The organism is Acidocella sp., from assembly GCF_050253495.1.
Lineage (GTDB): Bacteria > Pseudomonadota > Alphaproteobacteria > Acetobacterales > Acetobacteraceae > Acidocella.
In genome coordinates this window covers 56,550-112,721 of the sequence record NZ_JBFWIX010000008.1, presented here as the reverse complement: position 1 = coordinate 112,721, position 56,172 = coordinate 56,550, and the positions used below count along the sequence as shown (strand labels likewise).

At 58.7% G+C, this 56,172-nt stretch carries 56 protein-coding genes (2 of these 56 running past the window's edge); 26 read left to right on the top strand and 30 right to left on the bottom strand.

The genetic code is table 11. From position 1 onward, the window contains the following. The 4 genes in view from lgt to AB7D48_RS08505 are tightly spaced (each overlapping or abutting the next) and all read left to right on the top strand, a layout consistent with a single transcriptional unit that may run on beyond the window. On the top strand, window positions 1–700 hold the 3' portion of the coding sequence (lgt, locus tag AB7D48_RS08520) for a prolipoprotein diacylglyceryl transferase (RefSeq protein WP_427977701.1). 104 nt of this gene lie to the left of the window's left edge; the window shows 700 of its 804 coding nt (coding positions 105–804); its start codon lies off the left edge, out of view; it ends in the stop codon at window positions 698–700. Continuing rightward, the gene (locus AB7D48_RS08515; protein WP_427977698.1) at window positions 675–1,619 is read left to right on the top strand and encodes a class I SAM-dependent methyltransferase; all 945 of its coding nucleotides are present in this window, start codon (window positions 675–677) and stop codon (window positions 1,617–1,619) included. The genes lgt and AB7D48_RS08515 overlap by 26 nt, the downstream gene beginning before the upstream one ends. Continuing rightward, the gene (gene pgeF / locus AB7D48_RS08510; RefSeq protein ID WP_427977695.1) at window positions 1,616–2,353 is read left to right on the top strand and encodes a peptidoglycan editing factor PgeF; all 738 of its coding nucleotides are present in this window, start codon (window positions 1,616–1,618) and stop codon (window positions 2,351–2,353) included. The genes AB7D48_RS08515 and pgeF overlap by 4 nt, the downstream gene beginning before the upstream one ends. Beyond that, on the top strand, window positions 2,350–3,234 hold the full coding sequence (locus tag AB7D48_RS08505; RefSeq protein WP_427977692.1) for a hypothetical protein: 885 nt from the start codon (window positions 2,350–2,352) through the stop codon (window positions 3,232–3,234). The genes pgeF and AB7D48_RS08505 overlap by 4 nt, the downstream gene beginning before the upstream one ends. A gap of 9 nt (window positions 3,235–3,243) precedes the next feature. Here the strand turns inward: AB7D48_RS08505 and AB7D48_RS08500 are convergent, their stop codons facing one another. After that, on the bottom strand, window positions 3,244–3,906 hold the full coding sequence (locus AB7D48_RS08500; RefSeq protein ID WP_427977771.1) for a tyrosine-protein phosphatase: 663 nt from the start codon (window positions 3,904–3,906) through the stop codon (window positions 3,244–3,246). Between the two features lie 65 nt (window positions 3,907–3,971). Between AB7D48_RS08500 and AB7D48_RS08495 the strand changes: the two genes are divergently transcribed. Both AB7D48_RS08495 and AB7D48_RS08490 read left to right on the top strand, forming a co-directional pair. After that, a complete protein-coding gene (locus AB7D48_RS08495) occupies window positions 3,972–5,711 on the top strand; it encodes an ABC transporter ATP-binding protein (RefSeq protein WP_427977690.1) in 1,740 nt (579 codons plus the stop codon). A gap of 2 nt (window positions 5,712–5,713) precedes the next feature. After that, on the top strand, window positions 5,714–6,856 hold the full coding sequence (locus AB7D48_RS08490; protein ID WP_427977688.1) for an MFS transporter: 1,143 nt from the start codon (window positions 5,714–5,716) through the stop codon (window positions 6,854–6,856). Between the two features lie 71 nt (window positions 6,857–6,927). Here the strand turns inward: AB7D48_RS08490 and purD are convergent, their stop codons facing one another. Continuing rightward, on the bottom strand, window positions 6,928–8,208 hold the full coding sequence (gene purD, locus AB7D48_RS08485; RefSeq protein ID WP_427977686.1) for a phosphoribosylamine--glycine ligase: 1,281 nt from the start codon (window positions 8,206–8,208) through the stop codon (window positions 6,928–6,930). Window positions 8,209–8,256: 48 nt separating this feature from the next. Here purD and xseA point away from each other — a divergent pair, with 48 nt between their 5' ends. The 4 genes from xseA (at window position 8,257) to AB7D48_RS08465 (ending at window position 13,213) form a co-directional block, all read left to right on the top strand. After that, on the top strand, window positions 8,257–9,741 hold the full coding sequence (xseA, locus tag AB7D48_RS08480) for an exodeoxyribonuclease VII large subunit (RefSeq protein ID WP_427977684.1): 1,485 nt from the start codon (window positions 8,257–8,259) through the stop codon (window positions 9,739–9,741). Between the two features lie 78 nt (window positions 9,742–9,819). Beyond that, window positions 9,820–11,061, top strand: a complete 1,242-nt coding sequence (locus AB7D48_RS08475; RefSeq protein WP_427977681.1) for a paraquat-inducible protein A — start codon at window positions 9,820–9,822, stop codon at window positions 11,059–11,061. Further along, the gene (locus AB7D48_RS08470; protein ID WP_427977679.1) at window positions 11,058–12,659 is read left to right on the top strand and encodes an intermembrane transport protein PqiB; all 1,602 of its coding nucleotides are present in this window, start codon (window positions 11,058–11,060) and stop codon (window positions 12,657–12,659) included. Before AB7D48_RS08475 ends, AB7D48_RS08470 begins: the two co-directional genes overlap by 4 nt. After that, complete coding sequence (locus AB7D48_RS08465) at window positions 12,656–13,213, top strand: PqiC family protein (protein ID WP_427977677.1); 558 nt, start codon at window positions 12,656–12,658, stop codon at window positions 13,211–13,213. The genes AB7D48_RS08470 and AB7D48_RS08465 overlap by 4 nt, the downstream gene beginning before the upstream one ends. Window positions 13,214–13,215: 2 nt before the next feature. On the opposite strand, the gene AB7D48_RS08460 is transcribed toward AB7D48_RS08465, so the two are convergent. Further along, a complete protein-coding gene (locus AB7D48_RS08460) occupies window positions 13,216–13,878 on the bottom strand; it encodes a class I SAM-dependent methyltransferase (RefSeq protein ID WP_427977769.1) in 663 nt (220 codons plus the stop codon). Between the two features lie 20 nt (window positions 13,879–13,898). On the opposite strand from AB7D48_RS08460, the gene AB7D48_RS08455 reads away from it, so the two are divergent. Further along, the gene (locus tag AB7D48_RS08455) at window positions 13,899–14,918 is read left to right on the top strand and encodes a helix-turn-helix transcriptional regulator (RefSeq protein WP_427977675.1); all 1,020 of its coding nucleotides are present in this window, start codon (window positions 13,899–13,901) and stop codon (window positions 14,916–14,918) included. On the opposite strand, the gene AB7D48_RS08450 is transcribed toward AB7D48_RS08455, so the two are convergent. After that, on the bottom strand, window positions 14,822–15,772 hold the full coding sequence (locus AB7D48_RS08450) for an AEC family transporter (RefSeq protein ID WP_427977673.1): 951 nt from the start codon (window positions 15,770–15,772) through the stop codon (window positions 14,822–14,824). The genes AB7D48_RS08455 and AB7D48_RS08450 overlap by 97 nt on opposite strands. Window positions 15,773–15,891: 119 nt before the next feature. On the opposite strand from AB7D48_RS08450, the gene AB7D48_RS08445 reads away from it, so the two are divergent. Next, the gene (locus tag AB7D48_RS08445) at window positions 15,892–16,932 is read left to right on the top strand and encodes an enoyl-CoA hydratase/isomerase family protein (protein ID WP_427977670.1); all 1,041 of its coding nucleotides are present in this window, start codon (window positions 15,892–15,894) and stop codon (window positions 16,930–16,932) included. 58 nt (window positions 16,933–16,990) lie between these two features. On the opposite strand, the gene AB7D48_RS08440 is transcribed toward AB7D48_RS08445, so the two are convergent. The 11 genes from AB7D48_RS08440 to AB7D48_RS08390 form a co-directional block, all read right to left on the bottom strand. Beyond that, a complete protein-coding gene (locus AB7D48_RS08440) occupies window positions 16,991–17,719 on the bottom strand; it encodes a methyltransferase (protein WP_427977667.1) in 729 nt (242 codons plus the stop codon). Further along, window positions 17,716–18,888, bottom strand: coding sequence for an aminotransferase class I/II-fold pyridoxal phosphate-dependent enzyme (locus AB7D48_RS08435; RefSeq protein ID WP_427977665.1), 1,173 nt, complete (start codon window positions 18,886–18,888; stop codon window positions 17,716–17,718). The genes AB7D48_RS08440 and AB7D48_RS08435 overlap by 4 nt, the downstream gene beginning before the upstream one ends. Before the next feature lie 24 nt (window positions 18,889–18,912). Further along, complete coding sequence (gene nadC / locus AB7D48_RS08430) at window positions 18,913–19,773, bottom strand: carboxylating nicotinate-nucleotide diphosphorylase (RefSeq protein ID WP_427977662.1); 861 nt, start codon at window positions 19,771–19,773, stop codon at window positions 18,913–18,915. 1 nt (window position 19,774) lies between these two features. Beyond that, a complete protein-coding gene (locus tag AB7D48_RS08425) occupies window positions 19,775–21,175 on the bottom strand; it encodes an L-aspartate oxidase (protein ID WP_427977660.1) in 1,401 nt (466 codons plus the stop codon). After that, window positions 21,175–22,134, bottom strand: coding sequence for a quinolinate synthase NadA (nadA, locus tag AB7D48_RS08420; protein WP_427977658.1), 960 nt, complete (start codon window positions 22,132–22,134; stop codon window positions 21,175–21,177). The genes AB7D48_RS08425 and nadA overlap by 1 nt, the downstream gene beginning before the upstream one ends. A gap of 78 nt (window positions 22,135–22,212) precedes the next feature. Continuing rightward, window positions 22,213–23,091: an NUDIX hydrolase gene (locus AB7D48_RS08415; protein WP_427977656.1), complete on the bottom strand. Its 879-nt coding sequence runs from the start codon at window positions 23,089–23,091 to the stop codon at window positions 22,213–22,215. A 279-nt stretch (window positions 23,092–23,370) separates the two neighbouring features. Continuing rightward, window positions 23,371–25,077, bottom strand: coding sequence for an urease subunit alpha (ureC, locus tag AB7D48_RS08410; protein WP_427977654.1), 1,707 nt, complete (start codon window positions 25,075–25,077; stop codon window positions 23,371–23,373). After that, window positions 25,077–25,385, bottom strand: a complete 309-nt coding sequence (locus AB7D48_RS08405; protein ID WP_427977652.1) for an urease subunit beta — start codon at window positions 25,383–25,385, stop codon at window positions 25,077–25,079. Before AB7D48_RS08405 ends, ureC begins: the two co-directional genes overlap by 1 nt. Then, window positions 25,382–25,684 (bottom strand): urease subunit gamma, encoded by a 303-nt coding sequence (locus tag AB7D48_RS08400; RefSeq protein ID WP_427977649.1) that lies wholly within the window; start codon window positions 25,682–25,684, stop codon window positions 25,382–25,384. The genes AB7D48_RS08405 and AB7D48_RS08400 overlap by 4 nt, the downstream gene beginning before the upstream one ends. A 10-nt stretch (window positions 25,685–25,694) precedes the next feature. Continuing rightward, entirely contained in the window at window positions 25,695–26,525 is an 831-nt protein-coding gene (locus tag AB7D48_RS08395) for an urease accessory protein UreD (RefSeq protein ID WP_427977647.1), read from the bottom strand. Between the two features lie 148 nt (window positions 26,526–26,673). Beyond that, entirely contained in the window at window positions 26,674–29,292 is a 2,619-nt protein-coding gene (locus AB7D48_RS08390) for an autotransporter outer membrane beta-barrel domain-containing protein (protein ID WP_427977645.1), read from the bottom strand. Between the two features lie 235 nt (window positions 29,293–29,527). Here AB7D48_RS08390 and efp point away from each other — a divergent pair, with 235 nt between their 5' ends. The 7 genes from efp to AB7D48_RS08355 all read left to right on the top strand — a co-directional run bounded on the left by efp (window position 29,528) and on the right by AB7D48_RS08355 (window position 34,904). Continuing rightward, window positions 29,528–30,094: an elongation factor P gene (efp, locus tag AB7D48_RS08385; protein WP_427977642.1), complete on the top strand. Its 567-nt coding sequence runs from the start codon at window positions 29,528–29,530 to the stop codon at window positions 30,092–30,094. Between the two features lie 89 nt (window positions 30,095–30,183). After that, entirely contained in the window at window positions 30,184–31,011 is an 828-nt protein-coding gene (locus AB7D48_RS08380) for an inositol monophosphatase family protein (RefSeq protein WP_427977640.1), read from the top strand. A 16-nt stretch (window positions 31,012–31,027) separates the two neighbouring features. Further along, entirely contained in the window at window positions 31,028–31,651 is a 624-nt protein-coding gene (locus AB7D48_RS08375) for a hypothetical protein (protein ID WP_427977638.1), read from the top strand. Continuing rightward, entirely contained in the window at window positions 31,648–32,796 is a 1,149-nt protein-coding gene (locus tag AB7D48_RS08370; protein WP_427977635.1) for a flagellar motor protein MotA, read from the top strand. The genes AB7D48_RS08375 and AB7D48_RS08370 overlap by 4 nt, the downstream gene beginning before the upstream one ends. Further along, complete coding sequence (locus AB7D48_RS08365; RefSeq protein WP_427977632.1) at window positions 32,774–33,916, top strand: peptidoglycan -binding protein; 1,143 nt, start codon at window positions 32,774–32,776, stop codon at window positions 33,914–33,916. The genes AB7D48_RS08370 and AB7D48_RS08365 overlap by 23 nt, the downstream gene beginning before the upstream one ends. A gap of 35 nt (window positions 33,917–33,951) precedes the next feature. Continuing rightward, complete coding sequence (locus tag AB7D48_RS08360; RefSeq protein ID WP_427977629.1) at window positions 33,952–34,530, top strand: 5-formyltetrahydrofolate cyclo-ligase; 579 nt, start codon at window positions 33,952–33,954, stop codon at window positions 34,528–34,530. 83 nt (window positions 34,531–34,613) lie between these two features. Then, a complete protein-coding gene (locus AB7D48_RS08355; RefSeq protein WP_427977627.1) occupies window positions 34,614–34,904 on the top strand; it encodes a 4a-hydroxytetrahydrobiopterin dehydratase in 291 nt (96 codons plus the stop codon). A 1-nt stretch (window position 34,905) separates the two neighbouring features. Here the strand turns inward: AB7D48_RS08355 and AB7D48_RS08350 are convergent, their stop codons facing one another. Beyond that, window positions 34,906–36,327, bottom strand: a complete 1,422-nt coding sequence (locus tag AB7D48_RS08350) for a trypsin-like peptidase domain-containing protein (protein WP_427977624.1) — start codon at window positions 36,325–36,327, stop codon at window positions 34,906–34,908. A gap of 63 nt (window positions 36,328–36,390) precedes the next feature. Here AB7D48_RS08350 and AB7D48_RS08345 point away from each other — a divergent pair, with 63 nt between their 5' ends. Then, entirely contained in the window at window positions 36,391–37,398 is a 1,008-nt protein-coding gene (locus tag AB7D48_RS08345; RefSeq protein WP_427977621.1) for an Mrp/NBP35 family ATP-binding protein, read from the top strand. After that, a complete protein-coding gene (locus AB7D48_RS08340) occupies window positions 37,395–37,838 on the top strand; it encodes a DNA polymerase III subunit chi (protein ID WP_427977619.1) in 444 nt (147 codons plus the stop codon). Before AB7D48_RS08345 ends, AB7D48_RS08340 begins: the two co-directional genes overlap by 4 nt. 6 nt (window positions 37,839–37,844) lie before the next feature. On the opposite strand, the gene AB7D48_RS08335 is transcribed toward AB7D48_RS08340, so the two are convergent. Together AB7D48_RS08335 and AB7D48_RS08330 are read right to left on the bottom strand one after the other, a co-directional pair. After that, the gene (locus tag AB7D48_RS08335) at window positions 37,845–38,234 is read right to left on the bottom strand and encodes a host attachment protein (RefSeq protein ID WP_427977617.1); all 390 of its coding nucleotides are present in this window, start codon (window positions 38,232–38,234) and stop codon (window positions 37,845–37,847) included. Between the two features lie 57 nt (window positions 38,235–38,291). Beyond that, on the bottom strand, window positions 38,292–39,230 hold the full coding sequence (locus AB7D48_RS08330; protein WP_427977615.1) for a 2-hydroxyacid dehydrogenase: 939 nt from the start codon (window positions 39,228–39,230) through the stop codon (window positions 38,292–38,294). 198 nt (window positions 39,231–39,428) lie between these two features. Here AB7D48_RS08330 and gmd point away from each other — a divergent pair, with 198 nt between their 5' ends. Both gmd and AB7D48_RS08320 read left to right on the top strand, forming a co-directional pair. Then, on the top strand, window positions 39,429–40,406 hold the full coding sequence (gmd, locus tag AB7D48_RS08325; protein ID WP_427977612.1) for a GDP-mannose 4,6-dehydratase: 978 nt from the start codon (window positions 39,429–39,431) through the stop codon (window positions 40,404–40,406). Then, entirely contained in the window at window positions 40,403–41,314 is a 912-nt protein-coding gene (locus tag AB7D48_RS08320) for a GDP-mannose 4,6-dehydratase (protein ID WP_427977610.1), read from the top strand. Before gmd ends, AB7D48_RS08320 begins: the two co-directional genes overlap by 4 nt. A 3-nt stretch (window positions 41,315–41,317) precedes the next feature. Here AB7D48_RS08320 and AB7D48_RS08315 read toward each other — a convergent pair whose 3' ends face one another. Together AB7D48_RS08315 and AB7D48_RS08310 are read right to left on the bottom strand one after the other, a co-directional pair. Beyond that, entirely contained in the window at window positions 41,318–42,094 is a 777-nt protein-coding gene (locus tag AB7D48_RS08315; protein ID WP_427977608.1) for an enoyl-CoA hydratase-related protein, read from the bottom strand. A gap of 40 nt (window positions 42,095–42,134) precedes the next feature. After that, on the bottom strand, window positions 42,135–42,920 hold the full coding sequence (locus AB7D48_RS08310; protein WP_427977605.1) for an enoyl-CoA hydratase/isomerase family protein: 786 nt from the start codon (window positions 42,918–42,920) through the stop codon (window positions 42,135–42,137). A 79-nt stretch (window positions 42,921–42,999) separates the two neighbouring features. Between AB7D48_RS08310 and AB7D48_RS08305 the strand changes: the two genes are divergently transcribed. Further along, a complete protein-coding gene (locus AB7D48_RS08305) occupies window positions 43,000–43,629 on the top strand; it encodes a TetR/AcrR family transcriptional regulator (protein WP_427977602.1) in 630 nt (209 codons plus the stop codon). A 32-nt stretch (window positions 43,630–43,661) separates the two neighbouring features. Here AB7D48_RS08305 and AB7D48_RS08300 read toward each other — a convergent pair whose 3' ends face one another. The 7 genes from AB7D48_RS08300 to AB7D48_RS08270 are packed head-to-tail and all read right to left on the bottom strand — an operon-like array spanning window position 43,662 to window position 51,018. Next, window positions 43,662–44,672: an ABC transporter substrate-binding protein gene (locus tag AB7D48_RS08300; protein WP_427977600.1), complete on the bottom strand. Its 1,011-nt coding sequence runs from the start codon at window positions 44,670–44,672 to the stop codon at window positions 43,662–43,664. Window positions 44,673–44,698: 26 nt separating this feature from the next. Next, window positions 44,699–45,541, bottom strand: a complete 843-nt coding sequence (locus AB7D48_RS08295) for an ABC transporter permease (RefSeq protein WP_427977597.1) — start codon at window positions 45,539–45,541, stop codon at window positions 44,699–44,701. Continuing rightward, a complete protein-coding gene (locus AB7D48_RS08290; RefSeq protein ID WP_427977594.1) occupies window positions 45,538–46,320 on the bottom strand; it encodes an ABC transporter permease in 783 nt (260 codons plus the stop codon). Before AB7D48_RS08290 ends, AB7D48_RS08295 begins: the two co-directional genes overlap by 4 nt. Next, complete coding sequence (locus tag AB7D48_RS08285; protein ID WP_427977591.1) at window positions 46,313–47,119, bottom strand: ABC transporter ATP-binding protein; 807 nt, start codon at window positions 47,117–47,119, stop codon at window positions 46,313–46,315. The genes AB7D48_RS08290 and AB7D48_RS08285 overlap by 8 nt, the downstream gene beginning before the upstream one ends. Further along, window positions 47,116–48,372 carry a Zn-dependent hydrolase gene (locus AB7D48_RS08280; protein ID WP_427977588.1) on the bottom strand — a complete coding sequence of 419 codons (1,257 nt, stop codon included), beginning with the start codon at window positions 48,370–48,372 and terminating at the stop codon, window positions 47,116–47,118. The genes AB7D48_RS08285 and AB7D48_RS08280 overlap by 4 nt, the downstream gene beginning before the upstream one ends. Beyond that, window positions 48,369–49,643 (bottom strand): NAD-dependent dihydropyrimidine dehydrogenase subunit PreA, encoded by a 1,275-nt coding sequence (preA, locus tag AB7D48_RS08275; RefSeq protein ID WP_427977586.1) that lies wholly within the window; start codon window positions 49,641–49,643, stop codon window positions 48,369–48,371. The genes AB7D48_RS08280 and preA overlap by 4 nt, the downstream gene beginning before the upstream one ends. Further along, a complete protein-coding gene (locus AB7D48_RS08270; protein ID WP_427977584.1) occupies window positions 49,636–51,018 on the bottom strand; it encodes an NAD(P)-dependent oxidoreductase in 1,383 nt (460 codons plus the stop codon). Before AB7D48_RS08270 ends, preA begins: the two co-directional genes overlap by 8 nt. 112 nt (window positions 51,019–51,130) lie before the next feature. Here AB7D48_RS08270 and AB7D48_RS08265 point away from each other — a divergent pair, with 112 nt between their 5' ends. Further along, the gene (locus AB7D48_RS08265) at window positions 51,131–51,799 is read left to right on the top strand and encodes a TetR family transcriptional regulator C-terminal domain-containing protein (protein WP_427977583.1); all 669 of its coding nucleotides are present in this window, start codon (window positions 51,131–51,133) and stop codon (window positions 51,797–51,799) included. After that, window positions 51,796–53,259, top strand: coding sequence for a dihydropyrimidinase (hydA, locus tag AB7D48_RS08260; RefSeq protein WP_427977581.1), 1,464 nt, complete (start codon window positions 51,796–51,798; stop codon window positions 53,257–53,259). Before AB7D48_RS08265 ends, hydA begins: the two co-directional genes overlap by 4 nt. A gap of 6 nt (window positions 53,260–53,265) precedes the next feature. Here hydA and AB7D48_RS08255 read toward each other — a convergent pair whose 3' ends face one another. The 3 genes in view from AB7D48_RS08255 to AB7D48_RS08245 are tightly spaced (at most 15 nt apart) and all read right to left on the bottom strand, a layout consistent with a single transcriptional unit that may run on beyond the window. After that, window positions 53,266–54,525: an MFS transporter gene (locus AB7D48_RS08255; protein WP_427977578.1), complete on the bottom strand. Its 1,260-nt coding sequence runs from the start codon at window positions 54,523–54,525 to the stop codon at window positions 53,266–53,268. Between the two features lie 15 nt (window positions 54,526–54,540). Further along, a complete protein-coding gene (locus AB7D48_RS08250) occupies window positions 54,541–55,062 on the bottom strand; it encodes a thioesterase family protein (RefSeq protein ID WP_427977576.1) in 522 nt (173 codons plus the stop codon). Beyond that, window positions 55,059–56,172, bottom strand: the 3' portion of a protein-coding gene (locus tag AB7D48_RS08245) for a long-chain-fatty-acid--CoA ligase (protein WP_427977573.1). The gene runs 527 nt beyond the window's last position; 1,114 of the gene's 1,641 nt are visible here — the last part of the coding sequence; its start codon lies beyond the right edge, outside the window; the stop codon is at window positions 55,059–55,061. The genes AB7D48_RS08250 and AB7D48_RS08245 overlap by 4 nt, the downstream gene beginning before the upstream one ends.

Below are 56,172 nucleotides of genomic sequence, written 5' to 3'. Positions count from 1 at the left end.
GCGCCTCGTGCGCTACATGGTCACCCGCCCTCCCGTGGCCGCCAATGGCCAACAAGTGGATGATTTCCTTACCTGGGCGGTGCTCGGCGTTATACTTGGCGGCCGCACGGGCTATGTCCTGTTCTATCAACCTGGTTATTTTTTTACCCACCCCCTGGCCATTCCACGAGTCTGGGACGGTGGCATGAGCTTCCATGGCGGCTTTCTGGGGGTTACCGTCGCCATTCTGGCCTTCTGCTGGAAACATAAGCTGCACCCCCTGAGGTTTGCCGACCGTATCGCCGTGGCCGTTCCCATAGGCCTTTTTCTTGGCCGCTGCGCGAATTTCATCAATGGCGAACTATGGGGGCGTCCCGCGCCCGCCGGCTTTCCCCTGGCCATGATCTATCCTGGCGATCCCTACCAACTCCCTCGATACCCTTCGGAATTGATCGAAGCCTCCCTTGAAGGCATTTTATTATTCTGCGTCATGATCATCTGCGCCCGCTCTCCCAATATTCGCCAACGGTCCGGAATGCTGACGGGCATATTTCTGTTGGGCTATGGCGTGGCCCGGATTACAGGCGAGTGTTTCCGTGAACCGGATGCCTTTCTGGGCTTCCTGCCCTTTGGCACCACCATGGGGCAGATCCTCTCCATCCCCATGGTTATCGCGGGCCTTTGTTTCATTATCTATGCGCGTTCCAAGCGTGCAGCCTGAGCGTTTCGACCATTTCATGGCCCGTGCCAACGCCGCTTATTATGCGCGGGGCCGGTTCGGGCGGGATTTCACGACCGCTCCCGAAATCACCCAGGTTTTCGGCGAACTGCTCGGGGCATGGGCCAAGGTGGTTTGGCAAATGCTCGGCGCGCCGCAAGACATCATTCTCGCCGAGGCCGGTCCAGGCCGGGGCGTGCTGATGGCCGATGCCTTGCGTGTATGGCCAACGCCCAATGTGCATTTCATCGAAACCTCTCCCACCCTGAGAGCCGAACAGGCCAGCCGCGTTCCCCACGCCAATTGGCATGCTTCTCTCGCCTCCCTGCCCCCCGGACCGCTGATCCTGATCGCCAACGAGTTCCTGGACGCCTTGCCCGTGCGCCAATTCATCCGCCGGGACGCGGGATGGATGGAACGCCATGTCGCGAATGGCAGTTTCATTGAGTTACCCGCCACTCATACAGGCGCGGCACTGCCGGACGATCCGCCCGGCACCGTACGGGAGGTCAACGAAGCCGCCATCGAATTTTGCACGACCCTGGCCGCACGCGATGCCATAGGATTATTCATCGATTACGGCCCCGCCGATAGCGCCCCCGGAGACAGCATACAGGCCATCCGCGACGGCGCTTATGCCTCTCCCCTTGCAACACCCGGAACGGCCGATATTACCGCTCATGTCGATTTCAGCGCCATCAAGCGGGCGGTCCATACCCAGGGGCCGGTGAAACAGAATTTTTTTCTAACATCGCTTGGCCTGTATCAACGTAGCGATGTTCTCGCCCGCCGGCATCCCGGCAAGGCCTTGGACCTGCGGCTTTCCGTGCAACGCTTGACGGCACCGGAAGCGATGGGCAGCCTGTTCAAGGCGCTGGCTGTCTGCCCAGCCCATCTGCCGCCTCTGCCAGGATTTGCATGACTGAGTTCATTTCTTCTTCCCTGCCGGCCCGCCATGGTTTCTTTACCCGTCATGGCGGCGTTTCGGCTGGGTACTACGCCAGCCTGAATTGCAGTTTTTCATCCGACGACAGGCATAATGTGCGACAAAACCGTGCCCGTGCCGCATCGGCCCTCGGCGCACGGCCTGAAGCCTTGCTGGGTCTCAAACAGGTTCATGGCCCAAAAGTCATCACCGTCACAGCCCCCTGGGACGAAGGGGCCGGTCCCGAAGCAGACGCTTTCGTCACCACCCTCCCAGGGTTAGCCCTTGGCATCATCACCGCCGACTGCGCGCCTGTTCTGTTTGCGGGCGACAATGGCGCCATTGGCGCGGCGCACGCGGGGTGGCGCGGCGCGCTCGCAGGGGTGCTTGAAGAAACCATCCGCGCATTGCGCGCCCTCGGCGCGGAGGCCATCCAAGCCACCATCGGGCCCTGCATTCATCAAAAAAGCTATGAAGTCGGCCATGATCTGCATGATCAAATTCTGTCCGAATCGGACCGGAGCATTGAGTTCTTCACTCCTGGCGATCCAGGGCATTTCCATTTCGACCTTCCCGGCTATTGCATGAGCCGCTTGGCGCGCCTTGGCATTGCAGCCTCGATCCTCCCACATGATACATATGCCGAGGAAACCCTGTTTTTCTCCTATCGCCGCAAGACCTTGCGGCAAGCCCCCGCGACCGGCCACCAAATCTCCGTCATATGCTCATGAAACGCGCCTCTTTTCTTTTAGCTGTTCTTCTTACGGGGTGCGGCACCCTACCCCAGCCTTTTTATGGCAACCCTGGCCCGGCCGCCGCCAAGTTGGCGGTTCCCCCGGCTCCTGTTCTGATGGTGCCCACACCAAGCACCGCCCTCCTAGGCAACGACGCCGCGCCAATTTACGCGCGCGATCTCGCCGGTCAACTCGCGGCCTATGATGTACCCAGCGTGGCGGGACCAGTACAAAAAGATAACTGGCATTTGCAAATTACCGCCACGCTCAGCGGAAACAAGGTCATTCCATCCTACGATGTCATCGGGCCCGATGGAAAATCCTACGGGAAAGAAACCGGCAAACCAGTCGGCGCGAAAGAATGGGCCGATGGCGACAAGACGGCCCTCGCGCAAACCGCCTCAGCCGACGCCCCCAGCTTGTCGAAGCTGATGACACGAATCAACGCCAATATTCAGCACAGCAACCCCCACTCACTGGAAAACCGGACACCCCGCATTTTCATCGGTACAATCACCGGTGCGCCAGGCGATGGCGACACATCCTTGCCAACGGATTTGTCGCGCGCCCTGCAAGGCCCCAATCTGGAGCAAGTCAAGGACAAGCAACAGGCTGATTTCACGGTCACAGGCAAGGTAAAGGCAACCCCTCAGGGGCAAGGGAAACTACTCGTGGAACTGGATTGGACCGTGCGGGACACAAACAACCGCGTTGCGGGCAAGGTTACCCAGATACACGAACTCTCCCAAAGCGACGTTTCACCCTATTGGGGCGATGTCGCCGCCGCGGCCACCAAGGAGGCTGCCGGAGGCATCTTGAGTGTCATCCAAAACGAGATTCTCAAGAAGACGTCCAAACCCGAACCGGCGGGTAAATGAATTGCCCGTCTATTCGCGCCTCAACAACCGGCCATTGATGAATTCCGCCACGCGTCCCGCGCGAAAAGCCGCACGCAGCCCTTCCTCGTCATACTCCTCGCGCACCCAGTCCAAGAACTGTTTCCTACCTTCCGCGGTTTGCTGATACAACCGCACGAAATCATCCAAAATTCCTGTTTTTGAATGTTTTATATGGCCAAACCGCCAGGAGAGCTGCCGCATGGCCTCGGCCGCCGTTCCGCCATTGATCAGGATATAAAGCCCAGCCACCAACCCCGCCCTGTCCGCGCCCGATTTACAGTGAATCAAGGCTGGACCCTGCATCTGCTGAAATATGCCCGCCAAACGAAGGATTCGCTCCTTATGCGGCGCCCCTCTGGATTCGAAGGCCATATCGTAAAAATCCAGCCCAAGACGCCGTGCTTCCTCGCGTGAGAGCGCATCGGAGCCGTTCTTGGCTTGTCCTCGTAAATTGATAAGGCTTTTCAGCCCTACCTTGCGGGCGAAACGGCGTAAATTACCCGGGGTGGGATGGTTGGATCGATAGAGCTTGCCAGGTACCACCACGGCAAAATTGGTCCAAAGCAGACGTAACACGGCATGATCCACAAACAATGCGTCCAGCCAGGCATTGCGCCGCCCCTTCCTGGTCGTGATGTCCCCCTTATAGATCGTATCCATGGCTGGCGCTGTAGCGCATTTTTGCTCTGCCCCAAACTGTGCTTAACCACGCGACCATGACCACAACCGCATCCACGCCTGCCCTTATCAGCCGTCTATGGCGCGAGCATGTCCGCAATTACCGCTGGCGGATTGTCTTAATCGTCGTCACGACGCTGGTGATGTCCGGCGCAACAGCGCTCTACCCCGTCCTGATCGACTGGGCTTTCACCATGTTTGCCCGCAAGGACCCGCGTATCCTCTATCAAGTGCCGCTGATGGTGCTGGCCGTGACGGCCATTAAGGGCCTGTCCATGTATTTCCAGGCCGTTTTGACACAAGACATGGTGCTTCTGGTCATCCGCCGTCTGCAACTGGCCATGTTCCGGCATCTGACCGCGGCGTCCCTGTCGCGTGTGGAGCGCGAGGCCCCCGCCCAACTCGCCGCCCGCTTCACGACCGACGCCACTGTCATCCGCGAAGCCATGACCCGCGCCGTCAATGCCGTGGCCGATGCCGCGACGGTCATCGGTCTGGTGGTCACCATGATCACTATCGATTGGAAGCTCAGCCTGATCGCGGCCTTGATTTACCCGATCGCCGTCATACCCGTGCAGAAAATCGGCAAACGCATGCGCCGCGCATCCGGCGGCATGCAGGAGCGCATGGGGCAAGCCGCTGCCGTGCTGAATGAAAGCTTCTCCCAAGCTCGCACTGTCCGGGCCTATGGCCTCGAAACACATGAACATTCACGCGCGGAAAAAACCTTCGCCGACCTCTATACCGCATTGATCCGCATGACGCGCGTCCGTTCACGTCTTGACCCGATGCTGGAAGTGCTCGCCGGTGTAGCGGTCGCGGGCGTCATCGGCCTGGAAGGCTGGCGAAATGCGACAGGCGGCGCTGGTGTCGGCAATTTCATGGGGTTCGTCTCGGCCCTGCTCATCGCCGCCCGCCCCCTACGCGCGCTCGGCACCATGAATGCCGCGATTCAAGAAGGGCTCGCCGGTCTGGTGCGTGTCTTCCAAGTGATCGACGAACCTCCCGCGATCGCCGACAGCGCGGATGCCGTGATGTTGCCCCAAGGACCAGGAGAAGTCGTCTTCGATCATGTCGCCTTCGCCTATCCAGACGGCCGCCCCGGCCTGAAAAACCTCAGTTTCAGAGCCGCTCCAGGAAAAATGCTCGCCCTTGTCGGCACTTCCGGCGCCGGCAAATCGACCGCCTTGGCTCTCATTCCCCGGCTTTACGACCCCAATGAAGGTCATATTTTCATAGATGGCTCGGATATAGAGCATGTCACCCTGAACTCCTTGCGCGGCTCCATTGCCTATGTGGGGCAGGAAGCCTTGCTGTTCGACGACACGATCAGCGCGAATATCCGCCTTGGCCGCCCCGACGCGACAGACGAAGAGATCACCGCCGCGGCTGATGCCGCCGCCTGCGGTTTCATCGCCGACATGCCCGAGGGCTTCGCCACCCGTGTCGGTGTGAACGGCCAACGCCTCTCCGGTGGCCAGCGCCAGCGCGTGGCCATCGCCAGGGCCATCCTGCGCAATCCACGCATCCTGTTGCTGGATGAAGCAACAAGCGCCCTCGATACTGAGAGCGAGGCCCTGGTGCAAGCGGCGCTGGCCCGGCTCCGGGAGGGGCGTACAACTATTGTTGTAGCACACCGGCTTTCCACTGTCCGCGATGCGGATCAAATCGTCGTCATGTCGGATGGGCGAGCCGTGGAAACCGGATCACACGAGGCCTTGCTGGCTCAAAACGGCGCCTTCGCCAAGCTGGTCAGGGCGCAGGCCCTGGCGGCCTGACCATGTCGTACAGGCTCGTCATCGCCGTCAGCGCCGCTTTTTTTGGAGCCGGGGCATTTTGGATGTTCCTGCCCCTTCTGTCCGTCGCGCTACGCAACCAGGGCGTGGGAGATCTTTGGGTCGGCATCATCTCAGGTCTGCCATGGGCCGGATTGCTGGCCATGTCGGTCTTCATTCCCGCCATTATCCGCAGACTTGGACTGCAACGCATGGTACTCACGGGCATGGTGGCCGCCGCGCTGGTTTTCCTTGGTTTCGCCATCACCCATAACATTCTGCTCTGGAGTCTGCTCTGCCTGATTATGGGAGCCGCCTTGGCGCTGCGCTGGGCCGGGCTGGACACCTGGATGAATGGCAGCTTTCCCGCCCATCTGCGCGGCCGCCTTACAGGCCTTTATGAATTGATCCTGAGCGGCTCGATGGCGGTGGGGCCTGGTGTGCTGGCAATCTCCGGCAGCACTGGACAGGCTCCCTTCATCGCGGGCGCCATCGTCACGGCGGCAGCGGCCATCCTGATGCTCTTTACCGGGCGGGAAGCACCACACACCACCCAGCCCGGCATGAAACCCATGCGCCAGCGCGATATTGTGCTGCGTGAGCCCGCGGCTTTCATCGGTATTTTTCTTGTCGGCCTCACGGAAGCCAGCAACCTGTCGCTTTTGCCGCTTTTCGGCCTTTCTCGCGGCCTTTCCGTCCATCTCGCGGCCCTTCTGGTGGTCGCCGTACAAGCGGGCGCGGCTTTGGGGGCTGTGCTGATCGGTACCCTCGCGGACCATCTGGACCGACCGAAGCTGCGTAATCTCACCGCCTGCGCCATGGTCGCGCTGCCTCTTGGCTTGGCCCTCAACCTTCAGGCGGGGATCTGGCCCTGGCTGACCGCATGGGGCATAGCCCAAGGCGGACTATTCACCCTTGGAATCGTGTTTCTCGCCTCATGCTATTCAGGCCTGGAATTGGCCAGCGCCATGTCGCTCGCAATGGTCGTCTACACCCTTGGCGGTATTGCCGGGCCACCTATCTTAGGATTTTGCATGGCCAATATGGGGCCCGCGGGCTTCCCGGTTGGCTTAACCACCTTGGCCCTGACCGGCTGTTGCGGCATTTTGTCCATCCGGCAGGCGGCAACATCCAACCCCGCTTCCTGACCGCTGTCCGCCCGCGCCAAGGCCGGCCCACACGGTTGCGTGTCCGGTCATTACCGCGCCAACGCCCCAAGCTAGGCGTGGAGCGCTCTCAATGCCCGCCGCCCGATGTCCCTGCGGCAAAACCCATCCTCCCAATCCAATCGGTCGATGGCTTCATAGGCGCGGGCCAACGCCACCGATAGATCCGTGCCGATGGCATTCACGGCCAGAACCCTGCCACCATTGGCTAAAACCCCCTCCTGCTCGGCCATGGTTCCAGCATGGAAAATCGTTACATCAGGCAAACAACCAGCCTCCTCCAGGCCATAAATCTCACTACCCGTGGCATAGGCTCCCGGGTAGCCCTTCGCGCACATCACCACGGTCGCGGAGCCTCCTGTCCGCCACGCGACCCGCACATCCGCCAATTCACCGGCCACCGCCGCGCGCAACACCGCCAGCAGGTCGGATTCGAGCATTGGCAGAATCGTCTCACATTCCGGATCCCCGAAACGGACATTGAACTCAATCAGCTTCGGCCCATCCGCCTCCACCATCAAACCCGCGAACAAAAACCCCCTGAACGGCGTCCCGCGGTTCTTCATTTCCTTGAGAGCCGGCCTCACGATCTCCTCCATGCCGCGGCGGATTACATCCTCCGTGGCCCAAGGCGGATTAAAAATGGCTCCCATGCCTCCCGTGTTCGGACCAGTATCCCCCTCTCCGACACGCTTATGATCGGCGGCGGCACCAAAGAACAACGCCTCTTCGCCATCGCACAAGGCAAAGACGGAAATCTCTTCTCCCACCAAGCATTGTTCGATCACCACTTCCGCCCCCGCCGCGCCATGAACCTTATCCTCCATGATCGCGGTGATGGCTTCATGTGCCTCATCCAGCGTCATCGCGACGACAACCCCCTTGCCAGCCGCCAACCCGTCCGCCTTGACCACGATCGGAGCGCCCGCCGCTTCAACATAGGCATGGGCGGTTTCAGCATCGGAAAATTTTTCCCATCGCGCGGTTGGAATACCCGCCGCATCAGCAACCTGCTTCGTGAAAATCTTGCTTCCCTCAAGAGCCGCCGCCGCCTGGGATGGCCCGAAGCAGGCGATTCCCGCCTCCAACAATGCATCGGCGATCCCGCCCACCAACGGCGCTTCCGGTCCTGGCACGACAAGGTCAATCTTCTGATCTTTCGCAAACGCCACGATACCGGCTATATCCACCGTCCGCAAAGGCACATTTTCGGCGATCGCCGCCGTACCGGGATTTCCCGGTGCGACGTAAAGCTTGGTCAACAGGGGGCTCTTGGCGATCGCCCAGGCCAACGCATGTTCCCGTCCACCCGAACCGACAATCAAAACCCTCATATCGTACCCCCTCTATGACCGGAGCGCGCTGTATCATAATCTTCCCTCATGAGCGAAACCGGCCAGAACACCCCCGAATTCACAGTCTCTGAAATCGCCAGTGCCGTAAAACGCACATTGGAGGGTTCATTCAGCCGCGTCCGGGTTCGTGGGGAAATCACCGAACTCAGAGCTTACGCATCCGGACATCAATATTTTGCCCTCAAGGATGAAAACGCCAAAATCCGCGCGATTATCTGGAAAGGTGCTGCCTCCCGCATCGGTCTAAAGGCTGAAAATGGCGTTGAGGTCATCGCCACGGGCAAGCTGACCTCCTATCCCGAGCGTTCGGAATACCAATTGATCGTCGAAAGGCTGGAATATGCCGGCGTCGGCGCTTTATTGGCACGAATCGAAGCCCTGAAAACAAAACTCCATGCGGAAGGGCTATTCCAGCGCAAGCGGGCATTGCCTCTCCTGCCGCGGGTCATCGGCGTGATCACCTCGGCCCAAGGTGCTGTCCTGCAAGATATTAAAACCACCATTGCCCGCAGGTTTCCTCGCCCCATTCTGCTCTGGCCCGTCCCTGTTCAAGGCGACGGAGCGGCCGATAAAATCGCCACCGCGATCACGGGGTTCAACAATTTGCCCGCCGACTTCCCCCAACCGGATGTGCTGATCGTCGCCCGCGGGGGCGGAAGCCTGGAAGATCTGATGGCTTTCAACGAGGAAAGCGTGGTTCGCGCCGCGGCGGCCAGCCGGATACCCCTGATCTCCGCCGTCGGTCACGAAACCGACACAACCTTGATCGATTTCGCGTCCTCCCGTCGCGCGCCAACCCCAACGGCAGCCGCTGAAATGGCGGTTCCCGCCAGGCTGGAATTATTGGCAGATCTTGGCCAACAGACCGCGCGCCTCGACGGTGCGCTAGCGCGCCGCACGACACAAGCCTCCGCCTCTCTGGAACGAGCCGCCTCGAAACTGCCCGACCTGCCCGCCATGCTCGGTACCATCCGGCAGCGGCTTGATGACCGGGCTGAACGCCTGACGCTGGCCTTGCCAAATTACATATCAGCCCGTCGGGCTCGGTTGGAAAGGCTGGTTCCACGCCATCCGCGCGAGATATTGACCGGGCTAAACGGACGCGTCGAGTTTCTGGGGCATAGATTGACGAAGTCCCTGCCCGACCTCATGCGCATGGCCCAAAAGCGGTTTGAAGCCACCTCCTATCGTCTAATCCAGCCAAGCGGTGAAATCGCAAAGCGGCAAGCCGCGCTGGCATTGTTGATCCAACGCCTCTCCCCCCAGATCCACAATCGCCGAAAGGAAGCATCGATTAGGCTGGAAACTCTGGCCTCCCGGCTGGAATCGGTCTCTTACCAGCGCGTCCTCGCGCGTGGCTTCGCCCTCGTCACCACGACACGCGGAACCCCCATCACGGCCGCCGCGGACATTTCCCCAGGCACCACACTGCGCCTAAGGTTTGCAGACGGACAAGCCACCGTGAAAGCCTCAGGCATGCCTAAACCCGCCCAACTCGATCTGGATTTGTAACAACAGCCGTCCAAGCTTGAACCGGCGGCCTTTCAGGTCCAGATTCACGGTGATGAGCAAAGCCTGCCCGACCCGCCAATGACCGAAGCTGCAAGGGCCCTGCCCGGCGATCATTGGCGTGAATGCCCGCATTGCGGCCAGCTTTCCCGCCTCAGCCAATGCCAGCCTGGTCTCATCGCCGAATGCCCGAGATGCGGGAGCACATTATGGCGTGTCCGCCGGGCAAACATCAATTTCCCGCTGGCCTGTGCCATCGCCGGGCTGCTATTTTATATTTTTGCCCTGGTCGCTCCCTTCATCGAGATAACCGCCTATGGGCGCTTCGCCATGGCCCGAATCGAAACCGGGCCCGTTCGCCTCTCCGATGCCGGATGGGGCTTGGTCGGCTCCCTGGTTTTCGCGGTCACGCTGGTCGTTCCAGGCATAAAGCTTGGCATCGTGATTGCCACTCTTCTGGGAATCGAAAGCCACCTGCCAAAAACACCTCTCAGGGCGCTGTTCCGGTGGTATGCACTGCTATCCCCCTGGGCCATGATCGACGTATATTTACTTGGATTTCTCGTGGCCTATACCCGTTTGACGGGAATGTTCACGGTTCATCTGGATACGGCACTTTACGCGTTGATCGGCTTGATGATTGCCCTGGCGGCCGTCGATGCCAGCCTCGATCAGGAGATGATCTGGCGAAAGCTGGATGAGAGCGACAAGCAGCCGCCCTCACCCACATCCGATATCCTCAGCTGTGAGATTTGCGGGCAGGTTAATCACACATCTCCGGGGCATTTATGCCAACGCTGCCATTCCCCGCTATATCCGCGCAAGCCCGCGAGCATCTCCAGAAGCTGGGCTTTCACCATCGCGGCGGCCTGCCTTTATATCCCGGCAAATCTTTACCCTTTCATGAGTCTCACAAGCCTGGCACAGACACAATCCTACACGATCCTAGGCGGAATTATCGAGTTGGCCGATGCCGGCCTCTGGCCCTTGGCTCTGCTCGTGCTTTTCGCCAGCATCACCATCCCCCTGCTCAAACTAGCGGGACTTGCCTATATGCTGATTGGCACCCAACGCGGCACCACACGCCATTTACGTGGCCGCACCACCATATATAAAGTGATCGACTTCATTGGGCGCTGGTCGATGATCGACATCTTCATGGTTTCCATCCTCGTGGCGCTTGTGCATTTCGGCCGTTTCGCCAACGTGTCCGCCAATGTAGGGGCCATGTGCTTCGCCGCCGTCGTGGTTCTGACCATCCTCGCCGTCAATACTTTCGACCCCAGGTTAATGTGGGACCATCATAAGGAACCCGAGGCATGAGCAACCAGGACGCCCCGGAAACTCCCTCTCCCACGCCTCCACGCGCCAAGCTCCGGCGCCAGAGCTTCCAGATGGTCTGGCTGGTGCCAATCGTGGCGGCGATCATCGCGGGCTATCTCGGGTATAGGACAATCATGGAGCAAGGGCCGCTCCTCACCCTTACCTTCACAAGCGCGGACGGGCTGCAAGCCGGTCAAACACAAGTCAAATACAAGGCCGTCGCCTTGGGGACGGTGGAAAGCATCGATCTGGCGAAGGACAATACCCATGTCATCGTCAAGGTCCGGATGAATCATGTCGGCACGCGTTTTCTAAACTCCAACGCCCGTTATTGGGTCGTACGGCCACGGCTGAATTTCTCCGACATGTCATCCTTTGAAACGATCGTTTCAGGTGTTTATATTTCTGTCGATCCAGGAAAACCTGGAGGACATTATGAAAGTCATTTTGTCGGCCTGGAACAACCCCCAGGTGTCCGTTCCGACGAACCTGGGCGCACCTACACGCTGACCGCCCATAAGCTTGGCTCCATCGCCTCGGGCTCTCCGGTTTTTTACCGCGATGTCACCGTGGGCGAGGTTTTGGGCTACGACATGGGCGATGGTCTTGGCCCCATCAAGATCAGCATCTTCATCCGCGCGCCATTCGACAATCTTGTTCGCCCAGGTAGCCGTTTCTGGGACTCCTCCGGCATAGCCTTCGGCATCAAGGGCGGTGTCCTGCAATTGCAATTGCAATCCTTGCAGGCGGTGATCGCTGGCGGCATCACCTTCAACCTTCCTCCCTCGTCCCGCGATGAGAGCCCCAGCCAGGACGATGCCAGTTTCCGGCTTTACGCCTCGCAACAACAGGCTGAGTCGGCGGCATATAGCAACCAGATTCAAGCCGTCAGCTATGTAACCAGCAATGTCAACGGCCTAACCCCGGGCTCTCCGGTCAATGCTCTGGGCATCCAGGTGGGCGATGTCACGAGCGTAAATCTTGTTCTAAGTCCAAAGTCCGGCCAAGCGAAGGTCCGAATTGGCATGCAGCTATTACCCCAAAAACTTCTGGAACAAGCGAAAGATGGAACCATTCCCCATCCACTGCAGTTTTTCCAGCGTTTCGTGGACAATGGCATGCGGGTCGAAATCGGCTCCTCCAATTACGTCACGGGCCAAAAAGAGATCAACCTGGTCATGGAACCCAAGGCCAAGGCGCCCGTAAAGGTCTACAAGGAAGGCAATGCCATCGTCCTTCCCTTCAAGCAGGGCGGACTGGATGCAACCCTAGCCAATGCAGCCGACATCACCGCCAAAATCGACCAGATGCCGTTTCAGGAAATTGGAGATAATCTGAATAAATTGCTGAAGACCGCAAACGGCACCTTGGGGGCTCCTCAGGTGAAGATATTGCTCACGCAACTCTCGGCGACATTGAAAACCGCCGATACCACCTTGCAAGACATACATCAGGGTTTCGGCCAGGATTCCGATTTTCAGAGAAGCCTGATGCAAATTCTGAATCAAACCACCACGACGCTGCAATCCTTGCAGGCGCTGGCAACCTATCTCAACCAACATCCGCAATCGATGATCTTTGGAAGGAACGGTTCATGAAACGGCGGTTTATCATCGCCTCATCCTGCGCGGCCCTGCTGTCTGGCTGCACATCCGCTCCTGTTCACAATTGGCGGATCGTCGCGTTGCCTGGACCGATCCGTCATGGCAGCGGCATACGTGTCGGTGTGCGTAGCATTGGCCTGCCGAGCCCCCTCAATCAGACAGGTGTTCCCAAGCCCGGCGGTCTTTATGCCGCCAACACGTTCCCAAACGACTTGTGGGCCGGCCCCCTTGCCTCAATGCTGCAAACGACCATGGTCGAGAATTTAGCCCAACGCCTGCCAGCCGATACCATTCTGGCGGATGGAGGCGCCATTGGCGCCTCTCCCGACCAAATTGTGGAAATACAGATTTTCTCCTTCGCTCCGGACGCTTCCGGAACCGTCAAACTAGCCGCTCAGTTCGGCACTCGTCCTACTGGTAAACAAGATTGGAATCTAAGCAATTTCACAGCCAGCGCGGCTGGCGGTCAAACCGCCGACACCATCACCGCCGCAATGAGCCAACTTTGGAGCCAAGCCGCAAATCACCTCGCCACCATGCTCGCTTGAAGCTAAATCGCCCTCACGATCATGGTCGCCACGTCCAGATCAAAGCTGCCATCCGGAGCAATGGCGAAATACCGGCCGACAATGTCTGGTGCGCCGCGCTGAAGCCCTAAAATCGCTTCCACCATATGCACCGGCGTGTGCGTGCGCTTCACCCAGCTTTCAAACTCCATACGCACCCGGCGGGTCGTGCAACTCTGAACGGCAAACCCCGCCTCAGCCAATGCCCCGCACCATTGCGCGACAGCATAGTTACGGACATGCGAGGGATCGCGCAGTAACTCCATCGCTTGCAGATGGGTATCGGATACGCTTCCGGGCGGCGCGACTGTATCGATAAACACCCCCACGGCCCCCATATCGGCAACCCGGCGCGCCTCCCGCAATCCGCCGGAAAAATCAACCCAATGATGGGCGCTAAAACGGCACAGAACAGCATCGAAGCTTGCATCGCCAAACGGCAGTTTTTCCGCTGGCGCCAGACACGTCTCGATATTGTTCAGCCCTTTTTCCCGAGCGGTCCTGGCCACGGCATCCAACATGCTTGGCGTCACGTCGCATGCCGTCACATGTGCGGCATATAAGGCCGCCCGATAGCTCACATGTCCCCCGCCACACCCCAAATCCAGCGCTTTAGAAATGTCTCGACGACTTAAAACAATCTCCATCTCGTCCAAATCAGTTCCCGATGCGTGGACCTGACTTTGCACGTAGGCTTCTGCTCGATCGCCATAATGCGATGCCGCGAAATTTTCCTGACTCATCTTTGCCTCCTAAAATCTTCATCAAGCTAACAACGGATTCAAACTGGTATAAGCAGCAAAATTATACTGGTATAAAATTCACCATGAACGACACACCACAACGCAAGGCGCTTGGAGCCTTCATTCGCGCCCGGCGTGAGGCGCTTATTGCGGAACATGCCATGGGTCGGCGGCGCACCTCTGGCCTGCGCCGGGAGGAAGCCGCACAACGCTGCGGGCTAAGTACAACGCTTTACACCTGGATCGAACAAGGGCGAGACACATCCCTGACCACCAGGACACTTACGTTGCTGTCAGAGGGATTGAACCTCACACCGGTGGAACGGGCATATCTGTTTGAACTTGGCCGACGGCGCGATCCCGCAACCATCGCCCCCTTACCTGCCTTGTCTCCCCTTCCACCGGCCCTGCTGGCATCGCTGAACGTCATTCAGGCCCCAACCTATGTGCTGGATGCGCGTTTCACCGCACGCGCCTGGAACCCGGCCGCCCGCGACCTATTTGCCCCCTGGTATCAAAGCCAGGAAGCCAACCTGCTGCGCTTTGTCTTTCTCGTTCCCACGGCGCGTATCTTCATTCAGGATTGGGCAAGCAATGCACGACGTTTGGTGGCGGAATTCCGTGGGGAAACCGTCCGCGCACCGGAAGATCCTCACCGCGCCCGGCTGCTTGATGAACTACATCAAAGCTCTTCTGATTTCAGGCAATTTTGGAAAGCTCAGGATGTCCAGTCCCGAAGCGGCGGTAATCGGTGCTTCCTCCACCCGGTCAAGGGCTTGCTTCATTATACGCAAGTCAATTTTCTGTATGCCAGCCCGGAACCATACAGATTGACCATTCTCCTGCCTCACTCCAGCCAAGCAATCAGCGAGGAAACCGTGATAAGCGACAAAATCGTGGACACCAATATGGCACGAGAGGTAATCGCCGCTTCCCGGTCGTAAAGCTTGGCCAACATGAAGGGCCCCGTGCCAATTGGCAATGCCGCCATGATAACAGCTGTTTCCGCCCAGACAGGCGGCATTGGCCATACCCAATAAGCCAGCACCAGCGTAATGGCCGGCTGCACGATCAACTTCAGGCCAACCAAGCGTAAAATGACTCCTTCCTCCTTGGATGCGCTTGATTGCGCCAGGAACAAACCAATCGTCACCAAGGCACAAGGGCTGGCAGCGGCCCCAAGCAGGCTCGTCATATGAAACACCGGCGCCGGCAGACTGAAACCGGTCTCACCACGCAAAAACGCAGCCACCATCCCCAGCAATGGAGAAAAAATCAGAGGGTTACGCAGCAAGGACACCAGCACCTTGAAGATGGTGGCATGCCAATCTGGCATTTCCTGAAGATCAAACTCTATCAGTATGATCGCGCCAGCGAACAGCACGCAGGCGATGACGATGGTCGCGATGATCGACGGCACCAGACTACCTGGCCCTATCGCGGCCAGACAAAGGGGAATACCCATATAGCCGGTATTTGAATAGCTGGCATTCAGCCCTTCGATGGCGCGATCCGCCAGCCTGTGCCCGTCCGGCCGGTTTCTTCCACCAAACAAGAAGGATAAACCAAAAGTTGCAACGGCACCGATGGTAAATGCACCAATATAACCTAAATGATCGATCTGATCCCACATGATCTGGGCCATGGCCTGAAACAACAAAGCGGGCAGCGCCAGCCAGACCACGAATTTATTCAGACTATCCGTTGCCTCTGGCCCCAAAATACCACGCCGCGCGGCCAAATAACCAAGCAGAATCAGCGCGAAAACCGGAAAAACCGACGCAACAACGTGATACATACTGCCCTAATTTCAGATTGACGCCAAAGCCGCAAGAGCTTTTGACACATCCCGTCCAAATGCTGACAAAACCCGTCCCCCCGCCTATGAAATCAGGAAGGAATCAATGGGAGAAGTAAATGTCAGAAATCCTGATCGCCAAGGAAGGAACATTGGGCCATATCAAGCTCAATCGTCCCAAGGCAATTAACGCCCTGACCCATGAGATGATTGCTTCCATCTCAACCGCACTGGCCACGTTCGCCGCCGATGACGGTATCAGCGCCGTGCTGGTAACAGGCGAAGGTGAACGCGGCCTCTGCGCGGGGGGAGATATTCGAGCCCTTTATGAGCATCGCGCCTCCGGTCAATCGTTCGGCATGGCTTTCTTTCGCGACGAATATCGTATGAACGCCCAAATCTCCGCCTTTCCTAAGCCCTATATCGCTTTCATGGATGGCATCACGATGGGCGGCGGCGTGGGCGTCTCAGCCCATGGCTCCGTCAGAATCGTCACCGAGCGTACTCGGTTGGCAATGCCCGAGACAGGCATCGGCTTTTTTCCTGATGTCGGCGCCTCCTGGCTGTTATCCCGCGCTCCAGGAGAATTGGGGACTTATCTAGCCTTGACCGGCCAGAGCGTCACAGGCGCCGATGCCATCCTGGCCGGATTGGCGGACAAATTCGTGCCTAGCATCCGACTGCCGGAACTCGGCGATGCGTTAACCAGACTTCCCCGCACCGCGTCCACCGCCCAAGCCATGGACATCGTAACGCCGCTTTGTGAAACAATCACGGCACCATTATCGCCCTATCTTGAAGACATCAACCAGCTTTTTAGATTTGACGATGTCAGGAAAATTATCTCGGCATTAAAACAAGCAAACACGGATTTCGCATATCAGACACTGGAGATCATGGCATCAAAATCTCCAACCTGCATGCAGGTGGCACTACGCCTGATACGCCTTGCCCGCCACGCTCAAACACTGAACATCTGCCTGCAGCAGGAATATACAGCCTGCGCGCACGTTCTCACCACCAATGAATTTTATGAAGGTGTGCGTGCGGCCGTGGTAGACAAAGATCGCATGCCAAAATGGCACCCCTCATCATTGGATGGGGTAACCGAAACATTGATTAACCCCTATTTCACAGCATCCGTCGAAAAGCTGTTTTAAAGCAAATCAATGAGCATTCTCTGCTTTTTCGCCATCCCGCCGCATGCAATTTCCGAAACTACCTTATCGTCAAATCGCCGTACAAAACATGATATGTGACTGTAAACCCCTCGGATGAAGCGCTGAGAATTCTCTTCATCGCGGCATTCGGCAATGGTTGGCGCCCCGCCGGAGGAGAGTGGGCACCAATCATTTTCAGCGCCTTAAGAAAAGCCAAACCATTGGCATGACTTTCCTGAAAAAACTCTTCTCCGATCTTGCCGTTCAAACCCACGGGCCAGGGAAATGCATCAGATTTTGGATAATCATACATTCCGGCCTGAAGTCCAAGCCTCTTCAGCAGCTCTCTCCATTCCAAAAAATTCAGGCTCCCTAATGTCGCAAAGGCCAAGCATCCATTTTCATTCAACAACAAGGCCAAACGCGCAATCGCCCCTTGCAGATCCGCGAACCATTGCATCGCCAGGCTGGAGACTATCAGGTCAAAATGTCCCAAGGATAAATCAGGAAACTCTCCGTTCATCAGGTTAAACGAAGCCTGTCCCGCTAATTTTTTCCGGCAAATTTCAAGCATTGGAGGGGAAATATCGGTCAGTACCAATTCCGCTTCAGGAAACCGTCTTGCCAGGATCTGGCTCAATGCTCCCGTACCACAGCCAATCTCCAAAATCCGCCTAGGTTGGCCTGCGAGCTTGGCAGCCAATTTAGCTGCGACTAAAGGCTGTATTTTAACAACCTCATCATAATGCCCAGCCCCCATGGAAAAATTTTCAGCGATACGATTCATTGAATGCGCCGCGTGATCGCATCTGCCAAACGGTCAATGTCTTCTCGTGTATGACAAGCCGATACAGCAAGGCGCAAACGGCTCGTTCCCGGAGGAACCGTCGGAGGTCTTATCGCAACAGCATAAAATCCATCATCCACCAAAGCCGATGCCAAAGAGAGCGCATGCTCCTCATCCCCTAAAATCAAAGGCACGATATGCGTTGTGGAAGCACCCGTATTCAACCCTGCCTGTTGTAGCCTCTTTCGCAAATGTGTCGCCATGGCTACGAGGTGTTCTCGCTCTGTTTCCATGGATGGGATCAGATCCAAAGCCGCATTCATGGTACCCAAAACCGCCGGCGGCAGCCCTGTCGCATAGATGATTCCACCACAACGGTTGATCAAATAATTCCGCAGCATCTCTGAGCCTGCTACATAAGCGCCGAAACCACCCAACCCCTTACTGAAGGTTCCCATAACCAGGGCGTTATTCAACCCACAGCCCAGCCCGAAACCATCCGTTCCAAGAACACCAGTCGCATGCGCCTCGTCGATATAAAGAAATGCGCCAAACTGATCGGCAAGTTCCCTCAACGCCACCAAGTCAGGTACATCGCCATCCATGCTAAAAACCGACTCAGTCACAATAAAACGCGGGGCCTTCTTGGCGGCATCTCGCACCAACAAGTCACGGAGATGTTCCATATCATTATGGCGAAAACGGTTCTGTCTTACACCAGCCGCGATACAACCTTGAATCAAGCTTGCATGATTTAAACGATCCGCATAAACAAGCGGCTCTTTCCCTAAGACGCGCGCGTCCAGCAAGGCAGGAAGAAGCGTTAAATTAGCCTGTGCGCCGGACACAAACACAAGAGCAGCTTCCGTTCGCTTGCCCTGAGACAGCTTATGTTCAATCTGCTCCAAGGGAGCCAAGTTCCCGGAAACAAGGCGTGATCCACCTGCGCCCGCTCCAAAACGCTCAGCATAATCGCCCGCGGCTTGAAGCAAAGCTGGATGATGAGAGAGCCCCAGATAGTCGTTAGATGAAAAATCAGTGAGAATTTTTCCTTCCCCAAACCTGATTTTGCCGGCACCTAAACGTTGAACTGAACGCAGCCTGCGCAACCTGCGCGTTACATCAGCATTCTCCAGCGCTTGCCGCCAATAAGAGTCATATTCCTGCATCGTGACTGATTTACTCCAGATCGATCACCCGGCAAAATCAAGTCCTATATCCAGAACCTTGGAGCTATGGGTCAGCCATCCAGCCGAGATTAAATCAACCCCTGTCTCCGCCACGGCTTGCACTGTTTCGACACGGATCCCCCCCGACGCTTCGGCGATTGCCCGCCCTTGAATTAAGTTTACTGCTTCGCGCAAAATCGGGAGGGGCATATTATCCAGCAATATGGCGTCCGGCTGGTAATGCAGCGCTTCTTCAAGCTGAACTAAATTATCCACCTCAACTTCAATCTTTACCAAATGCCCAGCATAGAGCTTGGCCCTAGTCATCGCGTTCGCAACCCCGCCAGCAATGGCAATGTGATTGTCCTTAATCAAAATAGCATCATCCAAGCCAAACCTATGATTCACTCCACCACCAGCCCTAATGGCATATTTCTCGGCAAAACGAAGCCCAGGCGTCGTCTTACGTGTACAGACTATTTTCGCCTTGGTATGTTTGATGGCATCCACAATCCGTGCTGTTGCACTCGCAATCCCCGATAAGTGCCCCAAAAAATTCAAGGCGACGCGTTCACCCATCAAAACTCCACGGGCAGGACCTTCAATGGATGCCAATATCGTCCCCGCATCGACATGTTCTCCATCCGCGCAAACAGACTTAAACGTAATAGTTGGGTCGATTAAGGTAAAAGCCGATCTGGCGAACTCCAATCCCGCGACAACCCCCCTCTCCCGTACTGTCAAAACAAGATTGCATCTTGAATCAGGCGGTATAACAGCCTCGGATGTTATGTCACCCGCTCTGCCGAGATCCTCAAGTAACGCCGCTTCAACAACAGGCCGCACCATTATTTCAGGCAAATTTTGCAACGAAAAAGGAGCCATTCTAAGCAGCCTGCTGAATGAGATGATCGTCCCTGGCATGCGCCCCAATAGATTCAGTTCGCGCCAGGGCGGCTTGCACAATTGCAAGAGATAAATCCGCCGCGGGATTTGTTCGCGCTAAATCAGAAAACTTGTTGGCTGCCTCTTCAAGCCCTTGGGTGGTTCTTACAACACCGCATTGACGTGACATTATGTCCTTGACCGCTTCCGGCTTAGGCTCTGGCGGCAAGGCCAGCATGGGCAAAGCTTTGTCTCGTTTAGCGGCTTGTTCTTTCATTGCCAAACCTGTCGCCGTCCCACAAACCGCTGCTTCCAACAAGGAATTGCTAGCCAAGCGATTTGCGCCATGCAGCCCCGTACAAGCAACTTCACCCGCCGCATACAACCCCTTGATAGTCGTCCTGCCATACTCATCGACACCAATCCCACCCATGTGGTAATGTGCCGCCGGCTGAACAGGAAGAGGCTGCAACGCTGGATCGATTCCGGCTTTCATGCAAACAGCATATATAGCAGGAAACCGTGTTGAAAATTTTTCACGAAGAGACCGCGCATCCAAAAAAACCTTATGCCCCTTCAAAGTATGAGCAAACACTCCTCTCGCCACGACATCTCTCGAATCTAGGTCTTTCCCCTCCATAAAGAACACTCCCTGTTCATCGATAAACCTGGCCCCTTCACCACGCACCGCTTCTGAAATGAGAGGCAACGGCGCAACATCAACAGAAAGCGCTGTCGGATGGAATTGCACAAATTCAAGATTTTCTAGCAAAGCCCCCGCATCTTTGGCAAGGATAAGGCCATGCCCAAGCGCACCAAGAGGGTTTGTGCTATATCGAAAAAGCCCTCCAATTCCTCCCGTCGCCAACAAAACTCTATCACTGACAAGGTTGGTAATTTCACCATTCTTGGTTATTTGAACACCAGAAACACCAGCATCCCCAACAAAAATTCTCCTGGCTGTTGCCTCTAAAACAGAGACCGAAGGCGTCATCATCACTTTTTCAATCAAGGCGCGCATGATGACAGCTCCAGTCTGGTCCCCTCCACCATGCAAAATACGATGGCGGCTATGGGCCGCTTCCAGCCCAAGAGATAAAGCCCCATCGGGAGCATTATCAAAAACCACGCCATAATCTATAAATTTTTGTATTATATCCGGCCCTGACGATATGATTCGCCTTACCGCTTCAGGATTACACAACCCCGCACCCACGGCTAGAGTGTCGGCAGCATGAAGCTCAAGGCTATCGTCGTGCCCAATAGCAGCGGCCACCCCGCCCTGGGCAAGCCAACTAGCCGCACCAAGCCCAAACCCATTTGAATTGATCAATGTCACAGGCCTTGGCGCAGCGGCTAAAGCCGCCATCAAACCAGCAACTCCTCCTCCGATGACAATCATCAAACGGCTAGCATTCGTTCAACAGCCCGCCGCGCAGGCTCAAAAAAACTTTCTGGAATGGAGACTTTCATTTCCATATTTTCAAGAGATTTTCTTATATTCCCTAGAGTAATCCGCTTCATGTGTGGGCAAAGATTGCATGGTCTGATGAATTCAGTGCCCGCACTTATTTGAGCGATGTTATCGCTCATCGAACACTCAGTAATCAACGCAACCCGCGCCGGCTTTTTATCTCTTACATAATCAGCCATTACCGCTGTTGAGCCCGAAAAATCAGAGACGGAAACTACTTCAGGTGGACACTCTGGATGAGCCAAAACAACAATATCAGGATATTGCCTACGCAAGGCATCTATATCTTCGGGAACGAAGCGCTCATGCACTTCGCAATGCCCTTTCCAGGCAATGATCTTCACTTTCGTTTCCTTGGCAACGTTCTGCGCCAAAAACTCATCCGGAATCATAATAACTTCCGAGACACCCAGTGATTCAACCACTTTTCTCGCATTGCCTGAAGTACAGCAAATATCGCTCGCCGCTTTCACCGCGGCAGATGTGTTGACATAAGCAATAACCGGCCTTCCTGGATATGTTCGCCTTAGCAAGGCTATGTCATCTGGTGTAATCGACTCAGCCAACGAGCAACCAGCCAAAGTGTCAGGAATTAGCACTGTTTTATCGGGATTCATCAGTTTTGCCGTCTCTGCCATGAAATGGACTCCAGCCAGCAAAATAACATCCGCATCAACTTTTTGAGCTTCGCGAGCCAAGGCGAGGCTATCCCCGACAATATCAGCAACACCATGGAAAATTTCAGGTGTTTGATAATTATGCGCGAGAATAACAGCTCGATGCTTTTTTTTCAGCGCAAGAATCACCGCGACATCTTCTTCCATCGTTTCCCACTCAAACGGCGGAATCACACGGGATACGCGGTCGTAAAGCTCATTAAGCGGCATCTTTAGCTCCCAAATTTATACTCAAATAGAGTATAATAGATGCCTTTATACTCACTTCGAGTATAAAAAATCAAGACATCATTTCACTATGGGTAGCTTGGAACCAGAAAGACGGCGTTCATCCATCACCGCGGCGCGAAACCGGAACAGCTTTGCCGGCCTTCCCGCCAACCCAGAGGAAAAATGGCCTGTTTCCTCAACCAAATCCTGCTGTTCGATGAATCTCCGAAAATTGGGTTTATGAAAATTCACCCCCGCTAAAGCCTCCATGGCTTGTTGAAGCTCCAAAAGAGTAAACTCCCTTGGCAAAAGCTCAAAAACCACCGGCCGATATTTAATCTTAGCACGCAAGCGCGCGATCGCCGTGGCCAAAATTCGACGATGGTCATGGGTCATTTCCCGCCCAGGAACCGTGGGGCCCGCGACCACACGGTCTCGCCGTGCCTCGGCTACAATCCCAACCTCCCACAGCAATTCATAACGCTGCAACACAAGCTCATCGTTCCATTCCGGCCCTGCCCCAAACAGTCCGGCGATACGGGCTTTCCGAACGGCCGAATTTCCAGCCCACTTCCCCAAACAATCCAACAAGAATGCACGACAGGGCGTACCATTGCGCGTATCTTCCCACGGGAAATAATCATACCAACTACGCCAAAGCGCGCCGGGATACTTGGCGGCCTCCTCTCGGCTAAGGCCCAGATATGAAATGGAGATGCTACGCGCGGCATCCGCCCGCTGGTCTGCGAACGTATAAAGCTGCTCGACATATCCTAGCGGATGGTGGGTTTGCTGCTCAACCCAAGCTCTCAAACCTGCCTGGAGGCTTTTATGTCCTGTCCTCAAAGGACCAGACGGCAAAGAAAACCCATCCGCGAGGGTAAGGACACGCGGCTCCGCATTCGTGACCGCGACCAAAACCGCAATCAGATCAGCCTCAATTACATTGTCGCCCATATGCGCCAATACCAGATAAGGCTAATTTAAGGAGGTCTAATGAAATAAGCATGCGCCTCCTTTCCGGCCTTCCATATATCACTGACTAATAGACTTCTTCACGATACCACAGGCTATGTCTTGTGCTTCTTCCCTTGGAAAAGCGCCAACAACACAACCAAAAGCTTTATTAAAAATGACAATCAATTTAAGGTTGAAAGTCTCTCCTCACAACTTGTCCCGGTTTCTAATCCTCAGCAACCGTTCAAAAGACAACAATGCCGTCTTCGGGCGGCGGAATCAAAACAGGAAATAACGTTGTGTCATCGGCAAGCTTTCCGCTGGTTCGCAAACAAGTAGTTCACCATCCGCGCGTACTTCATAGGTTTCCGGGTCCACCTCTATGACAGGCATCGCATCGTTATGGATCATGGCCTTTTTACCAATCCCCCCCCGCACATTTTTTACCGCCTCCAAGGGACGAGTCAGCTTTAATCGGTGGCCGATATCGTCTTGCAGGGCAGCCTGCGACACGAATAATAGGGAGGATTCAACGAGCGCCCTCCCATATGCCCCGAACATCGGGCGATAATGCACCGGCTGCGGTGTGGGAATCGAGGCATTGGGATCCCCCATCTGCGCCATGGCGATGCTCCCACCCTTCAACACCATATCTGGCTTGATTCCAAAAAACGCGGGCGACCACAAAACCAAATCCGCCAATTTACCTGCCTCCACGGAACCGACATGGCTGGACAGGCCTTGGGCAATAGCCGGGTTGATCGTATATTTTGCAATATAACGCTTGATACGCGCATTGTCGGCCCCGCCATCTCCCGGCAGGCCGCCACGCTGAATTTTCATTTTATGCGCTGTCTGCCAGCAGCGTATAATCACCTCACCGACACGTCCCATGGCCTGGCTATCGGAAGAGAACATCGAAAGCACACCTAAATCGTGCAAAATATCCTCGGCGGCGATCGTCTCCTTGCGAATTCGTGATTCGGCGAAGGCAATATCTTCGGGGACCGTTCCATCCAGATGATGGCAAACCATGAGCATATCGAGATGCTCATCAAGAGTATTCACCGTATAGGGGCGTGTCGGGTTCGTGGAACTCGGCAAAACATTCGGCAACCCCGCGACACGAATAATATCCGGCGCATGTCCGCCACCCGCCCCTTCAGTATGAAAAGCGTGGATGGTGCGCCCCTTGAAAGCCGCTATGGTATCTTCCACAAAACCGCTCTCATTCAACGTGTCGGTATGAATCATCACCTGCACGTCAAACGCATCAGCCACCGAAAGACAATTATCGATCGCCGCGGGCGTTGTTCCCCAATCCTCATGCAGCTTAAGCGAAGATGCGCCCGCCCGGATCATCTCTTCCAAGGCCGCGGGCTGGCTTGCATTTCCTTTACCCGTAAATGCGAGATTCATGGGAAAAGCCTCAGCCGCTTGCAGCATCCGCGCCAGATGAAACGGCCCCGGCGTGCAGGTTGTGGCGGCTGTTCCAGTGGCCGGTCCCGTTCCTCCACCGACCATGGTGGTAATGCCCGCGGCCAGCGCTTCTTCAATCTGCTGCGGACAAATGAAATGGATATGGGAATCAATGCCACCGGCCGTGACAATCTTTCCCTCGCCCGCGATCACCTCAGTGCCGGGCCCGATGACAATATCCACCCCTGGCTGTATATCCGGATTCCCGGCCTTTCCAATTTTTTTGATTCTTCCAGCAACAATGGATATATCGGCCTTCACGACCCCCCAATGGTCGATAATCAAGGCATTGGTGATCACCGTATCCGCGGCACCTTCAGCATTGGTCATCTGGGACTGGCCCATGCCATCGCGAATGACCTTGCCACCGCCGAACTTCACCTCATCCCCATAAACGGTGAAGTCTTTCTCGACCTCGGCGAATAATTCCGTATCCGCCAGCCGGACACGGTCCCCAACCGTGGGGCCAAACATATCCGCATAGGCGGCACGGGAAATACGGGCCATTAATCAGCACTCCCCATGGTCAAACCACGAAACCCAAAAATTTTTCTATTCCCGCGATAAGGGATCAAAACCACTTCCCTGCTCTGCCCTGGCTCGAAACGTACGGCCGTTCCCGCCGCGATATCGAGCCGCTTACCCCGCGCGGCAGCCCTATCGAAGGCCAAGGCGGCATTGGTTTCCGCGAAATGGTAGTGGCTCCCCACCTGGACAGGCCTGTCTCCGGTATTGGCCACAACCAAAACCATCTTTTCCTGTCCTGCATTGAGTTCGATCTCACCATCCTGTGTCATGACTTCCCCGGGAATCATCTGACAGGCTCATGCACGGTGACAAGCTTGGTCCCATCCGGAAAAGTCGCTTCAACCTGTACGTCATGGATCATCTCGGCAACCCCTTCCATCACCTGATCACGCGTCAGCACATGCGCGCCAGCCTCCATCAATTCCGCCACACGCTTACCGTCTCGCGCGCCTTCCACCACGAAATCAGTGATCAAGGCCACGGCTTCAGGGTAGTTCAGCTTCACCCCCCGCTCCAGACGTTTCCGCGCGACAATCGCGGCCATGGCCACCAGCAACTTGTCCTTCTCCCGACTTGTCAGGTTCACGATCTTTTCCTTAACTTTGCCACACGCGCGGCAGCGCGCCATTTCCCAGCATCGACAACGCAGCCGTCACAACTCGCCTGAGGGACGCCGAATCAGCCGCCAACAGCCGCAACAATATCATACCATCATGTGTGCTGAGCCCCGCAACATGCCCGGACAGCGCATTCTGTACTGCCGGCAATTTGGCCATCATCCCATCTCCAACGGCAATCAGGCTGGCCATGGCGCGGGCCCCGTTCCCTATGCCGGGCCTGTCGAGCCGGGCAAAGACATGCCCTTCGACCCTGGATACATCCCGCCAAACCAGCCTTTCCTCACGCCGCAAAGTGATTTTATCGGACAAGCTCCCCCGCTCGATTACCTCTCCCATGGCAAGCCGCCCAAAAACCAGCCCTTCAACCCCCACGAAACTGGCGCCCTCAGCCAAGTCGATCTCCAAGCTTCGCTTGAGGCCGAAGCCATCGAACAAAATGGTTTCCTGGGGAAGATACATCAAATGCGCCCCAGGACCGGCGATCAATCTGGTTTCGACGCGCGTTACCTCTCCAAGAGAGCGGTAAATCCGTTCCGCGGCCTGGGTCGTAAAAACCGCCTTTGCGCCCGCCATCAGCTCCATCTTGACACTGGCCGTATCTCCCCCCGCCATTCCACCTGAAATATTGATGGCGACCAGTTCAATGGCGTCTCCCGTCCGGATGCAGCGCGCCTTCAAACTCCCTCGCTGGTAAAATCGGGCTAATCGATGCCGTTCACCTTGCAGCGCCACCGCAAGGTCCAGCCCCCCTTCCGCCCTTTGGTGCGGAACGTCTGACAGACAGGCGGAGGAGGAGATGAAATTCATAACTCCAAGTTACCGGTCCATCCGGTACGCGCAAGAGGGCATTTATTCCGCCTCTCATTGCTTCCTGCTTGATTTGCCTTGCTTTTAGCTCAACACTCCACCCCAACGCCAAAAACCGGCATCATGGCTTTCCACGCAGTTGGCCCCCTCAAAACCGCAACAACAACGCCGCTTGTACATATTGCGCATGCCAATTGCTTGACACGACAGCCCCATAATGCGCGTGGATACGCCACTGGCCACGCTTGACATCCAACCCTACCCCTGCCCGGCCACTTACGAGAGACAGGCGGGACGATGAAAAATCGAACCGACTACCGTCCCGTGCCTCCATTGTCGCGTCCGGTCCAGGATTTGTGGCATTCACGCTCAACCCGGCCTCAATCTCCGGAATCACCTCGATTCCGGAGGAGGTCGTACAATGTTTGAAGGCCGTTAAACTCATATAAGGCGCCACATACGTGCCCTGAAACGCCGACAGATGCAGGGCGAGGTCTTGGCTGGCGGCAATCTCTTGGGCATTTCCCATGGCTAAATGGCTGAGCGTCATCCCCACGGCCGGACGCACATCACCGCCCCAGACAAAAAGCGGCATCCCAACCTGCATGGCGGCGGAAACAATATTTCCATGCTCATCTCCACTCGCGTTCCCCACCCCCGTGGGGCGGGTCGTGGTCATGCTGATCAATCCACCCGAAACCGCACCGCTGATCACGACACGACCAACAGGCATATATCCATAAGTTCCCAGCCTGATCGTCCTCAGCGAAGCCTTGCCGCCGGACTCGTCCTCGATATTCGAGGCACCATATCCCACAGCCAAACCGAGGTGCGCCCGCCCCACCGCGCGCGCCATTCCGGCCCAAAATCCTCCGCCACGCGAATCATAGCGACCATCGGTGGAGAGATCGCCGCCGGTTACCGTCAACCAACCTCCCATACGGCAGAAGCCACCAGCCAGCGCCGTGACGATGGCGTTTTTTTGACCCGTCTCCCCTGCGGGCACATCGGCGCAACCGCCCTGATCATCATATTGCCCGATTCCCCGCCTTAATAAGGCCAACCCGGCCTCCGTGCTGTCCAATGTCAACACCTGTCCGGCCGCGGCAAACAAACTTCCATCAGGTGGCGCCACAACCAAGGGACCGGCAATGGCCAATGCGGCGCTCTTCCCATCCGCGACCGCCACCGACGCGGTCGAATTGATCAACGAGCGATCATGCTGGGACGCATTGCTGGTTTCCACATCGGCAAAATCCCCCTGAACACCACCCGATGCCGTCAAAAAATCATAGCTGGACGGTTCATAGGTGCCGGGCGACAACACATAGGCCAGCGTACCCGCCAAATGCGCCGTACCGGAAACAACCAGATGATTCATACCGCGCGGCGTCACCACCACCCGCAATGTCCCGGTATCCGTCTGGGTGAAATCGCCCGTTATGATAAGCGGCGCGCCCACCAGCCCCGCCGTCAACATGCCTTCGTTCACGACCTTTCCCACGTCCCAATTGCCACTCACGGTCCAGACGGCATTCTGCTGTACGGCAAGCATCCCATTTTGCAGGCCCGTGATAGCCCCGGAGAAATATCCATGCCCCGTCAAGGTGACAGCGCTGGCCGTGCCATTTCCCGCGATAGCGCCATCAACCTCACTGCCGGTTGATAATATGACGCTGCTACCCCCACCATTCAGACGAATGGCATCGCCCCCCATGCCCGCGATGATGGTGCCGCTATTCTCGATCGTCGAAGAACCGGCCACTTCAAGGCCGGTCGAGCCTGAGATCGTGCCCGCGTTCACGATCTCGCTTCCCACCCCGGCGACCACGCCATCCACTCCCCCGGAGATGACACCCCCCGCCTGATTGGTAAGCCGACCGCCCAGGCCAAGCACCGCCCCGTCCACCCCTCCGGCAATGGTTCCCGCATTGTCCAGGCCGCCGTCCTTGGTGAACCGCGTACCGTCCTCCCCTCCACGGATCACGCCATCATTAACGACCCGGCCGCCCTGGCCAATATCGATCACGCCATCGCGCCCACCCGCCAGAACGCCATGATTGCTGACAGTGGCGTTCCCCATCAGGTAAGCGCCAAACAGATCTCCGCTGACAAGCCCGGCATTGGTGATAACAGCGCCATCGCCACCGGCGTAAACACCGGAATACCCGCCAAGCAATTCTCCCTTGGCCGCATTCACCAGCGTCCCACCGGAATAGAGCGACACGGCATCGCCCGACTGCGCCGAAATCGTGCCACTATTCTGCACCACTCCAAGGCCGTTGCCGGTGTAAACGCCAATATGCCCACCGAAGATCGAGCCTTCATTGCTTACCGTTCCCCCACGATTGAGGCTGACACCATCATATCCAGCGGAAATCTGCCCGGTATTGGTGACCTCCCCCACGTCTCCCTCGACCCGCACGGCATAGCTGCCCGCATGAATCAGCCCGTTATTCACCAATTCCCCGCCTTGGCCGAGCGAAACGCCGACCCCCGATGCACTGGAGATTTGGCCATTATTGACCAGTTGCACCGGAAAATCCGCGGCGACAACCACTCCCCCCACGCTCCCCAGGCTCACGCCGGTTTCTATTTCAACCGGTCCGATATAATGATCGAGCGACACACCGCTTGACTGGCTGGTATCGATCACGTTTTGCGCCAAAGCCGGCAAACCAAGGGACAAAACCGCGGGAAAAGCCAGAAGCGGCGCGCAACCAACCCTGGATAGGCGCCACGCGGCATTCTGTAACTCGGAATTCATCGAGGCCACCCTCAAAAAGCCCCCTTTGCGGCACAAGCACGACCTGAGATTGTGCCGATCCTAGCCCCTTCATCCTCAACGGCCCGTTAATCGCTCACCTCAAGGATGAACGCGCCCCTCTTCGCCGCCCATTCCAGACCATCACGCCAAAACGCCGCGACCCTTGCCTCTGGCGCCCGGGCAGCGTAAGCCCCGGCCTCACGATCATTCAGTATTCAATCCGCAAGGTAGTATTATGAAGCAGCAGGCAAACCTCATCCGCGCTGGCCAGGTCATCGAACACGACGGGGCGCGTTGGACCGTGCTGAAACAGCAGATCATTACCCCCGGCAAGGGAGGCGCCTTCATTCAGGTCGAAATGCGCAATCTGAAGACCGGCAACAAGACCAATGAGCGCTGGCGTACCGCCGACACCGTTGAACGCCTAACCACCGAGGATCGCGACTATACTTATTCTTATACGGACGGTGACAATCTCGTCCTGATGGATCCTGAAACTTTCGAGCAATTCATGGTGCCCATGGCGCTTCTGGGCGATTCCGCGCCCTTCCTGCAAGACAACATGCCGGTCGTCGTGGCTCTCGTCGAAGGCGACCCGGTCGGCATCACCCTCCCCCCCCACGCGACACTCGAAGTCGTCGAGGCAGACCCGGTGGTGAAGGGCCAGACCGCCTCCTCTTCCTATAAGCCCGCCAAACTCTCCAACGGCGTGAAAACGCTGGTGCCCCCCTTCATCGAAGCTGGGGAACGGATCGTCGTCCGCACGGAAGACGGGTCTTACGTCGAACGCGCCAAAGGCTAAAACCAGGCTCCCATAGCCCAATTTCCGGACGCGGCGGACAAGCCGGCGTCCCGGACGCCGTTTCGGCTTTTCATTCGGGATATTTCACCATGATGCCACGTCTCTCCGCGCATATGACGGTGATGCATAATGCCGCCAACAAAGCAGCCAAACGCCTGCTTCGGGATTTCATGGAGGTCGAAAATCTCCAGGTTTCCGTAAAGGGGCCTGGGGATTTCGTCAGCCAAGCGGACATACGCGCCGAACAGACGCTGCGTGAGGAATTGGAAAAAGCCCGCCCTGGTTATGGGTTTCTGATGGAGGAAAGCGGCGCCTCTGGGTCCGATAAATGGTCCTGGCGCTGGATCGTGGACCCGCTGGATGGCACCACCAACTTCCTACACGGCATCCCACATTGGGCGATTTCAATCGCCCTGGAAAAACGCCTGCCGGACAACGGCACCGAAATCACCGCGGCCGTGGTCTATTGTCCGGTGAATGGCGAAATGTTCTGGGCCGAAAAAGGCGTCGGCGCCTACCTCAACGATAAACGCCTGCGTGTTTCCGCGCGACGTGAACTCCACACGGCCCTGTTCGCCACCGGTATTCCCTTCGCCGCCACCTCGGGCGCCAACCGTTTGGCCTTCGCCCGTACACTGGGCGCATTGATGCCCGTCACGGCTGGTGTCCGCCGTTTCGGCTCCGCGGCCTTGGACCTCGCCTGGGTCGCGGCCGGACGCTATGATGGGTATTGGGAAATGGGCATCAAGCCGTGGGACATCGCGGCGGGTATGCTAATTGTCCGTGAGGCGGGGGGCTATGCCACCGATGGCGAAGGCAAGGACAATGTAGACAGCGTCGTGGTCGCCGCCAACCCGCATCTCCACCCCAAGCTCCTTGAACTCGTTCAGGACGGTCTGGCGGTCAAGCGGGGTTAAGGCTAGTTTACCGGGCGTGAACAAGGCACTCTGGCTACCCGGTCTCGTCGTCCTCATCCCTGCCTGGGCAAATGCCCAGGTTTCGGTGAATCCCGCCGCGCTGCAACAGCTTCGCGGCCTCCCTCCTGCCGCCTCGGCGTCCGCCCTCCAGCCCGTCACGGCAAAGCCGCCCGCGCCCGCCCATGAGCAACCGGCTGCTCATAAACATCCCAAGCCGCATCACCCGGCCAAGCCCGCCAACCCGGCGCCGCTTCCACTTCCCCCTCCCTCTCCCGATTCACCAGCGGTCAGCCAGCCTCCCTCACCGCCAAGCGCCAAACCGGTTGAGCATAAGCCGTCGGCTCCACCCGTGGCGCGGCTTGCCTTCGCGCCCGGCAGCTCAGCCCTGCCCGCCGATGCCACCAGCATCCTCAAACCCTTCTGCTCACCCGATGCGCGGGTTCCCATACTGACCCGCGTCCCGGCGGATTCCACAGATGCCTCGGGCAGCATGCGTCTTGCCATGGCCCGAGCCTTCGCCCTCCGCGACGCACTCATCGCCTGCGGTGTGAAGCCGCAAAACATCATTCCCCGCGCCATCGGCGGTACCCCCGGCGCCGATAACAACGAAGCCTTGATCGGAGCCAGCGCGAAACCATGACCAAGCCCACCAATTACCTCATCCGCATGATCCTCTTCTGCGTGGTGATCTATGGCGGCGCGGTGGCGCTCTCTCCTGTCTTGGCGCATTTCTTCATGGCCAACCCAGTGGTCAATTCGGTTATTTTCGTGGTTGAAATTTTCGGTGTGGTCTGGAACATCCGCCAGGTTCAAAAGCTTTACCCAGAACTTGCCTGGGTGGAGGATTTCCGGCGCAATCGCCCTAAATTGGTGGAATCCCCGCCTCCCGCCTTGCTGGCCCCCATGGCGCGCATGCTGCATGGCCGGGCCGACGGCGAACGGCGCATCACTTTGTCCGGCCAGTCCATGCGCACGATCCTGGATGGCGTTTCCACCCGGCTCGACGAATCGCGGGAACTCTCACGCTACACAACCGGCGTCATGATCTTCCTTGGCCTGCTTGGCACCTTCTGGGGGCTTCTGCACACCGTATCTTCCGTGGCGGCCGTGATAAACGGCATGAATCTCGTGGGCGGCGGCGACGTCAACGCCATGTTCGAGCAGTTGAAAATCGGCCTGTCCAAACCCCTGGCTGGCATGGGCACGGCTTTTTCCTCATCCATGTTCGGTCTGTCCGGAGCGTTGATCCTGGGGTTTCTGGACCTTACCGCCGGGCAGGCGATGAACCGCTTTTTCAATGAGCTGGAGGAATGGCTTGCCTCCCTCACCCGCCTTGGCACAGGCGCCCTGGCCGGAGACGGTGAGGCCAGCGTCCCCGCTTATGTTCAAGCCTTGCTTGAACAGACCGCTGAAAACATGGACCAATTGCAGCGCGTTCTGACCCGCGGAGAAGAAAGCCGGGTACAAGGCAATAACGCCCTGCGTGCCCTGGCGGACCGCATGGCCGACCTTGGCGACACGCTGCGTCTGCAACAGCAACTCATGGAAAAAGTGGCCAGCGCGCAGATCTCCCTCAGCCCGCTTCTGAGCAAATTATCAGACGGCAAGAGCAACGCCGACGATGTCGCCCGGGCGCATTTGCGCAATATCGAGCTTCTGCTCAACCGGTTCATCACTGAATCAGAGCAAGGCCGCAGCCAAAATATTTCAGATTTACGCAGCGATCTCAAGATTCTCACCCGCACTGTTTCGGCGCGGCTGGATGAGTCTAGAAACCATGAGTAACAAACGGCGCGGCGGGGGAACGAATGGGCTTGATGCCTGGCCAGGCTATGTGGATGCCCTGTCCACGCTGCTCATGGTCACCATCTTCGTCTTGCTGGTCTTCGTTCTGGCGGAGGCTTTTCTATCCTCAGCCCTCAAAGGGTCAGATAACACGATCAGCCAATTGAAGGAGCAAATCGCACAGCTGACTCAAAGCCTGTCGATGCAGACCACGAAAAACGCCACACTCTCCCAGGAACTGACCGCCCTGAATGCTCAGCTCGCCACTGTTCAGGCAGAAAACACAACCCTGAATCAACAGCTTAGCTCAGACAACACCACCATCACCTCCTTGCAGGGCGCGCAAAAATCCCTTCAGGCGCAGCTCTCCGACGCGCAAGCCCAAGCCGCTTCAGCGACTGGGCGCATTGCAAGCCTGCAAGCCCAGATGCAGACAGTCAACGGCACCGGCCTTCAGTCCAAATTATCCGATGCGCAAAAGCTGAACCAGCAGGAGCAAGCGCAAATCACCCTGCTCAACCAGCAATTAGCCGCCTTGCGTGCCCAGTTGGCGGCACTGCAGGTGGCATTGGACGCAGCCAAGAGCGCGGACGAGAAAGACAAGGTGCAGATCACCGATCTCGGTAAACAGCTTAATGAGGCTCTCGCCCGGAAAGTCGCCGAACTGCAGCAATATCAAAGCGTCTTTTTCAAGACACTCTCGGAAAGCCTGCAAGGCGAAAAGAACATCAAGGTGGTCGGAGACCGTTTCGTATTCGAGAGCGATGTACTGTTTCCCGTGGATGAAGCCACCATCACCCCCGCGGGAAAAGTAGAAATTGCCAAAGTTGCAAAGGCGGTCAAGGAAATCGCCGCGAAAATCCCTCCGAATGTGAATTGGGTGCTCTCCGTGGATGGCTATGCCGACGCACAACCCATCAGAGGCGGACCCTATAAATCCAATTTTGATCTTTCCACCGCCCGCGCGCTCGCGGTACTGGATCTTCTCGTCGCCAATGGCGTCCCGTCGCAAAAGTTGATCGTCTCGGGCATGGGCTCGAACAACCCAATCGCGCCAGGCAACACGGCCGCCGATTATGCACAAAACCGGCGTATCGAGTTTCGCCTGACCACACCGTGAAAAAAACCGCTCACGCCACAGGAACGGGGAAGCGCATGAGCCAGGTTTCGGAGCAAAAGGCTAGCCTCCGGCGCTTGATGCTGGAAAAGCGGGAAAAACAGCAATCCAGTCTGGGCGCCAATCTGGCGGAACATGTCCTGGCCAGCGGGCTCATTCCACACCAGGCCATCATCGGTGGTTTCATGCCCATGCGCGGCGAGATCGATATTATGCCCTTGCTGCATTCCCTGCACCAACGGGGACAGCTCTTGGCCTTGCCGGAAACACCGCCGCCAGGCCAAGCCTTGATCTTCCGTGCCTGGACGCCAACCACCAAGATGCTGCCGGGCCGCTATAACACCCAGCATCCGGATGCGCCTCTTCTTACGCCGGATTTCCTGCTCATCCCCCTTCTGGCATTTGACGTCTCAGGCAACCGTCTTGGCTATGGCGGCGGATATTATGACCGAACATTGGCCGCTTTGCCCGGCGTGTTCCGTCTTGGCTGCGCCTATGCGATCCAGCAAACCGCCGCCATCCCCACCGAGCCCACGGACCTGCCATTGCACGCCCTCGCCTCGGAAACCGGCATCACGCTCTTCCGCCAGCCCCCATTAAAACCTGAACACCCATGATAATTTCAGATTGACTTGACCACAGGCCAGATCATGGAATGGGCATGTCCAACCGAACACTTTGAACAGAAAAGACCAAGGGCATGACACAAAATCAGACAACCACCCCTCCCCTGAAATCGCCGCCAGGATGGCAATGGGCCCCGGATGGAAAATCCATCACTCGGACGGTCACCTTCAAGAATTTTACCGAAGCCTTTTCGTTCATGACCTACGTGGCGCTCTTGGCGGAGAAAGCCGACCATCATCCAGACTGGTCAAACACTTATAACAAGGTGAGCATATCCCTTTCCACCCACAGCGCGGGCGCCGTCACGGAAAAAGACATGCAACTTGCCCGCGCCATCAACGACTTCATCCCCAATCAGGAATAATTTACTTTCCCGCCACCACCGCCACCCAGCGTGGGCCAGGGTTGCCGCCTCCCTTCACGGGCCCGCTGATCAGCAGCACGGCAGGATCCTGTCCAAGACCCGTCATAAGCTTACGCACATCCTGCGCATCGCCCACGGGCTTGCCGTTCACCTGCTCGATGACATCGCCCGCGACGATCCCCGCCTTCGCCGCCGGTCCCTTGGCCGAGGTAATGGAAACACCATTGGCAACGGGCTTACCCGCCAACCCCAACCCATAGGCAGGCAAGCTCACCGGACCGGATGGTGCTTCTACTTTCGGCATCACGGTTTCATCCAATGGCGGCGGTGGAACGGCAATGGTCAAGCTGGTGTGCATCTTGACGCCATCGCGCACATAATCCACCGCAACGCTCTGCCCCGCCTGAAACTCCGCGGTGCGGATATAAAGCGCTCGGGGATTATCGATCCGCGCGCCGCCAAGGTCGGTAATGACATCGCCTGGCTGTAATTTACCATCAGCGGGTGAATCGGGAGAAACCGCTCCCACCAGAGCGCCAGATGCGCTGGGCAGTTTCAGGGCCGCCTGGATATTGCTCGTCACCTCTTCCGTCGCCACGCCCAGCCAGCCGCGTGTCATCTTGCCGCCATGGGCCAGCGCCTCGGCCACGGGTTCGGCCATGGCGGAGGGAATAGCGAACCCAATCCCATCCGATGTCCCTGAAGGCGCATAAATGGCGGAGTTCACGCCAATAACCTGCCCCTGCATGTTAAACAAAGGGCCACCTGAATTTCCCTTATTGATCGCGGCGTCGGTCTGGATGAAATCATCGAATTTCGTATCGCCAATCCGCCGGTTCAGCGCACTTACGATTCCCGCCGTATTGGTGCCAGGCATGCCGAACGGGTTGCCAACCGCCAGGACCCAGTCCCCCACGCGCATCTTGGCGGAAGCCCCAAACGGCACGAATGGCAAGGGGTGGCCGGCCTTGATTTTCAGAACAGCCAGATCGGCATCCGGATCACGTCCGGCAATGATGGCTGGGTATACCGTGCCATCCGGAAAAGTGACCGTCACGGAACTGGCACCGTTCACCACATGATTATTGGTCAGAATATAACCCGCCGGATCGAATACAAAGCCCGAGCCCAACGACTCGATGGTTTTTGGCGGCGGCACGATCGTTCCCGCGGTATCGTCCGGGGTGTCCGCGGTCGGATGAAATGCGCTCGCCGCGTCGTTTCCATCCCCATCGTCGTTTCCGTCATTGTCGTCGTCGTTCTGCGAAGAATCATTGCCCGCCGGCGCCATGGACGCGATGCTGACCACGGCGGGCGACACCTTGGCGGCCAGCTCCGCCATGGGCGGCGGTAACTCCCCCGCGCGGGCCACCGGCGCGGCAAGCAGGAACAAGGCAGAAAACGGATACGCCAGGAACTTCATGCTGAGAGAGTGACGAGGCTGGGCGATCTTCGCAAGAGGGGCCAGACGCACTATGTCTACCTCATGACTGAAGCAGAGATTCGAGCCGCCCTCACCCCTTTCGGCGTCGAACGCCGGATAGACGGCATTTCAATCAAGGACGGGTTCGTCCAGATCAGCCTCCTATCCACGCGAGAGGAAGCCGCCAGGCTGGAAAAACTGCGAACCGAGATGGAAACCACGTTAAGGGCACTCCCCGGCGTGAAATCCGCCACAATCATATTGACCGCCCATGCCCAACCCCAGCCCGCTCCGCAAAACGAACCTGCGCTCCTGCCGGAGGTCAAGCATGTCATCGCCGTGGCTTCGGGCAAGGGCGGCGTCGGCAAATCCACCGTGGCCGTCAACCTCGCCGTGGCACTGGCGCAACGCGGGTTGAAAACGGGGCTGCTGGACGCTGACATATACGGCCCATCCCTGCCAAAAATGCTTGGGCTAACCGCTAAACCCGTGGTTCAGGAGGGGCGCATCCAGCCTTTGACCGCCTATGGCGTGAAATCCATGTCGATCGGTTATCTGGTGCCGGAGGACAAGGCCATGATCTGGCGCGGCCCGATGGTCATGGGCGCACTCAACCAGATGCTCGGCCAGGTCGAGTGGGGCGCTCTCGATATTCTGGTGGTCGACATGCCCCCGGGCACGGGTGACGCACAGCTTACCCTGGCTCAAAAAGCCCGGCCATCCGGCGCTGTCATCGTCTCCACCCCACAGGATCTGGCCCTCCTGGATGCGAGACGGGGCATCCAGATGTTCGAGCAAGTCGGCATCAAGGTTCTCGGCGTGGTGGAAAACATGTCCTATTTCAGTTGCCCCCATTGCGGACACCGCACTGAGATTTTCGGCCATGGCGGCGCCCGGGCGGAAGCGGAGAAAATCGGCCTGCCGTTTCTAGGTGAAATTCCGCTGGAACTGGCCGTTCGCCAAGCAGGTGACGAAGGCAAGCCGGTCACCGCCATAGATCCCGCCGGGACCGTGGCAACCAGCTTTCGCGCCGTGGCGGATGCCATCGCCAATAGCTTGCTCCCCACATGACCGAGATCGGCTTCTATCACCTCACCCGCACCGGCCTTGACGCGGCCTTGCCCATGCTGCTGGGGCGCACCCTGCAAGCCGGAGAGAAAGCCGTGGTGAGTTGCGCGGATGAACGCCTTTTAGCCAAACTGGACGACGCGCTCTGGCAATGCCAGAAGCCCGATTGGCTGCCGCATGGCACGGCGCATTCCTCTCATCCTGAATGGCAACCGATCTACCTGACCACCGGGCACGAAAACCCTGCTGGCGCGCATTTCCTCTTCAGAATTGACGGGAGCGAGACCGCGCCGGACGGCTTTACCCGCATATTCGACCTTTTCGACGGCAATAATGAGGAAAACGTGCAATCCGCCCGGCAACGCTGGCGTAACGCCAAGGCCGCCGGGCTTAGCCTGACATACTGGAAACAGGATGTTAATGGCTGGGTGAAGGCCGGATAGACCGCCTTACCGCGCCCGGTGAACGGGCCTGACCCAGTGCTTGAAATGCGGCCACAAATCGTGATCCGGCACCTTGGTCAGATCCTTATCCAACACTTCCTTCAGCTTGCCCTGGGCGGGCTTCGCCAGATGCAAGCGGATTTCGTTCAAGGCCCTTGCCGGCGCGACGAGATATAATTCATCGTAACTCTCCACGCCCTGGTTGAGCTGCCCCGCGACCCAGTCTGGAAATACCGTGGCGGATTCGGCATGCGCCTCCCCCGCTGTCCCCTCATGGCCATTTCGCGGATCGGCCCGGCTGAAGGAACACAGCGTGTTATCCGCTTCCTGGGGCCGCACGAACCTGGCATGCTCACCATCCGCCAGAACGATCAGTGTTTTGAGATGGATTGGCATCTATAGCTTTCCTCGCTCTTATTCCTGCGAGGGTTGTGCCTGAAGGCCGCCTTGCCTTCATTGATTCCGATCAATCCCCACCACCTCATTGATCCCATCCAGCGCCAGAAACCCCATGGCCCGGCGTGTTTCCACCGTGGCGCTGCCAATATGAGGAAGCAGCACAACATTTTCCAACTCGTAATAGCCGGGGTGAATATCCGGCTCGTTCTCAAACACATCCAGCCCGGCGGCGGCGATATGGCCGGAGCGCAGCGCCGCGATCAACGCCTCGTCGTCCACCGTGCTGCCGCGCCCGGTATTCACCACGAAACCGCCAGGTCGCATTGCCGCAACCCTCGTCCGGTCGAGCCAATGATACGTTCCCGGACCGCCAGGCGCATTGATCGACAAAAAATCGATCGCTCCCAGAAAGCTCTTATCATCCTCGTGATAAATCGCCCCCGCCTCCAACTCCGGCGGCAAGCGGCGACGATTATGATAATGAACAACCATATCCAACCCCCGCGCCATATGCGCCAGGCGTTGCCCGATCCGTCCCATCCCAAAAATCCCCAGCGCCTTTCCCACGACACCATGGCCGAGATTGAAGGTGGGCGTCATGCCCCGCCACTCGTGGGCCCGCAGTAACCGCTCCCCCTCTCCAGCCCGCCGCGCGGCCATCAGCATCAGCGTCAGCGACAGCTCCGCCGTGGCATCGGAGAGCACGCCCGGTGTATTGCGGATTTCAATACCCCGGGCCCGGGCCGCTTCAAGATCAATATGCTCAAGCCCGACACTATAAGTGGCAATCACCTTGATGCCCGAGGGCAGGGCCCCGATCAGCGAGGCATCGAATTTATCAGAGGAATTGCAAAGAACCGCATTCACCCCCTCCAAACTGGCCAAAAATCTCTCCCGGTCGAACACCCCCGTCATGCCGAGGGCCCGCACCTTATGCTCGCGCTTGGCGCGCGCCATCACATCCTGCATCACATCGCGGGTTACCAACAGCATTCGCACTCCTCCTCCTGGGTTTCGTCCAACCTAGCAGTTTCACCTTTTTCGTCCCCCCTTGAGCATGCATATGCGGCATTCCGCCAGATTGCGCGCGCAATTCGCACATAGGGTGTGTATTGAATGTTTTGTTAACCAGTGGTTGTATTCATTCATGACGCTCCATGCACATGGCGACGCCACACTAGGCGGGCATGAATGAAAACCGCGCTGATCACCGGCATTTCCGGGCAGGACGGCGCTTATCTCTCGCAATTGCTGCTCGGGAAAGGCTACCGGGTCGTGGGTCTGGCACGCCGCACCTCAACGGCCGACAGGGCTGGCGAACGCCTGCGCTGGCTTGGGCTCGAACATGACGTGGAGCTGGCGGATGGGGATCTGACCGATCTTTCCAGCCTGATTCGCGTTCTGGCGAAGACAAGCCCGGACGAGGTCTATAATCTTGGGGCGCAAAGCTTCGTGGCCCTGTCCTGGCAACAGCCGATCCTCACCGGCGAAGTGACGGGCATGGGCGCGTTCAACATCCTGGAGGCCATCCGGCTTCTGGAGTTAAAGACCAAATTCTATCAGGCCTCGTCGTCGGAAATGTTCGGCATGGTGCAGGCGCCGGCACAGAATGAGACCACTCCTTTTTATCCTCGCAGCCCCTATGCGGTGGCCAAGCTCGCGGCGCACTGGATCACGGTGAATTACCGTGAAAGTTTCAGCATGCATGCCAGCTCCGGAATTCTCTTCAACCATGAAAGCCCATTGCGCGGCATTGAGTTCGTGACCCGCAAAATTACCAATGGTGTCGCGCGCATCAAGCTGGGGTTGAATGAATATCTCGAACTCGGCAATCTAGACGCCGCGCGGGACTGGGGCCATGCGCGCGATTACGTAAAAGCCATGTGGCTGATGATGCAGCAGGATTTGCCCGGCGATTATGTGGTCGCCACCGGGCGGAGCGTCACCATCCGGGAATTTTGCGACATCGCCTTTCGTCATGCCGGACTGGACTACCGGGACCATGTGCGAATCAACCCCGCTTTTTTCCGCCCCGCCGAGGTGGATTGCCTCAAGGGCGATGCCACCAAGGCACGCGACAAACTCGGCTGGCTCCCGGAAACCACGCTGGAGGAAATGGCGTTGGAAATGGTGGAAGCGGATCTACAACGGCTCAAGCACGCCGCATGAAAAGGCTGCTGGTAACCGGCGGCAACGGTTTCGTGGGGCGGCATCTGCTCCACCACCTAAACGGGACCACTCCTGAAACCGAAATCCTCGCGCCATCACTCGACATCACCAATCATGCCGCCATCGAAGCCCTGATCGAAACCACGAAACCCGATGCGCTGCTGCACCTGGCCGGCATCTCGGCTGTCGGGCAAGCCGCCGAAGCCCCAGAGCGCGCCTGGGCTGTCAATCTGCACGGTACCCTGCATCTGGCACAGTCAATTCTCATACATGCGCCGGCATGTCAGTTCATCTTCATTTCCAGTGCCGAAATATATGGCCGAGCCTTTTTACGGCATCGACCCGTTACGGAAGAAACCGCCCCCGCTCCAACCAACCTGTACGCGGCCACCAAGGCCGCCACCGAAATGGCGCTAGGCGCAATGCCCGGTCTCAGACTCTTGCGCCTGCGGCCCGCCAACCATACCGGCCCCGGCCAATCGCCCGCATTCGTGATCCCCGCCTTTGCCAGGCAAATCGCCAGGGTCGAGGCAGGATTGCAACCTCCCGTACTGCAATCCGGTTCTCTTGAGGCCCAACGGGATTTTCTGGATGTCCGGGACATATGCGCGGCCTATGGCAAAGTGCTGGCCTTGCCGAATGGTGGTGCCGGAGAGGTGCTGAACCTCGCCTCCGGCACGCCACGGCGCATAGGAGATCTGCTGGACATATTACTGGGCATGACGCGGGCCGACATCCGCCTGGAGATCGACCAGACCAGATTGCGCCCCACGGAAATCCCCGTGGCGCAAGTCAGCGCCGCGCGCGCGCGCGCATGCCTGGACTGGCGCCAGACCATCCCAATCGAGGAGACCTTGGCCACCACCCTCGCCTTCTGGAGAAAAAAGGTGGTGACCGAAGTGACTTAGCGGCTACTTGCCCGTCCAGTTAGCCTTGCGCTTCTCGATAAAGGCGCTCATGCCCTCGCTCTTGTCGGCCGTCGAGGCAAGGCCGAAGAAGATCCGCCTTTCAAAATGCACCCCTTCCGAAAGGCTCGTCTCGAAGGCGGCATTCACCAGCTCCTTGCAGGCCTTAACGGCCAACGGCCCCATTCCGGCGATGCTCTTCGCCTGAGCCAGCGCTTCGTCCAACAGCTTATCCGCCGGCACGACCTGGGCGACAAGGCTGGCACATTCCGCCTCCTGCGCACTCATCATCCGTCCGGTCAGGCACATCTGCATGGCTTTTGCCTTCCCCACCGCGCGCGTCAGGCGTTGCGATCCCCCCATGCCCGGCGCAATACCCAGCGTGATTTCCGGTTGCCCGAATTTCGCGGTGTCGGCGGCGATAATATAATCCGCCATCATCGCCAATTCACACCCTCCGCCGAGCGCATAGCCCGCCACAGCGGCAATCCACGGCTTGCGAATTGTCCGGCAGATCACGTCGTAACCGGAAAATTTATCGGTCCCGAACATATCGGCGAAAGTCTGGGGCTGCATTTCCTTAATATCGGCACCAGCGGCGAATGCCTTTTCGGAACCGGTCAGAACCAGACAACGCTGACCGTCATCCGCCTCATAGGCCGTGAACGCGGCCATGAGATCGACCAGCGTCTGGCTGTTCAACGCGTTCAGCGCCTTTGGGCGGTTGAGGCGAACGAGGGTAACTGCTTCATATTGTTCAACAAGGAGAGTCTCATAGGCCATGTCATCGGCTCCCTTTCATGGTCATTGCGCCAATCCCTTATCACGGGCACCTAAAGTCGGCTTTGCGCTTGCTCAGAAAAGCCGAGATTCCCTCCTGCCCTTCCATGCCTCGCAAGGCCTTGGCAATCGCGCGCGCCTCAAGCTCAAGCTGCTCCTCCAACCCCGTGGTGAAGGAGCGGGCCAGCAAGGCACGAATGCCGGCAATCGCACTTCTGGGGCCCGATGCGAGTTCAACGGCGAGGGCGCTCGCCTCAGCCAGCGCGTCTCCCGCCGCGACACGTGTGATCAGCCCGATCTCCGCGGCTTCCCGCGCTCCCACCCGCCTGTTCGTCAACATTAATTCCTGCGCCCGGCGCAGGCCGACAAGGCGCGGCAAAAGCCAGCTCTGCCCCAGATCCGGCGTCAATCCGATGGCGCTGTACGCAGCGCTAAAATGCGCCTCCGGCTCCGCGATCACAATATCTCCCAGCATGGCGAGGGAGAGTCCCGCCCCCGCCGCCGGACCATTGACGGCGACCACGAGCGGCTTGTCCATGCGCGCCAAGCGTGAGACCGCACCGTTCAGATAGGTCGTCAGTTCCTTGGCCAGATGGGAGACGCTGTCTCCGGCGGCGGCAAAGCCGGTTATATCCCCACCGCCGCAAAATAATTTTCCATTGCCGGTCAGCAGCACGGCACGGACCGTCTCATCCTCATCGCATTCAATGGCGGCGTGAAACAAAGCCTTGGAGAGTGCCACATCCAGCGTATTCGCGGCATCGGGGCGGTTGATCGTCAGCCGGAGGACATCGTTCTCACGAGTGACCAGCAAGGGAACGGCTTCCATGCAAACCTTTTGGTATATTGTTTACTACCGCGTAGCTCCCATGCTTCATTTCGACCGTCAAGACGCATATTAGGAAATCATGGATAAGCCCGCCGCCGTAACGACGCCCTTCCGCAACGCCAATGAGCGCGAGCAAGAACGCGCCGCCAAACGCGATGCCGTACTGCGCGCCGCGGTCCGGATGTTCAACCAGCGCGGTTATCACAATACCTCGCTCGACGATGTCGCCGCCAGCCTCGGTATCTCCAAGCCCTTGATCTACCACTATCTCGGCGCCAAGGATCAGGTTCTGTTCGAATGTCTGCGCATCGGGCTGGTCCGGCTGCGCGGCTCCGCCGAGGAAGCCGCCGCGCTGCCCGGCACGGGGCTTGAACGGCTACGCATCTTCCTGCGCCGCTACGCGGAACATATCATGGATGATTTCGGCCGATGCGTCATCCGCACCGGCGATGAAGCGCTCGCGCCGGAAAGCCGGAAACAATTTCGCGCCCTCAAGCGAGAGATCGATCAGGAGTTGCGCCGCTTCGTGCAGGATGCCTCAAATGACGGTTCCGCCCGGATTTCGGATATAAAGCTGACATCCTTTGCCTTCATCGGCGCCCTGAACTGGACGGCACGCTGGCAGGATGCCGAAAGAGACCTTCCGCCCGGCGAAATCGCCGAGCGGCTGGTCAATATCCTCATCCGTGGCATCTCGCCCCATTCCTGAGCCAAGGCCGTCCACGCAAATGCCATCGCGACCTAATTCTTGATGGCAAGAGCGGCGTCATAGACCTTGTGGGTATAGGCGCCCTCGGGGCGTTTGGTGATCACGGGATCGGTCTTGTCCTCCATCAGCACATCCACGGTGCGCTGATAAGCCGCGGGGTCGAGATAACCCGTCTGATCCTTGCCGTCATTGAGAAGCTTCGCCACGGATGCCATCATCTTGACCTGATGCGCCTCATTCAGCACCCCGGCGGTATCATAGCTCATCACGATCTTCACGGCCTCGGCCTGATGCGCCGCGGCATAGTTCCAACCCTCGATCGAAGCCTTCACGAACTTCGCCAATTCGGCATCCTTTTGCGGGTTCGCCAATTCGGCATCGGTGGTGTAGAGCCCATCCTCCAGCATCGCCACGCCTTCATCCTGATATTTGAAGACAGTCAACTGATCCGGTTTCATGCCCGCCTCGATGAGCTGCCAATATTCATTATAGCTCATCGTGGAGATGCAGGCCGCCTGTTTCTGCAGCAGCGGGTCCACATTGAAGCCCTGCTTCAGCACCTTCACCTCGGGATCCGCGCCGGAAGTCGTGTAGCCAAGCTTACCCATCCAGGCCAGGAATGGGTATTGATTGCCAGCAAACCAGACCCCAATGGTCTTTCCCTTGAAATCTTCCGGAGAGGTGATCCCGCTATCCTTCCGGCAAGTCAGCTCCATGCCGGATTTTTCAAAGATCTGAGCAATATTGACCAAAGGCACGCCTTTCTCGCGCGCGGCAAGCGCATCTGGCATCCAATCCACGATCACATCCGCCCCCCCGGCCGCGATCACCTGGGACGGGTTGATGTCCGGCCCACCCGGCTTAATGGTCACATCCAGCCCTTCGGCCTTGTAGAACCCCTTGGCCTGGGCGACGTAATATCCGGCGAATTGCGCCTGCGTCACCCATTTCAATTGCAATGTCAGATGATCCGCCGCCGAGGCGGACGGCGCGAAACCAAGCGACGGGGCCAGCGCCAGCATCCAGGCCAGGGTCTTCTTCATGATCTTTCAGCCTCTCTTTGATTGGTTCAGTTCGGATTGCGATAGGAAGGATGCCAGAATGTCACCGCCCGCTCGAGCAGTGCCAGCCCCGCGAAAGAGAGCGAGCCCGTCAGCGCCACGATCACGATCGCGGCCCAGACAATGTCGAGATTCAAGCTGGCCGCCTCCGTGGAAATGCGAAACCCCAGCCCCAGAATAGGTGAGCCGAAAAATTCCGCCACCACCGCGCCGATCAGCGCCAGCGTGGTGTTCAATTTCAATGCCGCGAAAATATGCGGCAACGCCGCCGGCAGGCGCAGTTTGAGCAACGTGGTGGCGTAAGGCGCGGCATAGCTCAGCATCAATTCCCGTTCCAGAACCCCCGCCTCGGCCAACCCCGCGCTGGTATTCACCAGCATTGGAAAAAATGTCATCGCCGCGACCACGGCGGCCTTGGACTGCCAACCAAACCCGAACCACATCACCGCGATGGGCGCGATGCCAATGATCGGCATGGCGGACACAAGATTTCCCAATGGCATCAAACCACGCTTGAGAAAATCGGATTTATCCACCGCCAGCGCCATCAGGAACCCGGCACCGCAGCCCAACACATAACCCGGCAGCACCGAGCGGATCACCGTCTGCACGAAATCTTCTCCGAGCATGCCGGCATTGGCACCCAGCGCGGCGATAATGGCCGTTGGTGCCGGCAGCAAAATGGTGGGAACACCAAACCCCTTCACCGCCGCCTGCCACAGCCACAAGACCCAAACCCCAAAAATGGTGGGGGTGGCGAGCTTCGCCAGGCGTGTTTCACGGCGCGCGGAAGCCCCCATGGCGATGACAGCCAGGACGGTGACAATGACGGAGACAAGAAGATATGTCACAGCCTGCCCCCCCGGTGCCATCGCAGCCCGGCTTCCAAGGCCGTGATCGCGCCAAGAATCACCGCCGAGAGCAGAGACGCCGCCACCAGCGTCGACCACACCATCAAGGTCTGCCCGTAATAGCTACCCGCCAGCAAGCGTGATCCCAACCCCGCCTGCGCGCCGGTCGGCAACTCCGCCACAATCGCCCCCATCACCGCCAGGGCCGCCGACACACGCAGGGCAGGAAACAAAAACGCCACCGAGGCCGGCAAACGCAATTTACCGAATATCTCCGCCTCGCTGGCGGAATAAGTATGCAGCAGCTCGAACTGAATCGTCTCCGGCGAACGCATGCCCTTCACCAGACCGACGACAATGGGAAAAAACGCCAGATAAGCCGCGATCGCCACTTTTGGCGTCAAACCCGACAGGCCCAGATTACCCAGCACAACCACCACCATCGGCGCGATGGCGAGAACAGGAATCGTTTGGCTCGCAATCACCCAGGGCATCAATGAGCGATCCAGCACCTTCACATGCACGATCAGCGTGGCGATCACACCGCCCAGCACCAAAGCCACGGCAAGGCCCAGCAGCGCCTCCCGCGCCGTCACGCCCGCATGATAGAACAGGTTGCGCGGCGAGGTGAGCGGCCAGCCGAACAGGCTGTCACCCAACGCCCCCAGCACCTGGTCCGGCCTTGGCAACAGCGTGGTCCCCACCAGGGCCGATAGCCCATACCACAACGCCACCCCCGCCGCCGCCACGACGATGACCGGCAACACGGATTTAATCATAAGAGTGCCCAGCCCGCAGCGCCTCGCGCACACGGTGCGCCACACGGGTGAATGCCTCACTGTCGCGCAGATCCAACGTGCGCTCGCGTGGCAATTCGCTCTCGATCACTTCCACCACCCGTCCCGGCCGGGGCGACATCACCACAATGCGCGTGGATAGAAACACCGCCTCATCGATGGAATGCGTCACGAACCCGCAGGTCAGGCCAGTACGTTCCCAAAGCTGATGCAGATGCAAATTCAATCCGTCGCGGGTGATTTCATCCAGCGCGCCGAAAGGCTCATCCATCAACAGCAAGGACGGCTCAAAGCTCAATGCGCGCGCAATGGAGGCGCGCTGCTGCATGCCCCCTGAAAGCTGCCAGGGGAATTTCTTGGCGAACCCGCAAAGCCCCACAAGCTCCAGATATTTCGCCGCCCTGGCTTGGCGTTCAGCCTTCGCCACCCCCATGATCTCCAGCGGCAACGTCACATTTCGTTCCACATTGCGCCAGGCATAAAGAGCCGGAGCCTGAAACACGTAGCCATAGGCCCTGGCTTGACGAGCCTCCCTTGGAGACACCCCATTCACCTTCAGGCTGCCGCCAGTCGGCTGCACAAGATCGGCGATGGCCCGCAGCAGCGTTGTCTTGCCACAGCCCGAAGGTCCGATGAAGGACACGAAATCGCCACGCTGAATATCGAGCGAAACACTCTCCAGCGCGACCGTGCCCTTGAATTCGATCCGCAGTTCCCGTGCCACCACAGCGGGCAAGCCGGTGACAGCTTCAGGAATGGATGGGGTGATAATTTCGCTCATGCCCCCGTCTTAGGCGCAAGCCGGGCATCTGTCGCCAGCACGGCCTGCAAAAGCACATCCGCCCCCGCGGCCACCTGCTCAGGCTCGGTCTTTTCCGCTTCGTTATGGCTGATGCCTTTCTCGCAAGGCACGAAAATCATGGTGGTGGGCGCCACCTTGGCGATATAGGCGGAATCGTGTCCGGCACCGGAGACGATGCGCCGCGCCGGATAACCGAGCGAAGATGCCGCCCCCTCCACCGCGGCAACGCATTCCTTGTCGAAATGCACCGCCGGGGAATCCCAGATGCGTTCGCATTTGACGCTAACGCCGCTGCCTTCCACGATCTTGTCGAAAGCGGCCCTGGCCTCGTCTTCCATCTTCGCCACCACCGAATCGTTGGGATCTCGGAAATCGATGGTGAAAAAGACCTCACCGGGAATCACGTTACGGGAATTTGGTCGTGCCTCGATCAACCCCACCGTCGCCACCGCATCCGGCCCGTTCGCCAGCCCCACCGCCTGCACCGCCTCGATCATCCTCGCGGCCGCCACCAGGGCATCCTGGCGCAGGCGCATGGGGGTGGAGCCCGCATGGCAATCCATCCCCGTCACCGTTACCTCATACCAACGCATGCCCTGCACGCCGGTGACAATCCCGATGGTCTTGCCCTCATCCTCAAGAATCGGCCCCTGCTCGATATGCAGCTCGAAATGCGCCGCCAGCTTGTGGCCCCCGCACGCCTCTCCGCCGACAAAGCCGATCCGCTTCAGCTCATCGCCAAATGTCAGCCCCTCGCGGTCCTCCCGTTCATAAGCATAATCCCGGGAAAACACCCCCGCGAACACGCCCGAGGAAAGCATGGCCGGCGCAAAACGCGACCCCTCCTCGTTCGTCCAGTCGATCAGCTCGATCGGCGCATGGGTCTCAATGCCGGAATCATTCAGTGTGCGAAGCACTTCCAGCCCGGCCAGCACGCCGATAATACCATCGAACTTTCCACCCGTCGGTTGCGTGTCCAGATGGCTGCCAATGGCGATCGGCGGCAGAGCGTTATCCTTGCCGGGGCGGCGGGCGAAGATATTGCCCATATCGTCATAATGCACATCGCACCCCGCCGCCTCGCATTGACCGATCAGCCAATGGCGCACCTGTGCGTCGAGATCCGTGAGCGTCAGGCGCTTCACACCCCCCTTTTCGGTTCCACCGATCTTCGCGGTTTCCATGATGGTGTCCCACAGCCGGGCACCATCCACACGCATATTCGTACTCATTCCGCAGCCTCCGCAGCCACACGCATGGGGTTATTCGGGTGATGCTTCCAGGTAAGATGCTCCATCGCCTGCTGTGGCCGCATGGTAATGCAATCATCCACCGGGCAAACATGTGAGCACAGATTGCAGCCCACGCACGCCTCGTCAATCACTTCGTAACCCCTCTTTTCTCCGCCCTCATGCAGCCTGATCGCCTGATGGGCGGTGTCCTCGCAGGCGATATGGCACAGCCCGCAGCCGATGCAGGCCTCCGCATCAATGCTGGCGATGCTCTTCCAGGCCAGATTCAAATCTTCCCAATGCACGAATTTCTGAACCGCCCGGCCCGTGACATCCTCGATCCGCGCATAGCCCTTTTCATCCATCCAGTTGGAAAGCCCGCTGATCATGTCATCCACGATCCGGAACCCGTAATGCATCGCGGCGGTGCAGACCTGCACACTGCCTGCCCCCAGCGCCAGAAACTCCGCCGCGTCGCGCCACGTTGCGATTCCTCCAATACCGGAGATCGGCAGGCCGGGAATGGAGCGCGCAATCTCGCCCACCATGCGCAGCGCGATCGGCTTCACCGCCGGGCCGCAATACCCGCCATGCGTGCCCAACCCATCCACGCTGGGCTGCGGCACCATATTGTCCAAATCCACCCCGGTGATGGAGGTGATGGTGTTGATCAAACTCACCGCATCCGCCCCGCCCGCCCGCCCGGCGGCGGCGGGTTTGAGAATATCCGTGACATTCGGCGTCAGTTTCACGATCACCGGCATGCGGCTATGTTGCTTGCACCAGCGCGTGACCATCTCGACATATTCAGGCACCTGCCCCACGGCAGCCCCCATGCCGCGCTCGCTCATGCCGTGCGGACAGCCGAAATTCAGTTCGATGCCATCCGCCCCGGTCTCCTCCACCAGCGGCAGAATGCGCTTCCAGCTTTCCTCCTCGCACGGCACCATCAGGCTCACCACCACCGCGCGGTCTGGCCAGTTGCGTTTGACTTGTTTTATTTCATCGAGGTTCAAGCGCAACGGCCGGTCGGTGATCAGCTCGATATTGTTCATGCCCATCAGCCGCTGGCCGTTATAGCCAATACCGCCATAGCGCGAACTTACATTCACCACCGGCGGGTCTTCACCCAGCGTTTTCCAGACCACCCCGCCCCATCCGGCGGCAAAGGCGCGCTCCACGTTATAGGCCTTGTCCGTCGGCGGGGCGGAGGCCAACCAGAACGGGTTGGGTGCCTTGATACCGGCAAACTCAATGCTGAGATCAGCCATTCGCCTTACCTTCCAGATAAGCGTTGATGCCAATGGCGGCGCGCTTGCCATCCGCCACGGCCTGCACGGTCAAATCCTGCCCCGCGATGCAATCCCCCCCCGCGAACACGCCAGGCAGGGAGGTTTCCAACGTCTCGTCCCGCACCAGGAACCGCCCGTTCTCGACCTTCGGCAACGCGTCCCTGTCCGAAACCTCCAAACTCTGGCCAACCGCTTTCAAAACCATATCGGCGGCTAAAACAAACCCGTCATCACCCAGGCTCAACCGGCCATCCACCAGGACCGTGCGCGCGAAACGTATCGCCCGCACAGCCCCTCCCCCCTCGATCGCCACGGGCGCCGCCCAATGCCGGAAAGCCACGCCATTCACCAGCGCCCAATCCTGCTCCACGCTGGTGGCGGGCATGTCCTCGCGCCCGCGCCGGTACACCAAGCTCACCAGTTCCGCCCCCAGGCGCTTGGCCTGCACCGCCGCGTCGATGGCGGTGTTGCCCCCGCCGATCACCACCACATGCCGCCCCACCGGCACATCGGCCTTGTCCCTGGACTGGCGCAAATCCTCGATGAACCGCACCGCATCCCGCACACCCGGCAGATCCTCACCGGGAATGGCAAGCGCCTTCACGCCCGCCTGGCCAATTCCCAGAAACACCGCATCGTAATCGCGCCGCAGCGCGCCAAGATCCAACTCCCGCCCCAGCGCCTGATTCGGAATCAGCTTGATTCCGCCAATGCCCAGCACGAATTCAACCTCACGCGCCGCGAACTCGTCCGCCATTTTATAGGCGGCGATACCGTACTCGTTCAAACCGCCAGGCTTCGATCTGGCGTCGAACAAATCCACCTCATGCCCCGCCTTCGCCAACTCATGCGCGCAGGCCAGCCCCGCGGGCCCCGCCCCCACCACGGCAATGCGCCGCCTTGTTTCCACCGCCCGGGCAAAAGGATGCTTGCCCGTGGCCCGCGCGCGCAGCATGGCCGCATCCGTCGCCACGCGCTGCAACGCGCCAATCTCCACCGGCTTCTGCTGCTGGGCAGTGCGCACGCACGCCCCCTCGCACAAAATCTCGGTCGGGCAGACGCGCGCGCAGGCCCCGCCAAGAATATTCGCTTCAAGAATTTTTTGCCCCGCGCCACTCAGATTTCCCGTCGAGATGGCGCGGATGAAGCCCGGAATATCGATCGAGGTCGGGCAGGCCTGAACGCAGGGCGCATCGTAACAAAAATAGCAGCGCGACGCCTCTATATCCGCTTGATCGCGCGTCAGCGGCGGATGCGCATCAGCGAAACATTCCGCCAGCCTTTCAACACTCAAACGCGCCGCGGCCACGTCCGACTCGCCTAAATTATAAACATTGTCCGCGATGGTGCTCATCAAGGCCCCCGGTTGGATCGCAAAACAAACTTGACCAAAGCTGATTAAACAGTCAAGTTATTTATATACATGCCGAAACACAAAATCGCCCCGGCCAAACAGGGTAATTTTTATGCATATGATTAGAAAACAAGCGCCCCCTCCACGCCCCCGCCAAGCCCGCAGCGAGCAAGCGGTGGAGCGTATCCTGGCGGCGGCGGAGCGTGTTTTCGCCAAGGCCGGGTTTGGCGGCGCCACCATGACCGCCCTGGCCCATGCCGCGGGCCTTCCCAGCGCCAACCTGCATTACCATTTCGGCACCAAGGAAGATTTATATAAAGCCGTTCTTGAGAACATCCTCACCCTATGGCTGGACGCGACAGAGTACATCACGCCCGACACCTCCCCCGCACGAGGGTTGAGCGCTTATATCAGCGCCAAGCTCGCTTATTCCCGCACGCGGCCTTACGCCTCCAAGGTCTTCGCCAACGAGGTTCTGCACGGCGCCACCCACCTTCATTCCTATCTGGGGCAGGAGCTGCGCCGGAAGGTCGAGGAAAAAACCAAGGTTCTTGAAGGCTGGATACAAAATGGCCTGATGGAGCCGGTCGATGCGCGGCATCTCTTCTTCCTGATCTGGGCCATGACCCAGACCTATGCCGATTTCGATACGCAAATTCGCACCGTGCTGGGCCGCGACGAGCTGCTGGCGGAAGATTACGCAACGGCGGAAAGGTTGATCCTGCGTCTCACCTTGCGCGGCTGCGGCCTTTCCTTTCCAATCCCGGAGACAAAATCATGAGCCTTCTGATCCATGGCGGCACGGTGGTCACCGCCGAGCATAGCGTTCGCGCTGATATTCTCTGCATCGATGGAAACATCGCCGCCATCGGCGAAAAACTGGAGGTCCCCTCCGGCACGGAAACCATCGACGCGGGCGAAGCCTATGTCATTCCCGGCGGCATCGACCCGCATACCCATATGCAGTTGCCCTTCATGGGCACCACCGCCTCGGATGATTTCTACACCGGCACGGCGGCGGGGCTGGCCGGCGGCACCACCATGATCATCGATTTCGTGATCCCCGGCCCCCATGACTCACCGCTCGACTGCTATCATGTCTCGCGCGGCTGGGCGGAAAAATCCGCGGCAGATTATTCCTTCCATGTCGCCATCACCTCATGGTCGGACAAGGTGCATGCGGATATGGGCGAGCTGGCGCAAAAGCACGGCGTCAACAGCTTCAAGCATTTCATGGCGTATAAGGGCGCCATCATGGCGGATGATCATATCCTGCTGAACAGCTTTTCACGCGCGCTGGAACTCGGCGCCATCCCCACCGTGCATGCCGAGAATGGCGAGGCCGTCTACCATCTTCAACGCGCCTTGCTGGCACAGGGCATCACCGGGCCGGAAGGCCATCCCCTCTCCCGCCCGCCCGCCGTGGAGGGTGAAGCGGCGGAGCGCGCCATTTCCATCGCTGGCGTGCTCGGCGTGCCCGTCTATATCGTGCATGTCTCAACGGAAGAGGCCGCCAACGCCATTGCCCGCGCCCGCGCCACCGGCCAACGCGTCTATGGGGAGGTGCTGGCGCAGCATCTCGTGGTGGATGACAGCGTCTACCGCAACCCGGACTGGGACTTCGCCGCCGCGCATGTGATGAGCCCGCCCTTCCGCCCGAAACATCACCAGAAGGCGCTTTGGGCCGGGCTGGTCTCCGGCCAGCTGCAAACCACCGCCACGGATCATTGCTGCTTCCGCGCCGCGCAGAAAGCCATGGGCAAGGACAATTTCACCGCCATCCCCAACGGCACCGGCGGCATAGAGGACCGCATGAGCGTGCTCTGGCACCATGGCGTGGGCACCGGCAAGCTGACACCGTCGGAGTTCGTGCGCATCACCTCCACCAACACCGCGCAGATCTTCAACATATATCCCCGCAAGGGCGCGGTGGCGGTGGGGGCGGATGCCGACCTCGTGGTCTGGGACCCGAAGGCCAACCGCGTCATCTCCACCAAAACCCAGCATCAGCAGGTGGATCTGAACGTGTATGATGGCATGGAGGTCACCGGCATCGCCCGCCACACCGTCGCCGGCGGCAAGCTGGTCTACACCAATGGCGATCTGCGGGCCGCGCGCGGGGCCGGCAAGCATATCGACCGCCCCTGCTATACGCCCGTGCTGAAAGCGCAGGAAATCCGCAACCTGCTGGCCATGCCCGGCGCCGTGGCGCGTGAGCCCTCTCTCGCCGTCACGCCGTAAGCATCGTCAAACCCCGCGCGCCAGCACCAACGTCCGCAGCCGAAAGGTCAATGCCAGCGCCGCGGCGACGATCAGCGCGCCGGTCAGAAACACCGCCGGGTAGCCAAAATGCCCGCCGACCGCGCCCGCCAACGGGCCGGTCACTCCCAGCGCAACATCGAGAAACACGGTATAGATGGCAATCGCGGCCCCCCGGCTGCCTGGCGCCACCGTCCGCAACGCTTCCACCGCCAGGGCAGGAAAAACCAGCGAGAACCCGAACCCCGCCAAGGCCGCGCCCAGCAGTGCCACCAGCGGCGCCGGAGCCAGCCAAAGCAGGACCAACCCCGCCACCTCGATCGCGAAGGAAACCAGCGCCGCGCGGAATCCGCCAAATCTTCCAATGGCTCCCGCCAGGAAAATCCGCACCGAGACAAAGCACAGCCCGAAGCTGGTCAGCGCATAAGCCGCGCCTTGCCAGCCATGAGCCGTGTAATAAAGCGCCATGAAGGCCACGATGACGCCAAACCCGAACGAACCGCCCGCCAGCGCCAAACCATAGGGCACGATCTCACGCGCCACGCTCAACATGCTCATCCTCTTGGCGCCGACCAATGGCGCCGCCGCCTTGTTGAAGGCCGCCCCCACCAGCCCCAGGAGCGGTAGAATCATCGCCACCCCCGCCAGGGCGGGTAGCCCACCCCAATGCATCAACGCCACACCGGCGGGCGCCCCCGCGGCAATGCCGCCATAGGAGGACACACCATTCCACGAGATCACTTCCGCCGTGGCCGCGCCGCCCAGGCGCCCAATGCCCCAGGTGATGCACCCCGTGCCGGTGCCGCTCTCCGCCGCCCCCAGAAATAACCGGCTCAGCAGCAGCCAACTCAACACCGCCAGAGGCGCATGGCACAGCGCGCCGCCCATGATGCATACCCCATTCAGGCCCGCGCAGATCAACCCCGCCAGCACCGTCACCTTGGCGCCGCGCACATCCGAGATCCGCCCGACGACGGAACGGGTCAGCAAAGTCGCCGCATATTGCAGGCTGATCACGATCCCCGCCAAAGCCGCGCTATAGCCGAGGGTAAAATGCACAAGCCCGGGAAAGACCGCCAAGGGCAGGCCAATCAGAAAATAGGTAACCGCGTTGAACACGACGATCGAGAGAATCTGCGCCGTGTTCCCGCGCCTCGAATCACCGCCGCCAACCGCCATCGCAAAAAGCCCCCCTTGCGGCGCGCAATCTAGGAGGCTTGAACCAAACAGTACAATCTTCCCAGCCATGCGGCGGGCACAGCCTTACCCCGCGAAGGCGGCTTCTTCCAGCGCCGCCCAGTCCACGGCCCAGCCGGGAGGCTCCAGCTTCGTCGCGCCCGGCCTTGTCAACTCCAGCACCGGCCCAGGGGGCACCAGCTTGCCCCCCTTCACAAAGGCCGCCCGCACCACCGCGCTGCAAGCCACCCCATCCGGCCCTGTGAAAATCTGTTCCACATACATCCAGCGCTCGTCCCATCCGAGCAGTCTGGTGGCCAGGGTCATGCGCGCGAACGGTTTGAGCGGACGGCGAAACCGCATCGCCGCCCCGGCCAGCACCACCCCCAATCGATCGCGGCGCATCGCGGCCCAAGCGCCTGAGCGCAGGATCAAATCCACCCGTCCCAGATCCATCAACGCCAGATAGCGCGAGTTGGTCATATGCAGGTTCAAATCGAGATCCAGCGGCCAAACCCGGAAATAGAGGCAAGATATTTCCTCCATCCCCAGCTTCGCTCGCCGCCAAGCGCCGAACAGGACATAAATCAACCGGAAAATCAGATTCATGCCGTGCGCCCGGCCTGTTCTTCCGACAGCAACTCCTTGCGCGAGAGCTTGCCCACCACGGTTTTCGGCAAGACATCCCGAAACTCAATCCTCTTCGGCCGCTCCACCGGAGAGAGATGCTGTTCCAAAAAGGTTTGCAATTGCGCTTCGGTCACCTTGTCCCCGTCCTGCAATTTCACATAAGCCTTCGGCACCTGCCCGCGCTTGGCGTCGGGAATACCGATCACCACCGCTTCCAGCACCGCCGGGTGTTTATACAGCGCCTCCTCCACCATGCGGGGATAAACGTTATATCCCCCGGAAATGATCAGATCCTTGATCCTGTCGACCAGAAAAATATATCCGTCCTGGTCGATATACCCGACATCGCCCGTACGCAGCGCCCCGTCCACGAACACTTTCGCGGTCTCGTCCGGACGGTTCCAATAACCCGGCATCACTTGCGGGCCGCGCACACACACCTCTCCCAGTTCACCTCGCGCCACGCACCGCTCCGGATCGTCCAGCGACCGGATCTCCACCACCGTCTCGTCCACCGGCATGCCGATGGAACCATCCCTCACCTCACCGAACAAATTGCACGCCACCACCGGCGATGCTTCGGACAACCCATATCCCTCCACCAATTTGCAGCCCGATAGCTGTTCGAAACGCGCGCGTATCTCCGCGGGCAATGGCGCCGCGCCGGACACACAATAACGGATGGAGGATAATGCCCATTTCTCATGCGCGGCGGCCTCGTTGATATTGGCATAAATCGTCGGCACGCCGGGAAAGAAAAGCGGTTTCGTGCGCGCCAGCGTTTTACGCAGCAAATTTTTCTCGTAACGGGGCAGCAAGATCATCTCCAGCCCCAGCATGATCGAGAGATTCATCGCCACCGTCATGGCGAAGACATGGAACAGCGGCACCAGCGTGAGCATGCCCGCCCCCGGCGCGATCTCAGGCAGCCGCCGCGCCACCTGCGCGCAATTGGCGGTGAGATTGGCATGGGTCAGCATCGCCGCTTTTGGAATACCCGTGGTGCCGCCTGTATATTGCAGTACGGCGAGATCCGTCGCCGGCGCGCATGGCACCGCGCGCGGCACCGCGCCCGCTCCGCCCAGCGAG

Excerpts from the sequence above, each read along its gene's own strand:
- AB7D48_RS08285 (WP_427977591.1), bottom strand. The coding sequence starts at position 47,119 with ATGAGCGAAATTATCACCCCATCCATTCCTGAAGCTGTCACCGGCTTG.
- AB7D48_RS08335 (WP_427977617.1), bottom strand. The coding sequence starts at position 38,234 with ATGCCAATCCATCTCAAAACACTGATCGTTCTGGCGGATGGTGAGCAT.
- AB7D48_RS08290 (WP_427977594.1), bottom strand. The coding sequence starts at position 46,320 with ATGATTAAATCCGTGTTGCCGGTCATCGTCGTGGCGGCGGCGGGGGTG.
- AB7D48_RS08515 (WP_427977698.1), top strand. The coding sequence starts at position 675 with ATGCGCGTTCCAAGCGTGCAGCCTGAGCGTTTCGACCATTTCATGGCC.
- AB7D48_RS08340 (WP_427977619.1), top strand. The coding sequence starts at position 37,395 with ATGACCGAGATCGGCTTCTATCACCTCACCCGCACCGGCCTTGACGCG.
- AB7D48_RS08450 (WP_427977673.1), bottom strand. The coding sequence starts at position 15,772 with ATGTATCACGTTGTTGCGTCGGTTTTTCCGGTTTTCGCGCTGATTCTG.
- AB7D48_RS08495 (WP_427977690.1), top strand. The coding sequence starts at position 3,972 with ATGACCACAACCGCATCCACGCCTGCCCTTATCAGCCGTCTATGGCGC.
- nadC (WP_427977662.1), bottom strand. The coding sequence starts at position 19,773 with ATGGCTCCTTTTTCGTTGCAAAATTTGCCTGAAATAATGGTGCGGCCT.
- AB7D48_RS08305 (WP_427977602.1), top strand. The coding sequence starts at position 43,000 with ATGGATAAGCCCGCCGCCGTAACGACGCCCTTCCGCAACGCCAATGAG.
- AB7D48_RS08395 (WP_427977647.1), bottom strand. The coding sequence starts at position 26,525 with ATGAATTTCATCTCCTCCTCCGCCTGTCTGTCAGACGTTCCGCACCAA.
- AB7D48_RS08360 (WP_427977629.1), top strand. The coding sequence starts at position 33,952 with ATGAGCCAGGTTTCGGAGCAAAAGGCTAGCCTCCGGCGCTTGATGCTG.
- AB7D48_RS08425 (WP_427977660.1), bottom strand. The coding sequence starts at position 21,175 with ATGATTGTCATCGGAGGAGGAGTTGCTGGTTTGATGGCGGCTTTAGCC.
- pgeF (WP_427977695.1), top strand. The coding sequence starts at position 1,616 with ATGACTGAGTTCATTTCTTCTTCCCTGCCGGCCCGCCATGGTTTCTTT.
- AB7D48_RS08310 (WP_427977605.1), bottom strand. The coding sequence starts at position 42,920 with ATGGAAGCCGTTCCCTTGCTGGTCACTCGTGAGAACGATGTCCTCCGG.
- AB7D48_RS08300 (WP_427977600.1), bottom strand. The coding sequence starts at position 44,672 with ATGAAGAAGACCCTGGCCTGGATGCTGGCGCTGGCCCCGTCGCTTGGT.
- AB7D48_RS08365 (WP_427977632.1), top strand. The coding sequence starts at position 32,774 with ATGAGTCTAGAAACCATGAGTAACAAACGGCGCGGCGGGGGAACGAAT.
- AB7D48_RS08460 (WP_427977769.1), bottom strand. The coding sequence starts at position 13,878 with ATGGAGATTGTTTTAAGTCGTCGAGACATTTCTAAAGCGCTGGATTTG.
- xseA (WP_427977684.1), top strand. The coding sequence starts at position 8,257 with ATGAGCGAAACCGGCCAGAACACCCCCGAATTCACAGTCTCTGAAATC.
- AB7D48_RS08315 (WP_427977608.1), bottom strand. The coding sequence starts at position 42,094 with ATGGCCTATGAGACTCTCCTTGTTGAACAATATGAAGCAGTTACCCTC.
- AB7D48_RS08455 (WP_427977675.1), top strand. The coding sequence starts at position 13,899 with ATGCGTGGACCTGACTTTGCACGTAGGCTTCTGCTCGATCGCCATAAT.
- gmd (WP_427977612.1), top strand. The coding sequence starts at position 39,429 with ATGAAAACCGCGCTGATCACCGGCATTTCCGGGCAGGACGGCGCTTAT.
- AB7D48_RS08475 (WP_427977681.1), top strand. The coding sequence starts at position 9,820 with ATGACCGAAGCTGCAAGGGCCCTGCCCGGCGATCATTGGCGTGAATGC.
- AB7D48_RS08435 (WP_427977665.1), bottom strand. The coding sequence starts at position 18,888 with ATGCAGGAATATGACTCTTATTGGCGGCAAGCGCTGGAGAATGCTGAT.
- AB7D48_RS08280 (WP_427977588.1), bottom strand. The coding sequence starts at position 48,372 with ATGAGTACGAATATGCGTGTGGATGGTGCCCGGCTGTGGGACACCATC.
- purD (WP_427977686.1), bottom strand. The coding sequence starts at position 8,208 with ATGAGGGTTTTGATTGTCGGTTCGGGTGGACGGGAACATGCGTTGGCC.
- AB7D48_RS08490 (WP_427977688.1), top strand. The coding sequence starts at position 5,714 with ATGTCGTACAGGCTCGTCATCGCCGTCAGCGCCGCTTTTTTTGGAGCC.
- AB7D48_RS08270 (WP_427977584.1), bottom strand. The coding sequence starts at position 51,018 with ATGAGCACCATCGCGGACAATGTTTATAATTTAGGCGAGTCGGACGTG.
- AB7D48_RS08255 (WP_427977578.1), bottom strand. The coding sequence starts at position 54,525 with ATGGCTGGGAAGATTGTACTGTTTGGTTCAAGCCTCCTAGATTGCGCG.
- AB7D48_RS08405 (WP_427977652.1), bottom strand. The coding sequence starts at position 25,385 with ATGATTCCCGGGGAAGTCATGACACAGGATGGTGAGATCGAACTCAAT.
- AB7D48_RS08470 (WP_427977679.1), top strand. The coding sequence starts at position 11,058 with ATGAGCAACCAGGACGCCCCGGAAACTCCCTCTCCCACGCCTCCACGC.
- AB7D48_RS08350 (WP_427977624.1), bottom strand. The coding sequence starts at position 36,327 with ATGAAGTTCCTGGCGTATCCGTTTTCTGCCTTGTTCCTGCTTGCCGCG.
- AB7D48_RS08330 (WP_427977615.1), bottom strand. The coding sequence starts at position 39,230 with ATGCTGTTGGTAACCCGCGATGTGATGCAGGATGTGATGGCGCGCGCC.
- AB7D48_RS08445 (WP_427977670.1), top strand. The coding sequence starts at position 15,892 with ATGTCAGAAATCCTGATCGCCAAGGAAGGAACATTGGGCCATATCAAG.
- AB7D48_RS08345 (WP_427977621.1), top strand. The coding sequence starts at position 36,391 with ATGACTGAAGCAGAGATTCGAGCCGCCCTCACCCCTTTCGGCGTCGAA.
- AB7D48_RS08390 (WP_427977645.1), bottom strand. The coding sequence starts at position 29,292 with ATGAATTCCGAGTTACAGAATGCCGCGTGGCGCCTATCCAGGGTTGGT.
- AB7D48_RS08320 (WP_427977610.1), top strand. The coding sequence starts at position 40,403 with ATGAAAAGGCTGCTGGTAACCGGCGGCAACGGTTTCGTGGGGCGGCAT.
- AB7D48_RS08440 (WP_427977667.1), bottom strand. The coding sequence starts at position 17,719 with ATGAATCGTATCGCTGAAAATTTTTCCATGGGGGCTGGGCATTATGAT.
- ureC (WP_427977654.1), bottom strand. The coding sequence starts at position 25,077 with ATGGCCCGTATTTCCCGTGCCGCCTATGCGGATATGTTTGGCCCCACG.
- preA (WP_427977586.1), bottom strand. The coding sequence starts at position 49,643 with ATGGCTGATCTCAGCATTGAGTTTGCCGGTATCAAGGCACCCAACCCG.
- AB7D48_RS08250 (WP_427977576.1), bottom strand. The coding sequence starts at position 55,062 with ATGAATCTGATTTTCCGGTTGATTTATGTCCTGTTCGGCGCTTGGCGG.
- AB7D48_RS08355 (WP_427977627.1), top strand. The coding sequence starts at position 34,614 with ATGACACAAAATCAGACAACCACCCCTCCCCTGAAATCGCCGCCAGGA.
- AB7D48_RS08415 (WP_427977656.1), bottom strand. The coding sequence starts at position 23,091 with ATGGGCGACAATGTAATTGAGGCTGATCTGATTGCGGTTTTGGTCGCG.
- AB7D48_RS08505 (WP_427977692.1), top strand. The coding sequence starts at position 2,350 with ATGAAACGCGCCTCTTTTCTTTTAGCTGTTCTTCTTACGGGGTGCGGC.
- efp (WP_427977642.1), top strand. The coding sequence starts at position 29,528 with ATGAAGCAGCAGGCAAACCTCATCCGCGCTGGCCAGGTCATCGAACAC.
- nadA (WP_427977658.1), bottom strand. The coding sequence starts at position 22,134 with ATGCCGCTTAATGAGCTTTACGACCGCGTATCCCGTGTGATTCCGCCG.
- AB7D48_RS08380 (WP_427977640.1), top strand. The coding sequence starts at position 30,184 with ATGATGCCACGTCTCTCCGCGCATATGACGGTGATGCATAATGCCGCC.
- hydA (WP_427977581.1), top strand. The coding sequence starts at position 51,796 with ATGAGCCTTCTGATCCATGGCGGCACGGTGGTCACCGCCGAGCATAGC.
- AB7D48_RS08465 (WP_427977677.1), top strand. The coding sequence starts at position 12,656 with ATGAAACGGCGGTTTATCATCGCCTCATCCTGCGCGGCCCTGCTGTCT.
- AB7D48_RS08265 (WP_427977583.1), top strand. The coding sequence starts at position 51,131 with ATGCATATGATTAGAAAACAAGCGCCCCCTCCACGCCCCCGCCAAGCC.
- AB7D48_RS08370 (WP_427977635.1), top strand. The coding sequence starts at position 31,648 with ATGACCAAGCCCACCAATTACCTCATCCGCATGATCCTCTTCTGCGTG.